Source organism: Paenibacillus luteus (assembly GCF_006542765.1).
Taxonomy (GTDB): domain Bacteria; phylum Bacillota; class Bacilli; order Paenibacillales; family Paenibacillaceae; genus Pristimantibacillus; species Pristimantibacillus luteus.
Map to the genome: position 1 here is coordinate 1 of NZ_SKCD01000001.1, position 57,671 is coordinate 57,671.

At 47.3% G+C, this 57,671-nt stretch carries 46 protein-coding genes, 2 pseudogenes and 1 other annotated feature (1 of these 49 running past the window's edge); of the genes and pseudogenes, 15 read left to right on the plus strand and 33 right to left on the minus strand.

Annotated elements, in window-relative coordinates; translation table 11 throughout:
- Positions 1–153: 153 nt before the first annotated feature.
- Entirely contained in the window at positions 154–1,266 is a 1,113-nt protein-coding gene (locus E0496_RS00005; protein WP_141499592.1) for a Gfo/Idh/MocA family protein, read from the minus strand.
- Between the two features lie 122 nt (positions 1,267–1,388).
- Between E0496_RS00005 and E0496_RS00010 the strand changes: the two genes are divergently transcribed.
- Positions 1,389–2,312 carry an AraC family transcriptional regulator gene (locus E0496_RS00010; RefSeq protein ID WP_141499593.1) on the plus strand — a complete coding sequence of 308 codons (924 nt, stop codon included), beginning with the start codon at positions 1,389–1,391 and terminating at the stop codon, positions 2,310–2,312.
- 9 nt (positions 2,313–2,321) lie between these two features.
- Here E0496_RS00010 and E0496_RS00015 read toward each other — a convergent pair whose 3' ends face one another.
- From E0496_RS00015 to E0496_RS00045, 7 genes are all read right to left on the minus strand, one after another.
- Positions 2,322–3,170: a GNAT family N-acetyltransferase gene (locus E0496_RS00015; RefSeq protein WP_141499594.1), complete on the minus strand. Its 849-nt coding sequence runs from the start codon at positions 3,168–3,170 to the stop codon at positions 2,322–2,324.
- Positions 3,171–3,286: 116 nt separating this feature from the next.
- Positions 3,287–3,580 (minus strand): hypothetical protein, encoded by a 294-nt coding sequence (locus E0496_RS00020; RefSeq protein ID WP_141499595.1) that lies wholly within the window; start codon positions 3,578–3,580, stop codon positions 3,287–3,289.
- The gene (locus E0496_RS00025; RefSeq protein WP_141499596.1) at positions 3,577–4,764 is read right to left on the minus strand and encodes a glycosyltransferase family 39 protein; all 1,188 of its coding nucleotides are present in this window, start codon (positions 4,762–4,764) and stop codon (positions 3,577–3,579) included. The genes E0496_RS00020 and E0496_RS00025 overlap by 4 nt, the downstream gene beginning before the upstream one ends.
- A gap of 202 nt (positions 4,765–4,966) precedes the next feature.
- Positions 4,967–5,719 (minus strand): methylenetetrahydrofolate reductase, encoded by a 753-nt coding sequence (locus E0496_RS00030; RefSeq protein ID WP_206669679.1) that lies wholly within the window; start codon positions 5,717–5,719, stop codon positions 4,967–4,969.
- Between the two features lie 202 nt (positions 5,720–5,921).
- A complete protein-coding gene (locus tag E0496_RS00035) occupies positions 5,922–7,061 on the minus strand; it encodes a Ger(x)C family spore germination protein (protein WP_141499598.1) in 1,140 nt (379 codons plus the stop codon).
- Complete coding sequence (locus tag E0496_RS00040) at positions 7,058–8,494, minus strand: spore germination protein (protein ID WP_161601261.1); 1,437 nt, start codon at positions 8,492–8,494, stop codon at positions 7,058–7,060. The genes E0496_RS00035 and E0496_RS00040 overlap by 4 nt, the downstream gene beginning before the upstream one ends.
- A complete protein-coding gene (locus E0496_RS00045) occupies positions 8,487–9,593 on the minus strand; it encodes a GerAB/ArcD/ProY family transporter (RefSeq protein ID WP_141499600.1) in 1,107 nt (368 codons plus the stop codon). The genes E0496_RS00040 and E0496_RS00045 overlap by 8 nt, the downstream gene beginning before the upstream one ends.
- A 104-nt stretch (positions 9,594–9,697) precedes the next feature.
- On the opposite strand from E0496_RS00045, the gene E0496_RS00050 reads away from it, so the two are divergent.
- Positions 9,698–9,928, plus strand: coding sequence for a hypothetical protein (locus E0496_RS00050; RefSeq protein ID WP_141499601.1), 231 nt, complete (start codon positions 9,698–9,700; stop codon positions 9,926–9,928).
- A gap of 70 nt (positions 9,929–9,998) precedes the next feature.
- Here E0496_RS00050 and E0496_RS36070 read toward each other — a convergent pair whose 3' ends face one another.
- From E0496_RS36070 to E0496_RS00070, 4 genes are all read right to left on the minus strand, one after another.
- Complete coding sequence (locus tag E0496_RS36070; RefSeq protein WP_141499602.1) at positions 9,999–10,196, minus strand: hypothetical protein; 198 nt, start codon at positions 10,194–10,196, stop codon at positions 9,999–10,001.
- A 101-nt stretch (positions 10,197–10,297) separates the two neighbouring features.
- Positions 10,298–11,350: a serine hydrolase domain-containing protein gene (locus E0496_RS00060; protein WP_206669680.1), complete on the minus strand. Its 1,053-nt coding sequence runs from the start codon at positions 11,348–11,350 to the stop codon at positions 10,298–10,300.
- Between the two features lie 146 nt (positions 11,351–11,496).
- Positions 11,497–12,861, minus strand: coding sequence for a UTP--glucose-1-phosphate uridylyltransferase (locus E0496_RS00065; protein WP_141499604.1), 1,365 nt, complete (start codon positions 12,859–12,861; stop codon positions 11,497–11,499).
- 13 nt (positions 12,862–12,874) lie between these two features.
- Positions 12,875–13,771 carry a LysR family transcriptional regulator gene (locus E0496_RS00070; RefSeq protein WP_141499605.1) on the minus strand — a complete coding sequence of 299 codons (897 nt, stop codon included), beginning with the start codon at positions 13,769–13,771 and terminating at the stop codon, positions 12,875–12,877.
- A 110-nt stretch (positions 13,772–13,881) separates the two neighbouring features.
- Here E0496_RS00070 and E0496_RS00075 point away from each other — a divergent pair, with 110 nt between their 5' ends.
- The 4 genes and pseudogenes from E0496_RS00075 (at position 13,882) to E0496_RS00085 (ending at position 16,483) form a co-directional block, all read left to right on the plus strand.
- Positions 13,882–14,973, plus strand: a complete 1,092-nt coding sequence (locus tag E0496_RS00075; RefSeq protein WP_421922911.1) for a branched-chain amino acid aminotransferase — start codon at positions 13,882–13,884, stop codon at positions 14,971–14,973.
- Positions 14,974–15,584: 611 nt separating this feature from the next.
- Positions 15,585–15,749, plus strand: a pseudogene (locus tag E0496_RS35450) (IS66 family transposase zinc-finger binding domain-containing protein); the annotation flags it as partial.
- A gap of 61 nt (positions 15,750–15,810) precedes the next feature.
- A complete protein-coding gene (locus E0496_RS35455) occupies positions 15,811–15,948 on the plus strand; it encodes a hypothetical protein (RefSeq protein ID WP_161601263.1) in 138 nt (45 codons plus the stop codon).
- Between the two features lie 250 nt (positions 15,949–16,198).
- Complete coding sequence (locus tag E0496_RS00085) at positions 16,199–16,483, plus strand: hypothetical protein (protein WP_141499608.1); 285 nt, start codon at positions 16,199–16,201, stop codon at positions 16,481–16,483.
- A 216-nt stretch (positions 16,484–16,699) separates the two neighbouring features.
- Here E0496_RS00085 and E0496_RS00090 read toward each other — a convergent pair whose 3' ends face one another.
- The 3 genes from E0496_RS00090 to E0496_RS00100 all read right to left on the minus strand — a co-directional run bounded on the left by E0496_RS00090 (position 16,700) and on the right by E0496_RS00100 (position 19,957).
- Positions 16,700–17,683, minus strand: a complete 984-nt coding sequence (locus tag E0496_RS00090) for an alpha/beta hydrolase (protein ID WP_141499747.1) — start codon at positions 17,681–17,683, stop codon at positions 16,700–16,702.
- A 235-nt stretch (positions 17,684–17,918) separates the two neighbouring features.
- The gene (locus E0496_RS00095) at positions 17,919–19,286 is read right to left on the minus strand and encodes a sensor histidine kinase (RefSeq protein WP_141499609.1); all 1,368 of its coding nucleotides are present in this window, start codon (positions 19,284–19,286) and stop codon (positions 17,919–17,921) included.
- Positions 19,283–19,957, minus strand: a complete 675-nt coding sequence (locus E0496_RS00100; RefSeq protein WP_141499610.1) for a response regulator transcription factor — start codon at positions 19,955–19,957, stop codon at positions 19,283–19,285. The genes E0496_RS00095 and E0496_RS00100 overlap by 4 nt, the downstream gene beginning before the upstream one ends.
- A gap of 320 nt (positions 19,958–20,277) precedes the next feature.
- Between E0496_RS00100 and E0496_RS00105 the strand changes: the two are divergent.
- The 4 genes and pseudogenes from E0496_RS00105 to E0496_RS00120 all read left to right on the plus strand — a co-directional run.
- Positions 20,278–20,430: pseudogene (locus E0496_RS00105) on the plus strand (transposase domain-containing protein); the annotation flags it as partial.
- Positions 20,431–20,694: 264 nt separating this feature from the next.
- Positions 20,695–21,675, plus strand: a complete 981-nt coding sequence (locus E0496_RS00110) for a phosphotransferase (RefSeq protein WP_141499611.1) — start codon at positions 20,695–20,697, stop codon at positions 21,673–21,675.
- Between the two features lie 180 nt (positions 21,676–21,855).
- Entirely contained in the window at positions 21,856–22,137 is a 282-nt protein-coding gene (locus tag E0496_RS00115; protein ID WP_139993095.1) for an ArsR/SmtB family transcription factor, read from the plus strand.
- A 72-nt stretch (positions 22,138–22,209) separates the two neighbouring features.
- Positions 22,210–23,406 (plus strand): MFS transporter, encoded by a 1,197-nt coding sequence (locus E0496_RS00120; protein WP_141499612.1) that lies wholly within the window; start codon positions 22,210–22,212, stop codon positions 23,404–23,406.
- Positions 23,407–23,586: 180 nt separating this feature from the next.
- Here E0496_RS00120 and E0496_RS00125 read toward each other — a convergent pair whose 3' ends face one another.
- From E0496_RS00125 to E0496_RS00150, 6 genes are all read right to left on the minus strand, one after another.
- On the minus strand, positions 23,587–30,153 hold the full coding sequence (locus tag E0496_RS00125; protein WP_141499613.1) for an InlB B-repeat-containing protein: 6,567 nt from the start codon (positions 30,151–30,153) through the stop codon (positions 23,587–23,589).
- Between the two features lie 320 nt (positions 30,154–30,473).
- Positions 30,474–31,760: a tyrosine--tRNA ligase gene (gene tyrS / locus E0496_RS00130; RefSeq protein WP_141499614.1), complete on the minus strand. Its 1,287-nt coding sequence runs from the start codon at positions 31,758–31,760 to the stop codon at positions 30,474–30,476.
- Between the two features lie 65 nt (positions 31,761–31,825).
- Positions 31,826–32,896, minus strand: coding sequence for a hypothetical protein (locus E0496_RS00135; protein ID WP_141499615.1), 1,071 nt, complete (start codon positions 32,894–32,896; stop codon positions 31,826–31,828).
- 263 nt (positions 32,897–33,159) lie between these two features.
- Positions 33,160–34,845 carry a glutamine--tRNA ligase/YqeY domain fusion protein gene (locus tag E0496_RS00140; RefSeq protein WP_141499616.1) on the minus strand — a complete coding sequence of 562 codons (1,686 nt, stop codon included), beginning with the start codon at positions 34,843–34,845 and terminating at the stop codon, positions 33,160–33,162.
- Positions 34,846–34,927: 82 nt separating this feature from the next.
- Positions 34,928–35,182, minus strand: a binding site (T-box leader).
- Positions 35,183–35,258: 76 nt separating this feature from the next.
- Positions 35,259–35,732, minus strand: a complete 474-nt coding sequence (locus E0496_RS00145; RefSeq protein WP_141499617.1) for an SRPBCC family protein — start codon at positions 35,730–35,732, stop codon at positions 35,259–35,261.
- A gap of 25 nt (positions 35,733–35,757) precedes the next feature.
- Positions 35,758–36,300, minus strand: a complete 543-nt coding sequence (locus E0496_RS00150) for a GNAT family N-acetyltransferase (RefSeq protein ID WP_141499618.1) — start codon at positions 36,298–36,300, stop codon at positions 35,758–35,760.
- 99 nt (positions 36,301–36,399) lie between these two features.
- On the opposite strand from E0496_RS00150, the gene E0496_RS00155 reads away from it, so the two are divergent.
- Positions 36,400–37,206 carry a hypothetical protein gene (locus E0496_RS00155; RefSeq protein ID WP_141499619.1) on the plus strand — a complete coding sequence of 269 codons (807 nt, stop codon included), beginning with the start codon at positions 36,400–36,402 and terminating at the stop codon, positions 37,204–37,206.
- A 45-nt stretch (positions 37,207–37,251) separates the two neighbouring features.
- Here E0496_RS00155 and E0496_RS00160 read toward each other — a convergent pair whose 3' ends face one another.
- The 6 genes from E0496_RS00160 to E0496_RS00185 all read right to left on the minus strand — a co-directional run bounded on the left by E0496_RS00160 (position 37,252) and on the right by E0496_RS00185 (position 45,758).
- Positions 37,252–37,497, minus strand: a complete 246-nt coding sequence (locus tag E0496_RS00160) for a hypothetical protein (RefSeq protein ID WP_141499620.1) — start codon at positions 37,495–37,497, stop codon at positions 37,252–37,254.
- Between the two features lie 105 nt (positions 37,498–37,602).
- A complete protein-coding gene (locus E0496_RS00165; protein ID WP_141499621.1) occupies positions 37,603–38,058 on the minus strand; it encodes a DUF5412 family protein in 456 nt (151 codons plus the stop codon).
- A 79-nt stretch (positions 38,059–38,137) separates the two neighbouring features.
- Positions 38,138–38,797, minus strand: coding sequence for a DUF4085 family protein (locus tag E0496_RS00170; RefSeq protein ID WP_141499622.1), 660 nt, complete (start codon positions 38,795–38,797; stop codon positions 38,138–38,140).
- Positions 38,798–38,944: 147 nt separating this feature from the next.
- A complete protein-coding gene (gene thrC / locus E0496_RS00175; RefSeq protein WP_141499623.1) occupies positions 38,945–40,342 on the minus strand; it encodes a threonine synthase in 1,398 nt (465 codons plus the stop codon).
- A 708-nt stretch (positions 40,343–41,050) separates the two neighbouring features.
- Complete coding sequence (locus E0496_RS00180) at positions 41,051–44,767, minus strand: S-layer homology domain-containing protein (protein ID WP_141499624.1); 3,717 nt, start codon at positions 44,765–44,767, stop codon at positions 41,051–41,053.
- A 328-nt stretch (positions 44,768–45,095) separates the two neighbouring features.
- Complete coding sequence (locus E0496_RS00185) at positions 45,096–45,758, minus strand: pentapeptide repeat-containing protein (protein ID WP_141499625.1); 663 nt, start codon at positions 45,756–45,758, stop codon at positions 45,096–45,098.
- Positions 45,759–46,100: 342 nt separating this feature from the next.
- Between E0496_RS00185 and E0496_RS00190 the strand changes: the two genes are divergently transcribed.
- A complete protein-coding gene (locus E0496_RS00190; RefSeq protein ID WP_141499626.1) occupies positions 46,101–47,399 on the plus strand; it encodes a DUF3895 domain-containing protein in 1,299 nt (432 codons plus the stop codon).
- Here E0496_RS00190 and E0496_RS00195 read toward each other — a convergent pair.
- The 6 genes from E0496_RS00195 to E0496_RS00220 form a co-directional block, all read right to left on the minus strand.
- Positions 47,396–48,238 carry a carbohydrate ABC transporter permease gene (locus E0496_RS00195; RefSeq protein WP_141499627.1) on the minus strand — a complete coding sequence of 281 codons (843 nt, stop codon included), beginning with the start codon at positions 48,236–48,238 and terminating at the stop codon, positions 47,396–47,398. The genes E0496_RS00190 and E0496_RS00195 overlap by 4 nt on opposite strands.
- A gap of 15 nt (positions 48,239–48,253) precedes the next feature.
- Positions 48,254–49,135, minus strand: coding sequence for a carbohydrate ABC transporter permease (locus E0496_RS00200; protein ID WP_141499628.1), 882 nt, complete (start codon positions 49,133–49,135; stop codon positions 48,254–48,256).
- A gap of 135 nt (positions 49,136–49,270) precedes the next feature.
- A complete protein-coding gene (locus tag E0496_RS00205; RefSeq protein ID WP_141499629.1) occupies positions 49,271–50,623 on the minus strand; it encodes an ABC transporter substrate-binding protein in 1,353 nt (450 codons plus the stop codon).
- A gap of 191 nt (positions 50,624–50,814) precedes the next feature.
- Positions 50,815–52,404, minus strand: a complete 1,590-nt coding sequence (locus tag E0496_RS00210) for a response regulator (protein WP_141499630.1) — start codon at positions 52,402–52,404, stop codon at positions 50,815–50,817.
- Positions 52,405–52,421: 17 nt separating this feature from the next.
- Entirely contained in the window at positions 52,422–54,206 is a 1,785-nt protein-coding gene (locus tag E0496_RS00215) for a sensor histidine kinase (protein WP_141499631.1), read from the minus strand.
- A 523-nt stretch (positions 54,207–54,729) separates the two neighbouring features.
- Positions 54,730–54,873, minus strand: coding sequence for a GGDEF domain-containing protein (locus tag E0496_RS00220; protein WP_241674479.1), 144 nt, complete (start codon positions 54,871–54,873; stop codon positions 54,730–54,732).
- A 202-nt stretch (positions 54,874–55,075) separates the two neighbouring features.
- On the opposite strand from E0496_RS00220, the gene E0496_RS00225 reads away from it, so the two are divergent.
- The 3 genes in view from E0496_RS00225 to E0496_RS00235 are tightly spaced (at most 21 nt apart) and all read left to right on the plus strand, a layout consistent with a single transcriptional unit that may run on beyond the window.
- Complete coding sequence (locus tag E0496_RS00225) at positions 55,076–55,597, plus strand: DUF4358 domain-containing protein (RefSeq protein WP_141499633.1); 522 nt, start codon at positions 55,076–55,078, stop codon at positions 55,595–55,597.
- Positions 55,598–55,602: 5 nt separating this feature from the next.
- The gene (locus E0496_RS00230; RefSeq protein ID WP_141499634.1) at positions 55,603–56,979 is read left to right on the plus strand and encodes an MBOAT family O-acyltransferase; all 1,377 of its coding nucleotides are present in this window, start codon (positions 55,603–55,605) and stop codon (positions 56,977–56,979) included.
- Positions 56,980–57,000: 21 nt separating this feature from the next.
- Positions 57,001–57,671 carry the 5' portion of a DHHW family protein gene (locus E0496_RS00235; protein ID WP_141499635.1) on the plus strand. 478 nt of this gene lie beyond the right edge of the window, so 671 of the gene's 1,149 nt are visible here — the first part of the coding sequence; the start codon lies at positions 57,001–57,003; its stop codon lies beyond the right edge, outside the window.

Below are 57,671 nucleotides of genomic sequence, written 5' to 3' on the forward strand. Positions count from 1 at the left end.
ATCTTTTTACAACCTGTAGTTTTACATCTAATGAAATTGGACTCCTTTTTGACAAAGCAAAAACTCCCATCATGGTAGAAGTAGAGGTTTTGTTTTTTCTACTGTCTACTATGATGGGAGCATATCAGAGAGACCTATTGAAAGAGCTTTCTTTTAATGATCATATGCAATGGTAAGAAATTGTCCCGTTTCAGCGGACTCCTTGGCCTTTAGGCACATAAGCGCGCTCGCCAATCCGTCCTCGAGAGTCGAATGAGAGCGGGTAGTTTCGCCTTTCATCAGTTCAATGAAGTTAGCGGCAAGTGCCGTATCCCCGCCGAAATGGTCTTCATCTAATTCAAATTGATAGTTTTCTACCCGCGCCGTATGGTGCATGAACACCCTGACCAGTCCCGTTGTGAAATCAAATTCCAACGTTCCCTTATAGCCGAGAAATCGAGCTCCCCTGCTGCCTGCCCCACGGCGTGCGAAAAAGTTTTGTGAATAAGAGAGATGCATACCCGTATCATAACGAAGGAGTGCGCTACCCGAATCTTCATTGCCGGTATCACTCGTATAACAGCAATGGGTCAATTTGTCAGCCACATCGGGACGGAATGCTGTACTGTCCGGACAGCTTCGATTGTCTTCGCATGTTTTGCAGGTCAAGCCTACCGGCTTTGTCCCCTTGAAAATTTGCTTAGAGGTCATTGCGCATACTTCCGTAGGCAGCATGCCCAGAATGGCATTCAGATAGTCAAAATCATGCGTAGCCTTTTGCAGGAACAGCCCACCAGTAATTTGGTCATCCCGATACCAGGACTGATAATAAACGGCTCCGTACGGCACGTTATTAACCGCCTGTACATGCTCCACCGTACCGATTTTCCCAGAATCGATGATCTCTTTTACGAATTGGACGATGCTTGTCAGTCTGAGCGGAAAGGAAACAACGATTGGAGAGGAGGAGGCTTCATACCCGGACCTCAGCCTGAGCAACTCTTCCATTGTCGTAGCAACAGGCTTCTCCAGATAGATGGGCAGTCCGGTTGGCATAACCTTTAGCGCCATTTCCGTATGCAGCGAGCATCTCGTTCCGATCAGCACGCCATCCAGCGACTCCCTCACCAATTCTTCAGCTGTTTCCATTAATCGAGCTTGAGCAATATCCGCTAGCTGCAATCCGGGATCAACCACCGCAACGACTTGGCAAGATTCATCTACCTCTTTCATTTTCCTAAACACCGTTTGTGCCCTATCCCCATAACCGATCACGCCTAATCTCATTGACAAATCCCCCCTAAGCTCCAACAATGGTATTACAATAGTTGTAGTATAGTAGGTTTTGGATAGATTGGATTTGCAATAAAAGCAACTTTATTTGCCCTTATGGGAGGTTATCAGTAGGAATGCGAAGCAAAGAATCGACTCCGGATCAGCTGCGCCGGACGCGTCTACGAACAACGATTGAAATTCAGAAGCTAATTACACTGTTCTATTTCGAGCATAACAAGGACTACGTCTTTAATGGCGAGAAACATAACTTCTGGGAATTGCTTTATGTCGATCGGGGTGAAGTCGAGGTTAGAACCGATAACGCTATACATGTACTGAGACAGGGGTCTGTCATTTTCCATAAGCCGAATGAATTCCACAGCTTTCGTGCGGCTAAGGGTGTCGCTCCCGATGTAATTGTCGTTACATTTGACTGTCACTCCCCCGCTATGCGCGGATTCGAAGGCAAACAGCTTCAGGTAAATGAAGAGGAGAGGAAAATGCTTGTTCTTATGATGAACGAAGGAAAGAAGGCGTTCGAATTTCCCTTCCGCCATCCTTTGAAACGTCTTCCAAATGCACCTACTGGCAGCGAGCAGCTGCTTGGTTGTTACCTGGAGACCTTCCTGCTTCTGCTGCTCCGAAAACTTGAGGCTGTTAACAGTGGGGGCGCACAACAACGACCGTCGATTAGTCCACCTGCTCGCGAGAAAAGCGAGCAGATCCTGCTTCGAGACATCGTAAGCTATATAGACAAGCAGTTAGACGACCCACTCAGCATCACGACAATATGTGGTGAATTTTATATTAGTCGCACGCATCTCCAAATGCTCTTTCACAAGCAGGTCGGCTGCTCCTTCAAGCAATACATCACACAATCGAGAATACGTAAAGCTAAAATCCTTATCCGCGAAGATACCCGTAATATGACGGAAATCGCGCGCTTGTTAGGTTTTGCTAGCATCCATTACTTCTCCAAAGCCTTCAAAAAGGAAACAGGCATGAACCCTTCGGAATATGCCCGTTCAGTGAGAGCACAGATGGATGCTCCGAAATGATAATGAAGACTACATGCCACTCAAATAGCGATCCATATCCTCAAAAGCAGCATAATACACAGGATAGCTTGGCAACTGCTGAAAGCCTAGCTTTCTTGCAATGGCTATGGAATCCTTGCGAAAGTCCTCTGTCGTCCAATGCGGTACGCCACCGCGCCCTACACAATCCTGGACAAGCGCGACAGCCATCGCAGTAGCCAGCCCTTGGCCGCGATGCTTGTCATCATATGTATGAATGCCGATTTCATAATCGCTGCCGCCGACAAAAACTGAAATGCAGCTGCCGATTATTTTATTTTGCTGGAGGATCGCATAACCGATACCTTTGGCAAAAAACGTATCCAGCGTTCCCCAAAAATTTCCGATTTCTCTCGTCAGCACCTGAGCGATATCCCGCTCAATCACGCTCGGATTAATCCTCACCAGCTCATATCCGCTCGCCACCTTTGGAGTAAGCCCTTTTTGCAGAAATGCCGAGATATGAAATTTAAACGGCACTCGCTCGCCTACCTGAAACCGATGGTGGAAGAGGCGGCCCACCAAGTCATCGGGATGTTCGCTTGATAGCACTTCCAGGTTAAAATGTGTCTCTCCGATTTCCATAGCCTCCCGCTTAATACTAGAAAGCAGCAAAGGCTCCAACTGCGCCGTAAACGCAGGATTCGGCTCGCCTATCAGATAGAATATCTCGTTCTGAGCCCAAACAAACGCCCCTGTTGGCATAGAGGGATCATCAACATAAATCCTCCCTAAATTATTACCTTCTATAACCCCTTGAATGACCACCGTGCTGCCATACTTCCTCAGCAACGGCTCTATTATTTTGTAGCTTTCAACCGTTCGAAGCTCTTGAATCACGAATAACGCTCCCCCTTTTTCCTTGTATCCTTACGCTCGTCATACCCATTCATGCTCATCAGTCTATTCTCACGCCTACTAGCCTTATTTCATTATCCTCAACTAGATTTCTAACCCTATTTAAAGCCCACCATCAGCGGCTCTTTGGTCTTAAAATTTTTGTACTCAAACAAATAATCTTTGCCTAGCTCCATACGGTCTAGATCTTGAGGTTTCACTCTCAGCTTCTGATTCCCGTTACCCATCCCGCCTATCGTAATCGTTCCGTTATCCGAGTCCATTTCTATCACGTAGGCAATCGCCACCGTTATTGATTCGTAAGCGTGATAAGAGCGGTAGAAGGCAATGCCCATAACTAATATAACAATGATCAAAGACCAAATGACATTTTTATGCTTACGAAAAATCATAACTGCCTTCTCCTCCTTTGAATGCATAAAATCAGATACCCCATCCCCAAAAAGCAAAGCGGCAGCGTCGGATAAAAATACCGAGGGGTAGGTGAAAAGGGAAGGTAGAGCACTACGCTGCAAAACGCGAGCAGCGCGAGCAGCAAGTAGCTTCCGTTACGCCGTTCATGAACCAGCATCTTCAGCAGCCCGGCAAAGCCGGCGAGAGCCATTGCCACATGTATCGTTCTTATGATCATTCGGATGACGAGGTTCTCCGTTATAAAACCTAGCCTAGGAAATATATTCTGGATGAAGTACATCATCTTCCCCCAGGTATACCAGCTCAGATAAGTGAAAAAGTCGCTTCTGAACCCGTCTATGATACGCTGGTACGCCATTTTGCCCATCTCGGCAGGGTCTTGGGTTGGATCAACGGCAGGGCGCCGAGTAAAGGGAAAGGAGCCCCACAGCAGCGGATTGCCTGACTGCTCTGCCAACCATACCATTTTGTTCAAGCTAATCATGTTCCGCACCCACCAAGGCAGCAGCATCAGAAGAAAACCGGCTCCCAGCAAAAAAACCGGCCTCAGCACATGAGCTATGCCGCCCCTCCTGTGTTTAACGGCGATGCCTGCAATTAGGATGAGGATAAAAGGGACAATCGTCGGTCGTATCAAAATACATATGCCAAACAAGATGCCTAGCCAAAAATATTCCCGGAGCCTTCCCTTCTGCATGGCTATAACCAGAAAATAGACAAATAGCAGGAAAAAGAAGCCGTACAGCGTTTCCGTTAAGAGAAACAATGGCGATAGAATAAAGGTCGGATGAAGCAGGATGCATCCCATAACAAACAAGCTGATTCCGTTGTGCCCAAATAATCGATTAGCAATGCGATACATCAATAGAGCGCATAATAGCTGAATGAACAGCTGCAGCGCTTGAATTTGAATAATGGGCGGCTGATCATTCGCATAACCAAACACGAGGTAACAGCCAGCTAGAAAAAGGGGATAACCCGGCGTTGTGAACGCATTGGGTTGCTCTGAATAAGCATACGGCGCATAGCCGTATATGCCTTCGTGGAGCAGCTGCAAAACCATTTTGTTATAACCGACCTCATCGCCCGTTAGCTCTTTATTCCAATCGATATAATAACAGCGCAAGAGCAAGCCCATGAGGAGAAGCAAGCAAAAAATCATTTTGGTTGTTCGTGTTGCAATGACGGGAATCACTCACTTTTTCGATATAATTGTGCCAACACAGCCATTCCTTCGGAATCGCAATAAGCACTCTAACAATTGTAACATTATCCCAAAAATGCAGCCAATGCCGTTTTTTCAACGCAAAAAGCAACCTCTATTCAAGGTTGCCCATGCTGCACCAGTCATATGGATGAAACCGTTATACGAATACTTTACTGAATACGCCGTTAAAATAAGCCTGCAAGTCTACCTTAATCGGCATAAAATAAATATTGCCCTTCGTTTGCTCGGTATACGCCAAAGCCTGCTTCGAGAATTCGATGTTCCACTCCAGCGTAGGCTGAAAATCCTTTGGAAAAACGACGTGGTTTCTGCTTTCCCAATATCGCTTGGAGGATTCCGTTACGACAGGTGCCACGCCCCAAAACACGTCCGCCCCCTCCAGCATCTCCGAATAAAGCGTCATTAAGCGCAAATCAAAAAAAGGCTGGGTGAAAAACCCGTCTACTCCGGCATCAAGCTTTTGCTGCACATATTCATATTCCTTGCGCACGCTGTGCCGGTAGGGGTCAAGCGCCGCATAAATTTTTAGGTGGGGATGCTCCCGCTTCAGCTTGTGAATCAGATCGATGCAAGTAGTCGGATAGACCGGCTTGCCGCTTTCTTTAGGCGCATCTCCCGTAACTACAAGTATTTCCGAGATCTGATGCTCATTCAAATAATGAATTAAAGAGAACGGATCGCCAGCGTCAAAGTCCATGGAGCGAATATGCGGAATGCTATCATTATAAAAAGCTTTGGATAAACGAGTCGCTTCCCAGCTTCTAAGATCAAATCTCGTCAAATCCGGTATGTTAATCGTGTTAATGGCTGGAAATTGGCGCCTTACCAGTTCAAGCTCCGTTTTTAATCCAACAGGATCTCTTGGGACAAGCTCTAACGAAATTCTCAATTCCAAACGCTCCTTGCTCTCAGGGTCAACGGCATACCTACGGATTCCCACTTTATAATTTGTATAATAATACATTTTAACGAATTTTAATTCAAAGTTCCAATAAGCATATTTACAGTTTTCTATCACTTTTCCTTATAAGATGGCAAATAGGCCAAGTTCCCTGATCGGGGACCTTGACCTCAACTTAACCACAAACGCCTCATAATGTAAAATTCGTATGGTCAATTCGCCCATGCGCCTTCACATTAAACTTAGCACCAGAATAAATATCATCCCAGTTTTTTTTCATTTTCCTCCATTGCTTGGGATGCTTACGATGAATCATTTCCCCAATGCCAAGCAAATCGACCTTATGTTTTTGTGAAAAACGAATATAACGATCAATGTCTTCTGTGATGCCATTATTAATTTCTTTTTCCCAGTTCACAATTGTCCCAGGGTCAACCTTCACGTCGTCACACTGCACACTTACCAGATCCAAATCAGCATAAATCTCTATGTTTACAATAGGTGTGAGCTTTTTATTGAAAGCCACATCTAATTCGCTTCTGTTGTTAATATTCTCAAAGGTTATCTTATGCTTGGCATCACACGCCACCGCTTCAATTGATCCACTCATCTGCGCAGCAGCCCGCAAATAGCCCTTAGTCTCGGGTGAATGCATAAGTCCTACGAGACGGTCTCCTTTAAATGCATACAAACCCTTGGTTTGAAGCAGTTTTAGCTTTTTATCGACCTGATCCTTCACTACCTCTACCGAAGGAATACTAATGTCTTTGTATCCGTTAATCAACTCCTGATATACTTCGATCAGCGTCGTTTGCTCGGTTAATGCCGTGCTTTCCCCCCCCTCAGAGAGTCCCCTTAACGCCTGTGAGGAAATCGATAAATTGGGCATGGATACTTTCAGCGCTTCGTAAGCTTTCCCTTCCATCGCGTACATCAACGTTGAATTACGAAACTGCCTGAGCCTGCGAATATCGTCTATTTGCTTTCCTATGCCGCCTCTCGCTAGGTCCGTACTGAAAATAATGGCTGTCGTATGCCCCCAAAGCAGCGTCCGATCCGATTTCGTTCTCATTAATCGGGCGGCTTCGAACAGGCTGCTGCCCTCGGAGGTCAAATAAAACGTACTCTCCTGCATCCCTTTCGGCTGCTGCCCGCCTGTCGACAGCTTGGCGATCTCAGCCGTTACTCTCACGCCTCCATCCTTGCCCAAGTCAATCGCGACGGAGTGAACAATATGCAGCTCATTAAGCTCCATGCTGCCCTTGCAGCCCGTTATGGCAACACATAGACAAAGCAAGGTGACTAGCTGCTGTTTTTTCAACCAGCTCATGATTTGCTCCGAAAGCGGGTGTTATGAATAACACGGAATAAGCTGGGCCGCTTGTTATTTTTGGTAAGCGGTCGCCGTACAATAACGTCGGTTAGCTCACTAAGATTGAAGGGTGCTGCTGGCCCCAAATAAGGGACGCCAAAGGAACGAAGTGAGGCTAAGTAAGTGAGCAGCATGATAATGCCAACCATGATGCCTACGTAACCAAGCATGGACGCAAGCAGCGTCATGACAAATTGTAGGATGCGAATCACATAGTTAATCGCTGTTGGCGGCAGCGTAAAGGTGCAAATGCCTGTTAAGGCTGCAACAATAACCATAATAGGTGATACGATTCCGGCTTCTACAGCCGCTTGTCCCAAAATGAGCGCACCCACGATACTGACAGCCTGGCCAACCTGCTTAGGCATGCGTATCCCCGCCTCGCGCATAATCTCAAAGGCAATCATCATCATGAAACTCTCAACAACCGCGGGAAAGGGAACTGGCTCCTTGGCAGACGCAATGCTTTGCAGCAGAGTCGTAGGAACAAGCTCATGATGAAATGTTACCGTAGCCACGTAAAAGGCAGGCAGCAGCAGACCGATCATTCCACTAAATAACCGAATTAAACGCATAAGCGAGCCAATATAGTAACTCCATGCGTAATCTTCACTGACTTGGAAAGCCTGAAGAAAAACGAAGGGCAGCAGCAGTACAAAAGGCGTACCTTGCACAAGGATCGCAACTCTGCCGTCAAGCAAAGCGCCAATTACCCGGTCGGGTCTTTCCGTCGTTTCAAGCAGCGGAAATAAAGTTCCCCGATTGTCAGTAATCCACTCTTCAATATAGTTGCTCCCCAGTATGGCATCGGCAGGTATTTCATCAATGCGATGATGCACCTCTTGTAAAATATCCGGATTCGTTATGCCGCCAATCGATAAGATCGCCATTTTCGTTTTGCTGAGTTGACCTGCCATCCGGTATTCAACCTTTAAGCTTGGCGATGCGAATTGATAGCGAACCATAGCAATATTATTTTGCAGAGATTCCGTAAATCCGCTGCGCGGCCCCTTCACTGTCGCTTCGCTCGCTGGCTCCTCCACACTTCGCAGTTGTACGCCAAGCGTATCGAGGGCAATCCCATAACCAGCGGTATCAAACAACAACACAGACATGCCGGAGGCCAAGCCATTCGCCACCTCTTCAAACGTATGAACATTCGCATCTATTTGAAATGCAGGCAGCCGGTCTTTATCCTCTTTGTAAAGCAGCAGCATCTGGTCGAGCTGCCTACCATCTATCATTCCTGCCAGATAGCAAACGGTTACGGATTGGCCCAGATCGATGGCTGAACTCACCATCACCAAATCATCCGTATTCTGCATCAACTCACGTAATAGCCGCTTATTTTCAGCCTCATTGCAAGTAAGCATCGTTTTAGTATCATCCATAGCCATCACCTGCTTTTTTCATATTCTCTTTTATCAATGCTATGAAGAGCAGCATCGTCGGAATGAAAAGCTGGAACAATACAAAGTACCAGGACTGATGGTCATAAAAAGAAGTTAGCTCTACTAACCCCCATACCTTGTATCGTGAACAAATGACAAATGCCGCCGCCATCGGAATAATCCATCTCTTCGGCTGTTTAAGCTTCAGTAAATCTGACAGCCCACGGAACGCCGACCAAAAATAAGCGGTTATTTTCGTAAACGAGCTCATCACCCAAACGACGACTAGAGCGGCATCAAAACGTTCGATATTGCGGAATAACCGAATGTTTTGAATAAGGCTGATACTGGGATAGGTAAAGGTCGACGTAGCTTGTCCTCCGAACAGCATCGTACAGGAAAGCACGGACATCAGCAGCAGCAAAAAGGTTATTCCGACCCCTGCCATAGCATAAGCCGTTGTGCTTTTCGTCTTACGGACGTATTGAATAATCATGGAAATAAACATTAAATCCCCAAACCAGGACATGGAAAGCATTAGCCCTTTGAGCGGCTTAATCAAACCGTCCTCCAATATAGGAAGTAAATACTCTGGGTGATATTGATTGATTAACATCACATAAATCGCTAAAAAAGTAGTCACCGTTACGATGAATACAATCTCAGAGACTCGCGCCACTACCTCAAGCCCATGATAAACCGCATACGCACACATAATGGCTCCAGCGATCAAATACCACATCTGGGGGATGATTGGATTTAAGGCAATAATAAAAAATTGTGAAAATTCACGTAAAATCCATGACGCTAAATCCAAAAAATAAAAAACAAACAAACCTGCAAGCCCTCCTCCAAACCATGGGCCGAGCAAATGAGTGCAGATAGCTAATATATTTTTATCCGGATAGAGCTGATTCAGCTTTAAAAAAACCAATAGGTTTAAAAGGCCCATTACCCCTCCTGCAATAACCAAATACCAAGAGTTTCTTTCCGCATAATGGGCAAATATCGCAGGAGCATATAAGCTCGAGGTTCCAATTGTAGAAATAACAATTAAGGCCATGAATTGAAAATTGCTGATTGTGATACTTCGTTCCATATTGTACCTCCCTTACCGATGCTTTCAGTATGCGCTGCGATTGGAAAACTATGCATAGCATAAACGTTCGGATAACAAGGCATAATAATATGGAGGTGTCCATTATGAAAGAAACGATTATTTCCTATCTATTCCCTGCGTCATGGATAATGCTGGTCTATATCTTTTTGTCGGATTACGATTGGTATCAACAAATTGCTATTGGAACTTGGGGGTTTTTGGGTGTGAATGCCCTAACCCTTTTCCCTATTTTGCTTTCTCTATTCATTACGGATCGCGTTTTTTCCGGGTCTAAGCAAAGCAAACCTAGTCAAGAAAGTAGAGCAAACAAATAAACCGGATCATCCACAGAATGTTTATTCTGCCGAGATCCGGTTTATTTGCTTGGTTATCTTTTATTTATCTTTATGCCAATAGGCCCATATAAATAAGTTCAACAAGATTTGCCGAGTTGTAGCCTAAGCCGACCGTATCACCTGGACGGGGAATTGGAGCTGGAAATCGTCTGACAATAGATTCAGCCATATCTAAAACAATGGTTAAAATCATGTCTTTAGCGTTGATTTTAAGCTCATGATTTGGATAAAAGGAGGCTTTCGACAAAACTACGGACGATTCAGGCTATTCCGTTTGTCTAATTTCTAATTTGTTTGTGATATGCTTCTCCAATCAGACTTACTTGATCGGTCATTTCACCGGTAAAATTATCGATTTCGTAATAAATAAACTAATTTCTGATAATACACGGTCGATTCTTTATAGCGCCTGCCCGACTCCGAGACGACCGCCAGACGCTCATACAACTGCTCCAGCCGCGGTACATGTTGAATGGATTCAAAGTAAGGCACGCATGCAAGGGCAAGCTCATTAAAGATATGATTCGCCCTATCCAGTGAATTCTCATCCTTGGCTGCCGCATGAAGGATATACGATACAGGCACTCGCAAGTGCTCGGTAATCTGCTCCGCCAAATCGTCAACAAGTGAGTACCGCTCAGCTAATATATTGGAAAAATGAGCCTGTGCCGCTGCCTGATTGGATAATATGATGACCGTCAAATCCACATGCTTGTAATGCTTCATGATGGACATAAAGCCGCTCTCGCTTTCAGTATGACCAATCACTTTCCGACTTCTGCCGAGCATCTCTTCCTGTTCTATAAATAAACCATAACCATATTGAGCTTTGTATGGTGTTGTCATGCGAAGGTAGGCTTGCTCGCTAATTTGGCGCTGAGTGTGCAGCGCAAGCCCCCAAAGATATAAATCCTCGATCGTGGAATACATGTCATTGGGTATGCCATAACCTGAATTGATCATTCCAAGCGGCTTGAAAATAGCATGAAAGATGTAATCCTCACAGGCTCGTCCCGTTATTCTCTCAATGATATCACGTAACAGCGAATAGCTTGATTGATCATATAAACCAGATGTATAGGAAAGCAGTTGGTGTATCGTAATCTCGTCAATGTGAGGGACGGTGGGTAGGTATTTGGAAACCGGGTGATCCACGCTTATAAGCTTAAGCTCCTGCATGATCATTACAGCCATCGCTATAAATTGATCCCCCATGGAGCCGATTCTGAAAATCGTTTGCGGAACATTCGGTATACGGTTCACGAAGTCAGCCATTCCGTAGCCTTTGCTCAGCATAATTCGCCCTTCTGAGGCTACCAGAACACAGCCGTTAAGACGGTCCGCTTGCGCAAGAGAAGTACAATACTCGTCCAGCTCCCGGTGCATAAGCTCATTTGACATTAAGCTTGCCGAATACATCGAACCATCCCCATCCGAGTAGAAGTAAATAGCCTATTCACAGGAATTGTCGAATAGCTATCCATTTCCATTTTAACGCACATATGTTCCCATTTCAAACCTTTTCCTGCGCGCCCAGTAGGCTAAACCTATCGGTTCATTCCCGATTCCCAGCCTTCTGAGCTCAGGTCCTCCCCACCATAAGATTGCAGTGGCGATAGCTCAATATCGCGCCCCTTCAGCTTCTCCGGCGGTACGCCAGCCTCGATCAGCCATTTGCGATGAAGCGACAATACAAGCCTGCGGGCACTACCTGGACTATCCACACCCGCTTTATTTTTGACAGGGGCGAACTCCTCATGTCTTTCCACTTTCAATACGGTTATAAGTTCGGTAAACGGGAAAAAATCAAATATAAAACGCTCCAGCTTATAAGCATTCGGTTTGTCGGGTTCAATGAGTTGATCTTTGGCATCCAGGTGGTCCATTTTTTTGGAAGCCATATGATAAGGAATGTCTGCATCTGCATGCTTATCTATGAAATCAAGCTTGAATAAAAGAATAGAAATATGACCTAAATGGTAGAGCAAATGGCCCTCCTTCGATCGGGCGTTGCTTATTTCGTCCGGAATCTCATTATACTCAAGCACTGCGGGGCGCCCATTCCGTTCGCACATGATGCCGATTTTCTCCTGCCCATCCGTCTTCTCGACCACTTTGGCCGCGATGTCTCTATTATAATAAGCAGCGACGCCGATAAACGCCGGGTCAGCCATTTTCACAAGCGCGTTGTCTACATTGCAATAAAATAACCAGTCCAGTCCTCTTCGCTTCATGTCACCCAGCGCGCCCGTACGCTTCAATGAGGCGAAGCAGTCGCCATGTCCGCTCGGCGCAAGCTTGATTCCTCCATCCATAGACAGAAGCAATTGGCCATCATGGCCTACAGCAGGCATACTATTTTGCTGAAAAATAAAGCAATCCTCAGCCGGATAACCAAAATAATCGGAGGCCTGTAAAAAAGCTGTAGTCGCTTCATGGTTGTCCTCACTTGTCATCACATACCAAGGAATGATTTTGCCCGCATCCCTAGACAAATGAAGCAAACGCTCCGCTTGAAGCTGAAACAAGGACTTGCCGGAGGGCAGTCCGATATCCAGCGTTCCTTTGGGACCGTCATAGCCCAATCGGCTGCCGTTGCCTCCCGCAACAACGATGGCTCCTACGCCTCCGCGGCGCAGCAGCTCCCAGCCTCGATCGGTAAAGGCTTGCTGCTCCTGCTTTTCAAATTTCTCCCAGCTCTCATATGCAATCGGTTTAATCGAAGCTTCAGCAGACACTTCTGCCAGCTTCTGCTCCTCCAGCAATTTGAACAGCTGGTCAAGCGCGATGTGATCCACTTGTTCTGCCAGCTTGTATCTCTCATCCTCTGGCAGCCGCTGAAGCCGTTCAATCAAATGCATTTGATTATATGTACGAAGCTTGTCCTCCGCAGTTCGTGTACGCTGCTCCATAGCTCTCCTCCTTCTACATGTCCGAGCGAAAGCTCTCAATGAATTGCTGTGCGCGTTTGGGCAAATAATGATCCTTCAGCCAAAGAATTCCGACATCTGATTGAAAATCCGCATCCTCGATATCGAGCATTTTGACCACCGTGCCAGGGAAAGAGGACATGACTGACTTCGGAAATACGGTAGCACCGATCCCTCCTGCTATCAGCGACATAATTATCGCAACACTGGAGCATTCGCATATAATATTAGGCTCGAATCCATGCCGTTTGCACTCATTGACGACCTGCTCATGCATGCGAGTTGTTTTGTCCGTTTTCAGGGTGAGGAACGGAAAATGGGCGAGCTCCTTCATGCAAAGCGTTTCCTTGCCCGAATAAGCCTTCCATGAGCTCGGAATAACGGCTACAAACGGATCCGAAGGTAGAGGCAAAACCATATATTGCTGAGGATGCTTCTGCGCCTCAAACGGAAGCCTCGCAACGACTAGATCAATGGTCCTCCTCTCCAGCTGCTCCCCAAGGTAAAAATGGTCGCCCTCCGATATTTTGAACGTTACCTGGGGATACTTCTCCCTAAATAATTGAATACGCTGCGGCAGCAGGGAAATGCAGGATACTACGGAACCGATGGATAAAACGCCACGGTTCCCTTCCTCCATCCCCTTTACCTCCCTCAGCGACTCGTCAAACTGCACGAGCAGCGATTCGGCTTTTTGCTTAAGCAACTCCCCTGCATCGGTCAGCATCAAGCCTTTGCCGCCCCGCTCGAACAGCTTGACGCCGAGCTCCTCCTCCATAAGCTTGAGCTGTCTGCTCAGTGGCGGCTGTTCCATGTTCAGCAGCTTGGCAGCGCGCGTAACCTGTCCTTCTTGTGCTATAGTTAAGAAGTATTTGAGTTGACGCATGTCCATGTGGTTCACTCCGATCGTCCATACCTTAAAGGTATAGACATTCAATAAAATAGATATTTTAAATATATCGTATGAAGTGTTAGCATTCAATTATCGATCACTAAAGGGAGATGGGCAAATTGCTTCAATCATTGGAAATCGAGTTAACCAAAAACAAAAAACAACAGCCAGCTGCAGACGAGCTGGGATTCGGCAACCATTTTACAGATCACATGTTTATTATGGATTATTCGACAGACAACGGTTGGCATAAGCCGCGCATTATTCCTTACCAGCCGATCGTCCTTGACCCCGCAGCCAAAGTATTTCATTATGGACAAACGATATTTGAAGGTTTGAAAGCGTATAAAACCGACGACGGCCGGGTACTCTTGTTCAGACCTCAAAAAAACATACAAAGAATGAACCGCTCGAATGAGCGTCTAAGCGTGCCTGAGCTCCATATCGATACCGTTATCGAAGCCTTGAAGCAGCTGATTGCGGTTGACAAGGATTGGATTCCAACGGCGCCAAGCACTTCGCTGTACATTCGTCCTTTCATTATTGCCACGCAGCCGCAGCTTGGCGTAGCACCATCCACACACTACCAGTTTATCATCATCATGTCGCCAGTAGGCGCCTATTATACGGAAGGCGTGAATCCGGTCAAAATATTCGTCGAATCGGAATACGTTCGTTCGGTGAAGGGCGGCGTGGGCGAAGCGAAGACGGCCGGCAACTACGCGGCAGGCTTGAAAGCGCAGGAGCTTGCCAAGGAAAAAGGCTACTCCCAAGTGCTTTGGCTTGATGGCGTTCATCGCAAATATATTGAGGAAGTCGGCAGCATGAACGTCTTCTTTAAGCTTAATGGTGTCGTGCATACGCCGGCCTTGAACGGCAGCATTTTGGATGGCGTAACCCGCAACTCCATTATCCAGCTGCTTCGTCATTGGAACATCGAGGTTGTGGAGCGTCCGATTACGATTGAGGAGTTGTATGAAGCTAGCCGCAAAGGCGAGCTCGAAGAAGCCTTCGGTACTGGCACGGCAGCGGTTATCTCACCAATTGGAGAGCTGAACTGGCAGGATGACGTACTCGTCATTAACGATGGCCAGACAGGCGAGCTATCCAAGAAGCTTTACGATACGTTGACTGGCATCCAAATGGGCAAGCTTGCTGATCCGCTCGGCTGGATGGTTGAAGCGACTCCCGTAAACGTTTAGCACGGCCAATAGAAGGAAAACCCAATAAGCCCCCCAAGCAGCTAAAGCTGCCTGAAGGGCTTTTTCTCATTGATATGAAAAACGTAAGACAATGCCGAGAACTGTTAGTTTTTTAAGCGGTTCTAGGGGAGCCGATTGTATGGTTTGTTAGAATTTTAGAAATTCAAAAAATAAACTTAAGGGGTTAGGGAAATCAGTTATGTTTTTTTTCGATTTTCAGGCGCTCCTGTCGAGTTTTTGTCAATCTTTATGAAATAACTGGAATTAATACCGCTAATTTAGCGGGAGAAATTCCGGCTCAAAACCAAAATCAGTGCTTAATGAGAATCCGTTTAGGTAGCTCGCTATACTGTAGGTTTGCAGGATGGAGGCCCCTTTATTTCGAGATGTCGCAGCTATCCTGTATCCCGTACAACATAAGCTCTGATCATTAGCCGAATGGACATACGAAGCCTAGATTCTGCTGCAAAAGTGCAGGATAGGCACAAAGAAAGAGAGAAATACGGCAAAGTTAGTGCGATAGTGCAGGATAGGCAGAACGTCTAGTAGCAAGTGTACACAAAAGCGATAGATTGTGCAGCCTGCCTAGGCGATTCGGGAGCTATTACGCCACCATGCAAATTTGCGATTGCTGTGGTGGCTCCTTGCATGAAATGACCACGGAGACCCCCCGCGAAGTTACGGTGGTGCCGCCGCAGGTTAAGCTTGTGGAGCATGTGCGACAGGTCTATGCCTGTCGTCACTGTGAGCGCAATGAGCTGCAAACGCCGATCGTAAATTAAAGAACAGTCTTGCTGGCTTGAACATCAATCTTCTTCAATTGAAGAGTTGGTTTTTGTGAACAATACCTACATTGAGGGCAACTCGTTTTCAACAAGTCATCAGTTGGTAATTGTTTATGAAAAACCAGAGAAACGTTATGAAGTAAGAAGCGAAGACAATGCTGTTGACGTTCAAATTCACGAGCAGGATTAAAGGAAAGTCATCAGTTATTGTCAATGAAACTTGTAAAATGTTCAAGGGAGCGTCCAATACCGGATGCTCTCTTTTCATATAGATATCTTTTAAGAGCCGATTGCCCTGAAATTCAGCGCAGTCGGCTTTTTTACGTTGAAGGGAGGATATGGGATGACCAAGGTAATCGCCCTGGCTAATCAAAAGGGCGGTGTGGACAAAAGCCTTTCCATTCCACCTGAGCGCCCAACACCAGCAGCATAACCCGAATATGCTTGAAAAGGCATCGACGCTCGCTCGAGGCACCGAAACGAAGCTCGCTGTTGGCTTGTCCGATATGTACAACAAGAGAGGACGTAGAGATAAGCGTGTTTGGTTGGCTCAAACCGTGAGCGGTACCCAACGTGTAGAAGGAGTGGATGAAACGGGGGAAGAGGTTTCTTTCGTTTTACGAAGCCAATATTTGAGTTATCCATGCTTGACGACGTTGTTCTTTCTTGGTCATGAGGCAACCTCCTTCACTGAGTTGCCTTCATTGTCTCATGAATGGATCTAACGTTGAAGGTGGGCTTGGTTTGACGCTTACTTGGAAATGGTAGTTATGTATTCCATTCACTAAATACCTAATTCTGAGTGAGAAGTGAGCACAGCCTATCAATAATAAGTTTTAGACTATAATAGCGGCAGCCTGGACGAGTTACCAACGTCCGAGACTGCCGCTTTTTATTTAGCCCAATATCTTATTGGTCAGCATCTGCTTCAAAATAATCATCTATTTGTCTTGTTTTACTTGCTCCATAAATGCCCGGAAGTTCTCAGCGATTTCTTTTGACTTGGTATGGTGCAAATAATGACCACCTTCAAATGTCATCACTTTACCATGAACAGAATCTTTTATTTGCCCTTCATGCAGCGGTATCCAACCTTTTACGCCTGTGTTATTCGCTTGTATAAAGAAAATAAGGGGAAGCTCTTTTGGGAATGATAAGCTTCGAGCTGCAACAAAATTAGGGTAAAGATTTTCAAGTTCATTCAAGCTGGTGTTATTAAACATATTTTTGTTTTGCAGCATCTTCATTTGTTTTTTTGTTTCATCATCATATGGCATTCCAGCAAACTGATCCTCACCAAACTTCATCATCAATCTTCCAAAACCTGATTGTTTGAGCAGTTTGAAGTTTCCTAATGGCAATTTAGCATCCATACCCGGTTGCGTTGGAACACTGGTATCTATCCCGACAAACGCACTCACTTCGTTTGGATATTTGTTCACATAATCGAGGCCGTAAATGCCTGTAATGGAGTGACCCATTAGAATAAAACGGTCAATATTAAGGCTCTGCAGCGCTTCATGAATTTCACTTACAATATTATCTGTGGTTCGTTCTTTGTCGGTTCTATCACTTAATCCATAACCAAAAGGCTCAACCGCGACAACTTTATAATATGGTGAAAGCTCATCAATTAACGGCTTAAAATCAAGCACTGGTGTCGCTGTTCCTTGACCAGGCAGGAGCACGATTGTTTCTTCCCCTTGTCCCTGAATCAAAATATTCATATTTTTCCCGTCTACCTTTACAGATTGACCATAGGGTGTAATTTTACCTTCCTCTGATTTGCTACTGATCTTATTCACGACAAATACTGTAGCTACAAAAAGGACGATTGCTATAATTATTACTGTTAGCACTTTAAGTAAAATGAACAATATTTTTTTCATTTTACTAACTGGTTTTTTGCCTGAATTCAAATCCATTTTCTTTGCCTCACGTATGTTCACTCTCATCTTCTCCTGTCATGATCTCTGTGTTGGGCACTCTTAATTGGCCGCTAAAGAAAGCTTATACAACGAAGATGTACTCCGTGTGACGTCAATATGAACTGAATATGAACAACAAAAAAAATGCTACGGCACCACATGCAAAGAGCTTGCACAGGCTGCCGCAGCATAGAGTAAACAAGCGATGCCGACTAATATCGTATAAATCGAATTACTCTGTCGGAGTAATGATTGGCAGGGTGACAATGAAGGTCGTTCCTCGGTCGGGCTCACTTTCCACTCGGATGTCACCTTGATGAAGCGATACGATCTGTTTAACGATGGCAAGTCCCATACCGCTGCCTTCATATTTACGACTGTGGGAGCGATCCGCCTTAAAAAAGCGCTCGAAGATACGCTTCTGATCCTCTGGAGCAATACCTATGCCGCTGTCGGATATTTGGACGGTCACATTTTTGATATCTTGTTGGATACTCACTTTAATAATGCCGCCATCCTGTGAAAATTTGATGCTATTGCCGATTATATTCGTCCATATCTGATTCAACAGATCATGATCAGCTGAAAAAATAACAGTAGGCAAATGGAGGTCGAATTGAATATTGCGAGTCGACCACTGCGGCTGAATCGCGACGATAATTCGTCTTATTTGTTCATCAAGTCTAAATGCGGTCAGCCGCAGCTGTTGTGACTGAGATTCAAGCAAACTCAGCTTTAGCAGGCTATCACTCATCTTGGACATCCGCTTCGCTTCAGCAATAATAATATCCAGGTAGCGATTTCGATCGGTATCCGCAAGATTTGCTTGCTTGAGCGCTATAGCATAGCCAGATATCGAGGTGAGCGGAGACTGAACTTCGTGCGAGACATTCGTAACGAATTCTCTGCGCATCTGCTCCAATTGCTGCAGGTCATGCATCATTTCTTCGAAGCTTCGAGCCAGCGTTCCCAGCTCGCCTGTTTGTTTAATATTCAGCTTGACGTTGAAATCGCCAGATGCTATCCGCCTAGTCGCTCTTGTTAGCTTCTTGATTGGTCTTATTAGAAATATGGAGGCAATTAGAATAAATAAGCTTCCAGTAATCAACGCGTATGCGACAAAAGATAATCCCCATCTGAGTATAGTAGAGGCAGATGGAGGGGAGAGTGCTTCCACAAACATCGCTTTTATTCCTATGTCTGTATTGAGCGGCAATCCTATGAAAGTAACAGTAACCCCCTTCATACGAACCTGAACTCTTTCTCCAGCCAGTACCTTCATTACTTGCTCCTTGGCTATTGCAGAAGGCTTATGTCCGTGCAGCGCTCCGAAGGACTGGAACCGATCCGTCGTTTCATAAATACGAATATGATAGGAATTGAGCTGCTTCATTCCACTTACGAGTTTGTCTGCCTCACGTGAGGGAATGGCTTCATAAATTCGGGTAATATCCTGTCCAAAATTACTCATCAAAATTTGCGAGTTTTCACTCAATTTCTCTTGAAATGCCCAAGTTGCCACAAAAAAAGCAATGATCGTGCCCCCGATCACGGAGACTAGAAATATGAGGACGACTCGTGTGTATAAAGATTTGATCATTTGTGCACCTCAAGCCGATAGCCAAGCCCCCGCACCGTCTCGATATGAAAATCGGTAGCCGTCGCGAAGCGTTCGCGCAATCGTTTAACATGTACGTCTATCGTTCGATCGTCGCCTGCATAGTCGATCCCCCAAATTTGATCGATCAACTGCTCACTCGTATAGAATTGTCCAGGTGTTCCAGCGAGCTTATAAAGGAGTTCAAACTCCTTGAGTGGCAACGCAAGTGATTCCGTTCCTCTCATCACTTTGTAGGTTTGCCGGTCAAGAATGATGCTGCCAAGCCGAATCGTCTGCGTTGAACCAATTCGGTATCTTTTCAGCAGAGCTCCAACACGAGCCGTCAGCTCCAGTGGATCAAATGGTTTCGTCAAATAATCATCCGTCCCGAGCTGGAAGCCTTTCACTTTCTCCCATGTCTCGCCTCTTGCAGTCAGCATAAGCAGCGGAAGATCAGGATTGCTTCTTTGAAGCTCCTTGCACAACGTCCAGCCATCCATAATCGGCATCATAATATCGAGTACGACAAGATCAATATGCACCTGTGCATAGACAGCTAGTGCTTCCTTGCAGTCTCCCGCTTCGGCTGTTTCGAATCCGTCGTTGCGTAGAAATAAACAAACGAGTTCGCGAATGTTCGCATCATCATCAGCAACCAGTATAGTAGGCATTCGTTCCCTCTTTCCCTGTTATGCATTCCATATAATAGTAATCATTATACTATAAATCTTGATGAATTATAAAAACAACACAGAACAGACAAAAGCAGCTGACCATTGAGGTGGGCTGCCGTTTTATTATATCAGGTACCGCAAAAAGTTTGATATGGACGGGTTGATACCATTGGGAACGTGTAATAATCAGACCGTTCACGGGAGTGATCGTAGGGGCTCGAAAGAACACTAAGAAGCTGCTCCATCACACGGTTGTCGCCTTGCTTCACTTCGGCTTCTAGCACTTCTTCTACTCGAAGGTTGTGCGGGATTACCGCGCGAAAGAAAACGGATTGAATCCTTTCAAGTATCTGGTGTATTTGTTCGAGCAACTCCCGCAGCTATCCGATCCGAAAAACCCGGATGCGCTGGACAAACTTTTACCTTGGTCAACATCGCTACCGCTGACTTGTCGCGTGTTTAAATCTTAATCCAGCTTATCTTAGCCCTCATCTTGATGACAAGGTGTGGGCTATTTGACGCTTACGACATAACTTTAAGATTCACTTCTGCTATTCGATTATTTCAACACATTTCTTATTTATCAAAAGCAGTAAATTTTTCCGAAGCTGCATGATTTCCAGTCTCCAATCAAGTAAAAAATGGCTATAGCTGATATTTACATCACTTTTTGCACGTCTTTGCGTTACGATATGCTTAAGTACCGTTAATACGACTTGAAGGATGATTTCGATATGATAGCTGTGCAGCCCCTGCATACCGTTTTTAACAAAGATCAATTATTTGAAGCGATTAGCCCTTTCTATTCGATTGGCAAACCGGTCCAAACTCGCTTCTTATCCAATGGCCTAAATGATACCTATGCGGTCGATACCGATTGCGGAAAATATATATTGCGCATTTACAAGCATCAATGGCGAACCGAATCCGCTATTCGCTTCGAGCTTGATCTGCTTACTTACTTAAACAATCGCATGCTTCCAATCTCCTACCCAATCGCCAGAGAGGACGGCGAGTGGCTGACCGAGCTCGACGCTCCGGAAGGCAAGCGCTACGCAGTCTTGTTCACTTATGCGGACGGCATCGGCAAAGTTGATGCCTCCACCAGCGCCACCTTCGGAACATCCGTTGCTCAGCTTCATCTGGCCATGGATCACTACACACCAAAGCATGAGCGCTTCGAGCTGGACACCAAGCATCTGCTCGACGAGCCGCTTCGGCAATTGCTCCCGTTCTTGCAGCATCGCGCGGCTGACGCCCAGCTCGTACAAGAAATTGCCGATCGCTTGAAATTGCGCCTGACAGCAGCCTCCGGCAGCACCTATAATTGGGGAGCTTGCCACGGTGATCTTCATGGATGGAATGTATTTCATCAAGAAGATGGCAGCCTGACCCATTTTGATTTTGATTGCTGCGGAATCGGCTGGCGCGCATACGATCTGTCTGTATTTCTATGGGACCGGGTTCATGGCAATCCCGATAGCAGCAGCTTCGAGGACGAGTGTTGGCGTCGCTTTCTTGAAGCCTATACCAAGGAACGTGCCTTAAGCGAAGAGGATCTTGCCATAATTCCCGTCTTTGTCGCCGTCAGGCAAATATGGCTCATGGGGCTGCATACGGGGCAAAGCGCTGTATGGGGAGCTTGGCAGGACGATGGTTATTTTGACGGAAAGCTCAAATTTCTTACATCGTGGGTGAACGCGCAACAGCTTTAACATCCCTTACAGACCAGAGGCTATCCGCTGCCTTTGGTCTCTCTAACTGCCATTTTGGATATGGCTCTGCTGTTGGAACCACCTAAACCATCATTTTCCCTGTTTACTTTCAAATAAAGGTATGCTATCTTATTTCTACGCATATAGAAATAACTACAGTTGGAAAAAGGTGAATTTACGATGGTAGAAGAAAATGCGGACGTACGTCAAGCTGTCAAAGTGTATAAAGCGCTCGGAGAGCCCACAAGAATCAAAATCGCTCTTCTCCTTACGGAGGAGAAAAATTTGTGCTGCTCCGATATTGGCACTAAGCTGGAATCGGTGGCCGGATCAACACTATCCCATCACTTGAAGCAGTTGACCGAATGCGGATTGCTTAATCTCCGCAAGGACGGAACGTATATCTACTACAGCGTAAACCGCGAAATGGCGCAAAAGTACGCGCCTTATTTGCTGGAGTAATTTTTTTTCACCCTTATTTCTATAAACTTAGAAATATAAAAATATTGGAGTGTGGAGAGGAGCTTTACTAGCATGTCGAACGTTTGGAAAATTTATATGCTGGCTATTATCAGCTTTCTAGTCGGGACATCCGAATTTATTATTGCAGGCATTTTGGATAAGGTGGCTGCTGACGTAGGAGTCTCATTATCGGCCGCCGGGCAGCTGATCACCGTTTTTTCGCTGGCTTATGCGTTCGGCACACCGATCCTCATGGCCGTCACTGCACGCATGGAAAGGCGGCAGCTTCTGCTCTACGCACTCGGCGTATTCGCGGTTGGCAACTTAATTGCTATCGCTTTGCCTGGCTTTTCGTTTTTGCTGGTATCCCGTATCGTTCTCGCGCTTAGCACCGGCGTATTCGTAGTTACCGCATTAACGGTTGCTGCCAAGCTTGCTGCCCCCGGTAAACAAGGAAGCGCAATTGCAACGCTAGTCATGGGCTTTAGTACTTCCTTAATTATTGGCGTGCCTCTTGGCAGAGTCGCTGCTTCCGTCTATGATTGGAAGCTGATTTTTGGAGTGATTGGTCTGCTGGGATTATTTGCGATGTTGATTATCCTGCTTGCCATTCCGCGTTCCGACGGTGAGGAGCCAGTACCCATCCGCAAGCAGCTTGCGCTGTTTAAACAGCCCAAAATTGCGATCGCCTTAGCGGTTACCTTCATGTGGATCGGCGGTTACTCCATTGTTTACACGTATATCTCACCCTATCTGTTGAACGTAACCAAACTAAGCGAGCAAGGCGTAAGCATTGGCCTCTTCGCTTTCGGCATTGCCAGCTTGTTTGGCTCCAAATTCGGCGGTTACAGCACCGATAAATGGGGCGCGCCCCGCACGTTAGTGAGCGGAATGTTATTTCATACGATCGCGCTTGTCCTGCTATCGCTAGCCGGACATTCGCCATACATCGTGTTTCCTCTGCTGATGCTTTGGGCATTTACCGCTTGGTCATCCGGTCCTACGCAGCAATTTCACTTAATGTCGCTTGCTCCAGAAGCTTCCGGTATCATGCTTAGTCTCAATAGCTCAGTATTGCAGCTCGGCATGGCAGCAGGCGCAGGTCTTGGCGGTGTAGTCGTTGAGCAAGCTTCGCTCACTTCCATCAGCTGGATCGGAGCAACCGGTGTTATACTAGCTGCAGCAACGGCTGCTACCTTCTTCGGCATTTCCCACTCGCGGACACGCCGCGAAGCTATCAAACGCAGCCTCGTCAATACGAGTTCGTAATTCAATGTTTACCTGTACGATAAAAGAAATGACCTGCCTTGCCCTTAGGGGCGATGCAGGTCATTTTCATGTATATGCATTGAGCTAAAGCTGTTTTATCGGTTGGGATACATATGTCATTCATTATTGCTTATGACTTGTCCTTGAACCTAGCTAAATGTTATCTTAAGCACCGTTTAATTATTCCCCAGACAGATGGTCTATCGATGCAGCCTGAATTTGGCCGTAAGCCCAGTGTGCCGCAGGCACATCCGTAAAGGCCGGTTCCAGGTTGATTAACGGCTGTCTCCCTAGCAATCGATTGATGATAACTACCGCTTCGGCACGAGTGATAGCTTGATTCGGACGGAAAGTACCGTCAGCATAACCGTTCATGATTCCGGCCGCCTTTACACTCTTAATAGCCATATCCGCCCAGTGTCCTGCGGTATCTGTGAAGCTTTCCTCTCCGCTTGCATCACTCTTTAGCAGCCTTATCACAATAGCCGCCATCTCGCCCCGCGTCATTATCTGCGCCGGCTTGAATGTTCCATCTGTAAATCCATTCATAAGTGCTAGCTTGGTTACCTCTTCGATCGCAGCGGCAGCCCAGTGGCTGGATCGCACATCCGAGTAATCCCTGTCATTCTGTTGAGCTTTCTCTCCACTAAATGCGCGTGCAAGCAGGGCTGCCATCTCGGCTCGGGTCACACTGTTGCCCGGGTGGAATGTGCCGTCAGCATAGCCCGTGATGTAAGCTTTAATGAATACGTCTTCTTTTATTGCGCTAAAGCCAGCAGAATAAACCACAGCAAACGTGTTAAATACGCTAAACTTACTGACCGCAATTCGAATGACAGGGTCTCCCGTTACATCATCATACGCGATTTTCCCGCGTATCAACTCCACTTTTCCGTCGCTGCGCTCCATATAAACGCCCAGATAAGAGAACTGCTCCTTGTTCAAGCCCGTATTAACTAAAGGGAGCTCCAATATCGCCGTGTGATCTTTCAGATTGGTCTCAAACCCTACTGGAACTCCAATCATTTTGATGCCGCTATCCCCAATTGCAGCGCTCACCGAAGTTGACAGAGCGGCCCTTGCACTTAGTTCCCGTTGCTCTTCCCCGTCCTTCAAAGGCGTGATACGGAAGAAGGTGCTTTCCTTCAAATCCTTCATCGCATCTACCGGGAGTTTAAGCCAGGCATGGGTTGTTGCGATATTCAGCCCAATGTCCCCTTTCGCCAACTGATCCGAAGATTCGCTTGGAAGGGTGAAAAGAAGCTCCGACACTTTGTCACCCAAATCGGGAACAACAAGGAGTGCGGCATGTGAACCAATTGCCTTCAATTGCTCCACGGTTTTAGCCGCTTCTATCGCCGTGAAGGTTGCTTTGTCCTTCTTCTTGCCGCTTGAATCCGCTGCACGAGTGATGACCACGGTCGAACCAATGGAGATTTTAACATGCTCACCATCTTTCACATTTACCGTAATCTCTTCCTTTTGTGCAGAACCTGCCGTACCTGATGATGAACCCGTCGGACTGGCTTGCTTCCACCTTGCATATAGCGTTATGTCACCTGTGATCGCAGTGTCGAATTCGAACGCTTCCGTTAAATTGCTGTTTGTGTACCACCCATCGAACGTGTACCCATTCTTTGTCGGGGCGACTGGCTTGGATGCGGTGCTGCTGTTACTCACCGTCTGACTCGCCACTGCCGCTCCTCCGTTGCTGTCGAAGCTTACTATATAGCTGTCTAATGTCCACTGCGCGTACAGGGTCACTCCAGACACGCCCATCATATGCGTCTCACCAGCCATGTAGTTCGTTCCGCTTCCGTCTGCCGCTGTGTTCCAGCCTGCAAATGTATAGCCTGTCTTCACCAAGCTTCCAGTATTGCCAAGCACTGTAACGCCAGCATTATAATCGTAGCTGCCTCCCGTTGGAGCGCTTCCCGAAATCGCGCCGTTTCCGTCGTAGGTCACCGTGTAGTTAGCTATCGTCCACTTTGCATACAAGACCACTCCCGCTGCGCCCATCGTATATGTGCCACCCGCAGCGTAGTCCGTACCACTTCCATCCGCCGCTGTGTTCCAACCTGCAAATGTATAACCTGCCTTTACCAAGCTCCCAGTGTTCCAAAGCACCACGATGGCAGTATTGTATTCATAGCTGCCTCCACTCGGAGCGCTTCCCGAACTTGTTCCGTTCCCGTCGTAAGCCAACGTGTAGCTATTCGCTGACCATTGGGCATACAGTGTCACGTCTGCCGCTCCCATCGTATATGTCCCACCTGCGGCGTAATCCGTTCCGCTTCCATCCGCTGTCGTGTTCCAGCCCGTGAACGCATAACCTGTCCTCACTAGATTTCCTGTATTCCCAAGCACCGTAACGCCAGTGTTGTACTCATAGCTGCCACCACTCGGAGCGCTTCCCGAACTCGCTCCGTTGACGTCATAAGCCAGCATATAGCTGTTCGCTGTCCATTGCGCATACAAGATGACACCCGACGCGCCCATCGTATACGTGTCTCCTGCGACGTAATCTGTTCCGCTGCCATCCGTTGCTGTATTCCAACCCGATAATACATAGCCCATCTTCGTCAGATTACCCGTATTACCCCACACAATAACGCCAGCATCATAATCGTAGCTGCCTCCCGTTGGAACGCTTCCCGAAATCGCGCCGTTTCCGTCGTAGGTCACCGTGTAGTTACCTATCGTCCACTTTGCATACAAGACCACTCCCGCTGCTCCCATCGTATATGTGCCGCCTGCGGCGAAGTCCGTACCACTTCCGTCTGCCGCCGTGTTCCACCCCGAAAACGTGTACCCGACCTTCACTAGGCTTCCCGTATTGCCGAGCACCACAACACCCATATTGTAGACATAACTGCCTCCACTCGGAACGTTGCCCAATGACGCGCCGTTTCCGTCGTAAGCCAGTAGATAACTGTTAGCTGTCCACTGCGCATACAAGGTCACGCCCGCCGCTCCCATCGTATATGTCCCACCTGCCGCGTAATCCGTTCCGCTTCCGTCTGCCGCCGTGTTCCACCCCGCGAACGTATACCCTATCTTCACCAAGCTACTAGTGTTGCCAAGCACTGTGACGCTAGTGTTGTACGCGTAGCTGCCTCCGCTCGGAGCGCTTCCCGATATCGCCCCATTACCGTCGTAGCTGACCGTATAACTGTTCACGGTCCACTGTGCATACAAGGTCACACCCGCTGCTCCCATCGTATATGTCCCACCTGCGGCATAATCCGTTCCGCTTCCGTCCGCCGCCGTGTTCCACCCCACGAACGTATGCCCTGTCTTCACCAAGATACCTGTGTTCCCAAGCACCGTGACGCTCGTGTTGTAGGCGTAGCTCCCTTCGATCGGAACGCTTCCCGATATCGCCCCATTACCGTCGTAGCTGACCGTATAGCTGTTCACGGACCACTGTGCATACAAGATGACACCCGACGCACCCATCGTATACGTTTCTCCTGCGGCGTAATCTGTTCCGCTACCGTCCGCTGTCGTGTTCCAGCCCACGAACGCATAACCTGCCCTCACTAGATTTCCTGTATTCCCAAGCATCGTAACACCAGTCTTGTACTCATAGCTGCCACCACTCGGAGCGCTTCCCGATATCGCCCCATTACCGTCATAGCTGACCGTATAGCTGTTCGCTGTCCAGTGCGCATACAAGATGACACCCGACGCGCCCAGCGTATACGTGTCTCCTGCAGCGTAATCTGTTCCGTTGCCATCCGCTGCTGTATTCCAACCGGCGAAAGTATGCCCTGTCTTCACCAAGCTACCAGTGTTGCCAAGCACCGTGACGCTAGTGTTGTACGCGTAGCTGCCTCCGTTCGGAGCGCTTCCCGTTGTCTCGCCGTTTCCGTCGTAAGCCACCGTGTAATTCGCTATCGTCCACTGCGCATACAGGGTTGCTCCCGCTGCACCCATCATAAATGTGCCACCTGCGGCGTAGCCGGTGCCACTTCCGTCTGCCGCCGTGTTCCACCCCGAAAACGTGTACCCGACCTTCACTAGGCTTCCCGTATTGCCGAGCACCACAACACCCGTATTGTAGACATAACTGCCTCCACTCGGAACGCTGCCCAATGACGCACCGTTTCCGTCGTAAGCCAGTAGATAACTGTTAGCTGTCCACTGAGCATACAAGGTCACGCCCACTGCTCCCATCGTATACGTCCCACTTGAGGCGTAATTCGTTCCGCTTCCGTCCGCCATCGTGTTCCACCCCGCGAACGTATGCCCTGTCTTCACCAAGCTACCAGTGTTGCCAAGCACCGTGACGCTAGTGTTGTACGCGTAGCTGCCTCCGCTCGGAGCGCTTCCCGATATCGCCCCATTACCGTCGTAGCTGACCGTATAACTGTTCACGGTCCACCGAGCATAAAGAGTCACACCCGACGCGCCCATCGTATGCGTATCTCCTGCTGCATAGTCCGTTCCGCTTCCGTCCGCCGCCGTGTTCCACCCCGCGAACGTATGTCCTGTCTTCACTAAGCTTCCAGTGTTCCCTAGCACCGTGACGCTCGTGTTGTACGCGTAGCTTCCTCCATTCGGAGCGCTTCCCGAACTCGCTCCGTTGCCATCGTAAGCGAGCGTATAGCTGTTCACCGCCCACTGTGCATACAAGATCACTCCCGCTGCGTCTACTGTATAGGTGCTGCCTGCGGCGTAGTTCGTTCCGCTTCCGTCTGCCGCCGTGTTCCATCCTGCGAACGTATGCCCTGTCTGCACCAAGCTTCCAGTGTTGCCAAGCACCGTGACGCTAGTGTTATACGCGTAGCTGCCTCCGCTCGGAGCGCTACCCGATATCGCCCCATTCCCGTCGTAGCTGACCGTATAGCTGTTCACGGTCCACCGAGCATAAAGAGTCACACCCGATGCGCCTATCGTATACGTCCCACCTGAGGCGTAATTCGTTCCGCTTCCGTCCGCCATCGTGTTCCACCCCGCGAACGTATGCCCTGTCTTCACCAAGCTACCAGTGTTGCCGAGCACCGTGACGCTAGTGTTGTACGCGTAGCTGCCTCCGCTCGGAGCGCTTCCCGATATCGCCCCATTACCATCGTAGCTGACCGTATAACTGTTCACGGTCCACCGAGCATAAAGAGTCACACCCGACGCGCCCATCGTATGCGTATCTCCTGCTGCATAGTTCGTCCCGCTGCCGTCCGCCTCAGTGTTCCACCCCGCGAACGTATAGCCCGTTTTCACCAAATGTCCTGTATTGCCTAGAAGCGTAACCCCCGTGTTGTAGGCATAGCTGCCACCGTTCGGAGCGCTGCCCGAACTTGCTCCGTTTCCGTCGTAAGCCAACGTGTAGCTGTTCGCTGACCAGTGGGCATACAGTGTCACGTCTGCCGCACCCATCGTGTATATGTCTCCTGCAGCATAATCTGTGCCGCTGCCATCCATCGCTGTATTCCAACCTGCAAACGTATAACCTGTCTTGACCAAGTTCCCAGTATTATTTAGAACCGTAACGCTAGTGTTATTTCCGTAGCTGCTTCCGCTTGGAGCACTGCCTAAGCTCGCCCCGTTTGCGTCGTAGTTTACTGTAAACTTCTTCATCGCTTTCATCACAACGACGTTTCGGTAATTTCCAACATCATGATAAACGACATAGGGGGTGCCATCATCTATATACAATGAGGTGTAGTAAGCTGCGTTTGCAGAAAACCCATCGTTCCCTACCGGCTCCCAAGAACTGCCGTTAAGCATCATCAATGTGGCTTTACTTGCATTCGCGCTATCGTTATAAGCCACATAGGGTGTACCTTCGTTCACGTGTAGTGATGTATTATTGACTCCACCTGTCGAAAACCCTGCGTTTCCTACCGTCTCCCAACTATTCCCGTTATACTTCATTACTGTAGCTTTGTTCGCATTTCCCCCATCCCGATAAGAGACAAAAGGCAAACCATCAGATACATATAACGATATATGGGAGGCTGCGTTTGCTGATAATGCAGCACCGCCAACCGTCTCCCAGGTCAAATTAGTTTCATTGTATTTCATGACGAACGGTTTCTGAGAATCGCCATTATCCGAAAAAGCCAAATAAGGGATACCTTTGTCCATATGCATCGATAACCATGAGGAATCACCCGCGCTAAATCCCACGCTCCCAACAGGCTCCCAGACGCTTCCGTTAAATTTCATCACCGTCGCCTTATTGGAATGTCCACCGTCCTTGTAAGCAAGATAAGGCGTGCCTTCGTGCACATACAACGATGTATAATCAACCCCACCTGCGGATAAACCGGCATTCCCCACCGTTTCCCAGCTGCTGCCGTTGTATTTCATCACGGTAGCCTTATTGGCATTCCCGCCATCCACATAAGCGAGATAAGGCGTGCCTTCATATACCTGCAAAGATAAGTGAGCGGTTGTGCCTGCCGAAAATCCAGCGTTTCCTACCGTGACCCAGCTGTTCCCTACGTACTTCATGACTGTAGCCTTCTGAGCATTTCTAACGTCCGTAAAAGCGATATAAGGTATACCATCGTACACAACCATTTTTGTGTACCAGTAAGCGCCGCTGCTTACGGATAAACCCGTTTCTCCTACCGCTTCCCATTCGCTAACAGCTGCATAGGCATGGTTTCCGCCTTGGACAAGCTGTCCCAATAAGCCACTAATTCCCAGAACGATCGTCAGCAAAACAATCCTAACTTTTTTCCAATTAAAATAATTTCCAGATGATTTCCAATTAAAGTCGTAATTAGCTTTATTCACATTCCCGCGCCCCTCTTCCCATCCATGTTCCTCTGCATAAAAAATAGGTGTATCACCATAATATCCCCTTCAATGAATCAAGATTTGCCTGAAAAGCTTTCCTATCCAAGTCTACCGAAGTGAAATAAAAGAATAATGAAAAAAAGCAGCTAAAAAAAGACAAAAACCGCGTAAGAGCAAGCTCCCGCGGTTTTCTTTGTTAAGGAATATATTTATTTTTTCGAGTAAATCCTTGTGCCAACAAGCCTTATAAATCCATTGTATTTTCGCAGAAAAAAAGCCAAGCCACCCTAGCCTGGCGGCCTGGCTCACTTGCTTTTCTATTCAAAACGGATCAAGAAATAATTTTTCTTCCCGCGACGCAGCAACACGAATTTATCATACAATCTATGTTCCTTGCCAATGATCGCCTCAACATCGTTTTGCTTCGAGCCATTGATGGAGATGGAGCCGCTCGTGATATCCTGCTTCGCTTGGCGACGGGATGGCGCCGCACCCGATTCGATCAGCAGATCCATAAGCGCAATCTCCTCGCGATTCGTAAGCACCGTAGTAGGCATGTCCTGCAGCGCTTCGATCAGCTCTGCTTCGCTCAATTGGTTCACATCGCCAGAGAAGAACGCCTGCGTAATTTTCTCAGCGCTATCAAGCGCCTCTTGCCCATGGACAAGACGTGTAATCTCACGCGCCAGCTCGCGCTGCGCTGCCCGTTTCTCCGGACGCTCCTGCAGCTCGACTTCCAATGCCTCAATCTCCGCACGAGAGAGGAAAGTGAAATATTTCAGGAACTTTATCGCATCGCTATCCTCAGTATTGATCCAGAACTGATAGAACTGGTAGGCAGACGTTTTCGAGCGGTCAAGCCAAATCGCGCCAGACTCGGACTTCCCGAATTTCTTCCCATCACTCTTCGTGACAAGAGGCATCGTCATGCCGTAGGCATCTCCGCCGCCCATTTTGCCAATCAGGTCAAGCCCCGCCGTAATATTGCCCCATTGGTCGCTTCCGCCGATTTGCAAGGAACAGCCATGCTCCTCATGCAGCTTGTGGAAATCGTAAGCCTGCAAAATCATATAGCTGAACTCGGTAAAAGAAATGCCCGACGACAAGCGGGAATCCACCGAATCCTTCGCCAGCATATAATTGACGGTAAAGTTTTTGCCTACATCCCGCAAGAAGGTTATGACATCCAGCGGCTCAATCCAATCGTAGTTGCTTACGAGCTTAGCTGGATTTTCCGGAAGCTCAAAGTCCAGAAAACGGGACAGCTGGCGCTTCAAGCTCTCGGTCCACCCCGCCACTGTGTCGGATGTGTTAAGCGACCGCTCGGAGGAGCGTCCGCTCGGATCTCCGATCAAACCCGTTCCGCCGCCGACCAGCGCAAGCGGAATATGGCCCGCCTGTTGAAAACGGCGCAAGCACAAGATAGGAAGCAAGCTGCCAATATGCAAGCTGTCTGCCGTTGGATCAAATCCGCAGTATAGCACCACACGTTCTTCAGTAAGCTTCTTATGTAATTCCTCGCGATTCGTAAATTGCGAAACCAGTCCCCGATATTCAAGGTCAGCTAATAGATCAGCCTGGTTTACGATTGCTTCGTTTGTCATTTCATTCTCTCCTCTGGCGTTTCCTACAGTTTACGTCGAATCTCATTATTTTAAAAGAAAGCGGCTCACTTGTCATCTTTTAACGAAATCTGGCGATAGCGTTTATTTCTCTTCCAGATCCAAATCTGGCATATCAGGAGCCCTGCCGCCACCAAAAGATCGATAAAGGTAACAAAAATAAAGTTAAACGGATAACCGCCTAATTTGGATATATAAAAGATCGTAAACGACAAAATTCCAATAGAACTAATGGTGAACAGGTAGCTTTTCCGCAAATAAAGTGCAAGCGCTGCCGCTATCGCAGACATCAATACAACTGATCCAAGCACCATCAGATTGTGATCCATCTCCATATTCGTTGGAAAGAGGAGCCGTTTCGGAACGATGTACGAAAAATACCAGTCTTCGCTAGGCAGCGTGCTGAAAGTCGCTTTATACGTGGCTGGCCCCGTTTGCTCCATCGGCAAATTCGAATGCAGCTTGCTGTCTGGCACATATAACTTCACTTCCAACTCGACCTGCGGCTCCCCTTCCCAAAATTCAGCTGGCGTTAAATAGTACAAGTGGGAATAGATCGTCTGAATCACGCCCTTCTCATACATCCCTCCTTGCTCCACATAACGAACAACGATATTTTTGGTCTCCCCCTCTTTGAAAGATAAGGGAAACCGTGTTCCTAGTGCCTGGCTATGACCATCTCCATAGTGGGATAGGGTTAATTCCTTGCCGCTTAAAGGCTCTATGACTGTATTTTTCACTAGAGGCTTCCAGTTTATCGGCCGCAATTCAGGCGCCAGGCTCGTTGGGATGAGCTCATTGCCTTCGGTTACGGTTAATGATTCTCGAGATGGCGTCAGAAACAAAACCTCAACGTCCTTATTAGCGTTATTTCGATTATGCAGCTCATATTCCACGCTTACTTCCGCACGGCTTCCATGGTCATTGGGCCCTTTAGAGACCGTATACATAACCCTCTCTCGAACTAAGCTAATATTAGAATGTTCGTCCATTCGCAGCAAACCGTAGCCGTCAGCCGGATAATAAAGCGGTCCTCCATTTGCATGAGCCGCAGCCGGCAGGAGCAGGGATAGGAGGAGGATCACGGGCAGCAACGAACGCATTTTTGTTAAATTCATCATACTCCCCCTCATCTCATAACGATTTCAAATTCCGCGCTTCCTTGTATGATTTTACCACTTCCCCTTCCGGTTGCTCAACCAAGCAAAAACACCCTCGGTGCCCTTTAGACGTTGAAGTAGCTTTGACGGTAAAATATAAGCTTTGTATAAGCTAACAAACTAATAAATTTATAAAAAGACATATCCTTATCGGAATATGTCTTTCGGAATTTGATGAGGGTTGCTTGCCAAGCCGCCGCCCGTCTCCGATCGTACGGTCCTTATTTTTTCGCCCATGTATCTTTTAAAGGAACAATACGATTGAATACCAGCTTCTCCTCCGTCGTATGCCGATGGTCCACGCAAAAATAACCATGCCGCACGAACTGGATTTTATCCTCCTTCTGAGGTCTGACGGCAAACGGCTCAAGCAAGCAATCCTTGGCCACAATCAACGAGTTTGGATTCAAAACGTTATTCCATGCGGTTTCGCTGCCATCCTTTGGTGCCTCTTCATCGGCAAGCAGCAAGCTTTCATACAAATGCACATCCGCTCTCACCGCATGCGCCGCCGACACCCAATGAATCGTGCCTTTTACTTTCCGGCCAGTGAATCCGGAGCCGCTTTTGGTCTCTGGGTCGTAGGTACAGCGAAGCTCGGTTATCTCTCCCGTCCCTTGATCCTTGACAACCGCTTCGCAGGTAATGAAATAGGCTCCGATGAGCCGAACCTCCGAGCCGGGCGCCAGCCTGTGGAAACCTTTGACGGGATGCTCCATGAAATCATCTTTTTCGATATAGAGGGTTCTGGAGAAAGGGACCTCCCGTTTGCCCAGCGCATCGTTTTCACTGCTGTTAGCGATCATGAGCAGCTCCGTTTGCCCCTCCGAGTAATTGGTGATGACCACCTTCAGCGGCCGGATAACGGCCATAATCCCTTTGACCTTCGGCTTCAAGTCCTGCCTTACGGCATGCTCCAGCATAGCGATATCCACTGAGCTTTGCGCCCGAATCATCCCGATTTCCTCAGTAAACTTCCGAATGCTCTCAGGGGTAATGCCTCTTCTTCTGAGCCCCCGAATCGTAGGCAATCTGGGATCATCCCAACCATCCACGAAGCCGCCTTCAACCAACTGCCGCAAGTAGCGTTTGCTCGTGACGACGCCCGTCAGATTCAATCTTCCGAATTCCCTTTGCTTTGGAGGCTCTGCAATGTCCAGCTCACGCATGACCCATTCGTATAAAGGACGATGGTCCTTAAATTCAATCGAGCACAACGAATAGGTAATGCCTTCAATTGCATCCTGGATCGGATGGGCAAAATCATACATTGGATAAATGCACCAAGTATTTCCGGTACGGTAATGCTCCGCATGAATAATTCGGTAAATCACGGGATCCCTTAACGTAATATTCGGCGATTTCATATCAATTTTGGCACGCAGCACCTTGGAGCCGGCTAGTTCATCTCCGTTTTTCATCCGGCTGAACAGCTCTAGATTCTCGTCTACGGAACGATTACGGTAGGGGCTGTCTGTGCCCGGTTCGGTAAGCGTGCCGCGATATTCGGTCATCGCCTCTGGCGACAGCTCACATACATACGCTTTTCCTTTCTTGATCAGCGTAATCGCTGCCTCATAGATCTCTTCCGAATAATCGGAGCCGTAATAAATGTGGCTGCCGGGGCTGTAGCCCAGCCAGTTCATATCCTCGATAATCGCCTTCACATACTCGATATCTTCCTTTAAAGGATTCGTATCGTCAAACCGCAAATGAAACCGCCCCTTGTATTTTTTGGCAATCGTATAGTTTGTATGAATTGCATAGGCGCTGCCGATATGAAGATAACCGTTAGGCTCGGGCGGAAATCTCGTGCACATGCCACGGCCAAACACACCCGCTTGAAGATCCTCTTGAATGATTTTATCCAAAAAATGTTCCCTATTCGCTTCCCGTTCACTGCTCATGGCACAACCTCCTTATTAGTCGGAACCTTCCCGCTGACTTCCTGCGAAAAAACAAAAAAGCTTCACCCCCAAGACATTGCGTCTTGGGGACGAAGCTTTTCGCGGTGCCACCCCAGATTCGTTCATATGTCGCCATATGAACCTCTTCAAGTACGGCACCAATGGATGCTTATACTCTAGCTCTATAACAGGAGCTCCCGTCACAGCATCCCCTATTCGCAGGTTCCGGTGTGATGCTCAGAGACTTGTTTCAACAAAGCATGCCTTGCCCTTTTTCAGCTGCCGGGGCTCTCTGTGCAGGAATGGCTTTATTTACTCTTCTCGTCATCGCCTTTTTGATATTTTATCTATGTTAACAAATACTATGCCCTTTTGTAAATCGGCATACGCAGGGATGATCAAGTAATATTGCTTTATAGCTCTTTAAAAACCTTAGCATAACGCTCATATTTGCTTTGCCAGATGTCCTTCCGCGAAACGATCTCTCGGCCGTTCATCAACGCTTCAATAACGTCCAGACAGACATCCCAACCTGCGATATCCCTTGGCGTATGCTCTGTCACCCGGTTCAGCTCCTCGGTAAATACCAAGCGGCAGCCATTATGGTCCGGATATAGCTCAAAACGGACCCGATCCTCGTCCCACGTATATTCCAATACGGAAAGCGAGATAAGCTTTGTAATCTCCATCTGCTCAAACGTACCGTTTTGCATATCGAACATGATCAAGCCGCCCTCTCGCAGGTTTTCGACCCGCAGCTCAGGGAACCATCTCGAAAGCTTATCGTTCTCGGTCAGCCACGACCAAACCTCCTTCACGGCATGCTCGAGTCGACGCTCGAGCCGAACGCGAAAGCCTGTACCAACTGTCTCTATCACTGCTGACATAGCCATCCTCCTTCTACGCTTTATCTCATTTAGCTACGCGCTTCGCCATGAAAATATCCGGTTTTCCAAAGCCATTCGCGTCCGGCAATACCCCTACAACGGTGAAACCTGCTTTCTCGTAAAAGCCAAACGGGTGATGATTTCGGTTTTGAATCTGCTTTAGGTTCTCCAGCACATCAGGATAAAGCTCCTGTCCATAGAGCGACGTTCCATTGTCCTCATCGTCGGTTCCGAGAAATATCGTCATGCCGCCTTTTTCACTCACACAGCTTTCAAAATCCGCAACCAAAGCTCTGCCGATCCCTTGGCCTTGATAGTCCTTATGAACAACTAGCGGATGCAAATCCCATACGTTTCCTCCGTAATTGCTTGCTCCTGCAATCCAGCCGACGACCTGTCCATTCTCATGCACAGCTACTCTACTAATTCGATCCTCCAGCAACGACTCCTCTACTTCAAGCAGGCATTCGTTCCAGTCATTCCAAGCATGAGCAAAACCTTCGAGCAGCAATCGTGCAGCCTCTTCTTGCATAATCTTGTTGTCTTCCGTTAGAGATAGAATACGCATGTAAAATCACCTCTTATTCTAGATATCCATTTCGTGGGTCTTTAGTATAATATATAAATAAAAAGAAACATTTGATAGCGTTAACAAAGAGTCGGGGTGATGACCGACGGCATAACGGCTCAATGGGGGAATGATATGAATACTGTAAATGAAAATTCGCAAAAACAAAAATCTTGCCTGGTACATGCTGTATTAATTCTTGCCGTCCCGGCCGCTATATTTCTTATGGTTATCGTTATTATAGCCATATACGTGCTTAGTTCTCTTGATCCTTTTTCCCTTGGGCCCCGCGAGAGAGAGACTGTCTTTATCGAAAACGCGAACGGCCCTTCACTTTATATGAGGTATGGAGAAGTAAATGGGATACGGGAGAACAACGGCACTTTGGAAAGGTTAATACTCGCTACTGACGAAGCCGACGAGTTTTCGCCGTTCTACACTTACCTCATCAGCTATAAAGTCAATGATTCGACTAAAACGATCGTTAAGGCCAAACGAATCCACAATGAGTTTTCGGAGCTGAACTTTCATCTCTACGAAGCTGAAGCCACACCAACTCCTAATGGCAACTATAGTGCCAGTCCCGGGAACCTCGTGTTAAGCGGCACCGATTCGCAAAACTATCGCTGGAACGGGATGGAGCTGGAAATCAACCGTAAATGGTTGCAAGCCAAGTATGGTGAACAACGCAATCCCGGATTTATTTTGGAAGTGGAAGGCACGCAGCGTTATTACTTTCAGCTCCAGTTGGAGTTGGGTTACAATTACGATATACCGTTCCTGATCTTTAATGCGTGGGATGAATTTGAGGGAAGCAGTGCCGTTTCCGATTACACGGTCATTTACAGCGCCCATCCTGGCATGAAATTTATTACGGATAATAAACTATTAATTGTTGATCCATAAGTCAATTGCTCAAAGGGCCCGTCTATTTAGCTATTGCCCGCACTATTACGCTTTATATTTCCGCTCATATTCAATCCATTTGATGATAGAAGCAGCAATGCCCATTACGAAAGAGATCGCAAGTATAGCAGCTAGACCTGTTAGATCTATTTTCTTATCGCTAAAGAAGAACAATCCCGATTGAAGAACCGCGTAAAACAGCAGGAAATATAAGATCCATCGTATCGCATATAGCGTCCTGCCCCGAGCACGAACGCTTCGCCATTTCTTCCTATCAAACTTGTCGTTCACGATTATATGTCCCTCCTAGATATAGAGATCAGGTTCGTTTCCTTGATTTTATATTTATAAGGACGAGTATAGAATGGTGATGCTTTAGCTGGAATTTGTCCCGTTCTAATTGACCATAGGAATGTTTTTAGATTTTTTACTGTAACAAGAATACTTCTTACTGATCTTATATTTGGAACAAGCATTTCCGGTCTCATCGTAGATATCTTTACCTATGGCCAGGGTTATACTTCGATCCTCAGCTCCGCTCGCATTTTTAACATATAGCTTGTTGTTCTCGGTCCAATCGATATGAAAATCTGATTTTGCGTCACTATAATATACAGTACTTTCAGCATTGTTCTCAGTGTGAGAAATAATGTTTACATATACATTTACACCTCCAGCAGCACCACCGTAATAATGATAATAAACCTGCGCTGTATAGTCCCCAGAAGGTGAGACTAGCTCTTTATCTTTAATTCCCTTTTCAAATTCAAATTCGTAGCTTAGATTTTTATACACTAGAAATGAGAAAATACAAATTACTAATGCAGAAATAACTACCAATAAATTTTTCATGTTCAACATCACCTTTCAGGAAATCCCATCAAATTCAAGAGGATGAAATTCTTATTTTTCAACTGCTTCTATATGGATGTTAACACGGCAGCACCTCAATGGTGACCGCTTCAGCCGTAAGTGTCAGCTCCGACAATGTGGAATCAAGAAGTACATGCAGCTCGAAGCCATTCTCAGCGGCGTATATTTCGTCGTATAGCCAGTATGCACCAACGAGTTGATCAGAGATTTGGTGTAGTTTAACGCCAGAGAACGTGATTCTCACATCAGTGAAATAATGGTAGCAACCGCTGCAGTCCAATATCAGGATCAACGTATCCGGCGACGGGCGCTCGAATGATTTCACATTTGCATCATGCAACGTTTTCTCATGCAGCTGCACCGCGCTCTCCGGAAGCAAAGCTTTGGTCTGCGAATAAGCGCTTCGGTATTCCAGCCCAACTTCCTTCGTCCGAGTATTATAATCTTCGTTCCATTGCTGAGCAATCGCTCTGAGCTCTTCGGATGGGTAGCTGGATTTAAGTGTGCCATCATGGATGTAGGGATGGAAGAACTCCGGCAGAAAGGTAAGCAAATCATGCTTGCGTTGCTCTAACTCTTCCTTGTTTATCGAAGCAATATCAATGCCTTCCGCTTCGTACCATGCCAAGTTTTCCAACCAGTCCTTTTCCGTTTCTGGAAAGACTAAGTAACCTCTAACCTGCATTTCTTTATAGCGTTCGATTGTGAAATAATTCAAATCTGCTGCCTCCGTAAACTTAATAGAATGGTATCGTATGAATTGGAAAATATATTATAAATTTACCATATCCATTTGAGCAACACAAAAAAACTGCAGCTGAAGGATTTCTCCCTCTTGCTGCAGTTTCTCATTCAAGGTCATCGATTACTTCGCGTTATAAAAAGCTTCCAACTCGCTGACAACTGCCGCAAGCGATCCGTCTACACGGGTCTGCCGCTGCTCTTTGCTGAATAGTGAAGCGATTTTTTCTGGAAATTGCTGCTCAATGCCGCATAGCTCAATAGCTTCGTTGAACTTGGCCGGATGAGCGGTTGCAAGCGACACCGTAATTTCCTTGCCATCGCTGTATTTGTCAGCCGCTGCTACGCCGCATGCGGAGTGCGGGTCGAGCAGGTAACCGTTAGCTGCTTCGTAGGTTTTGATTGTGCTCAAGCACTCTTGCCCTTGTACGCCATGCGCGCCAAATTCTGCTTGCACTTTGCTGAGTGCTTCGCCGGAAATAACGATTTGGCCTTCGGCTTTGAACTGCTCCATTAGTGTGCTAATTTGCGCAGCGTCCTCGCCAAGCACGTAATACAAGTAGCGCTCGAAATTGCTTGCCACTTGGATGTCCATCGATGGGCTGTACGTGCTGCGGAAATCTCCCGGCTTGTACACGCCCTCAAGGATAAAGCGCTCCAAAATATTATTTTCGTTGGTTGCCAAAATCAACTTGCCTACCGGCAATCCCATGCGCTTAGCCAAATAACCAGCAAAGATATCCCCAAAGTTGCCTGTCGGTACGCTGAAGTTCACTTGCTTCGCATCCGTTTGCTTCGTAACTTGGAAGTACGCATAGAAATAATAAACGGTTTGCGCCAAGATCCGCACGAAGTTAATCGAGTTGATCGCCGCCAAATGATTGCTCGCTTTAAAGTCCAGATCGGCGAACAAGTCCTTGATCATCCGCTGGCAATCGTCGAAATTGCCGTCTACGGACAAGTTCAGTACGTTGTCTTCCTGTACCGTCGTCATTTGCAGCTCCTGCACCTTGCTTACTTTGCCATGCGGATGCAAAATGCAAATTTTGATGCCGTCCTTGCCTTTGACCCCTTCAATCGCAGATGCGCCAGTGTCCCCCGAAGTAGCTCCTAGAATGTGGATCTTCTTCTTTTGCTTCGCGGCTACATAGGTGTACAGCTGACCCATGAATTGCAAGGCAATGTCTTTGAAGGCGAAGGTCGGGCCATGGAAAAGCTCGAGCAAATAAAGATCATCCTTCAGCTTATGGACCGGAGTCACTTCCGGATGGCGGAAGGTCGAATAGCTCGCGTAGACCATATCCTTCAGATCCTGTTCGGGAATCTCGCCGTTCGTATAATACGAGAATATTTCAAGCACAAGCTCCTGATAGCTAAGCTCCTGCCACTTCTTCAAGGTTTCTGCTGAAATAACTGGAATTTCGCTTGGAACAAGCAGGCCTCCATCGTTGCCTAGGCCCATCATAAACGCGTCAATAAATCCAAGTTTGCCAACATTGCCTCTTGTACTGATGTACTCCATCTGTAAATAGCCTCCTACATGCGCACAATTATCGTCAATTTCGTTATTTAAATCATATCATCGTTTTCCATAATAATCGAATCTTTTCACTCCATTATATCATTTTTATCGCCTAAAAATAAACGAAAGACAGCCCTTGGTCGAGGCTGATTCAAATTTTAAATACGTCTAAGCTTTCTCGAGCATGCCAGACACGTTAGAGCGGCACAAGGAATAGTCTAATTCCTGATAACCAATCTCCTGATGAAACAACTCATGTTCCTCAGCTTGATGGCAAGCACTTACTGGATTTCTACCTGTATCAATACATTATAGGCGTTATCTAATGTAGCTATCCTGCACATTCAATTGGCTCTATCTAGTCCGGCTATCCTGCACATTCACAATATAGGAGCTAGCAAACGAGACTGAGCTGTAGCTATCCTGTATTTCATGCAACATAGGCCACTCGTTGTGACTGATTCGATGCTGAAATCCGTTAAGTTCATGCAATTGTGCAAGATAAGCTTGGAAAAGAGACCGATAATGTTGAAGTTAATGCAGGCGTGCAGGATAGCCGTGGGAATCGCTGTAACCAACAAATTTTGCATCTTACACAAAGAGGACGACTACTCCCGTTGCAAAACAATAGAGGCTATTCCATTCAGCAGTATTGACTGCTATGGAAATAGCCCCTATCATCAAAAATCAGTCTTAACTAATTATTCACTACTTCACAAAACCGGCTATAATCGCCGCGATCTCCGCGCGGGTAATCTTGTCTTTCGGACGCAAGGTTCCATCCTCGTAGCCGTTAATGATACCTGCTTCGGTTAGCGCAGTTATCGCTTCTCTGGCCCAGCTGGATATTCCCGCTTCATCTTTAAAGGAAGATGTCGTCGCATCTGCAGCTGCTGGCAGTTGGTCTTTCAGCGCTCTATGCAAAATAACAAAAGCTTCCTCTCTCGTCATCTCTTGGTTTGGCTTAAAGCTGCCGTCTTGGAAGCCCGTAACGATACCGGCTTCATACAAGCCGTTTACATATTTGCTATACCAAGCAGCTTCCGGCACATCTCCAAAGCTTGATTTCTTCTCGAAACTATCCAAACCAAGCATTCTATACATGACGGCCATAAATTCCGCTCTGCTCATTTCCTTGTTCGGCATAAAGCTGCCGTCCGGGAACCCTCCCAATATTTCCTTCTCCGCCAGCTTACTTATCGCTGCGCTTGCCCAGTGTCCCGCAGTATCAGGGAAGCTCGGCAGCGGCTCTGGCGTTGGGCTTGGCGTTGCAGTTGCAGTTGCAGTTGCAGTTGATGTTGGCGCCGGGCTCGGCGTCGAAGCCGGACCTGGTGTTGGATTCGTTGTCGGTGTCGACACTGGGTCCGGGCTTGGCGACGGACTTGTTGTCGGTGTCGACACTGGGTCCGGGCTTGGCGACGGACTTGTTGTCGGTGTCGACACTGGGTCCGGGCTTGGCGACGGACTTGTCGTCGGCGTTGGCTCTGGGTCTGAGCTTGGCGACGGACTTGTCGTCGGCGTTGGCTCCGGGCTTGGCGACGGACTTGTCGTCGGCGTCGGCTCTGGACTTGGCGACGGGCTCGTCGTCGGCGTTGGCTCCGGGCTTGGCGACGGACTTGTCGTCGGCGTCGGTGTTGGCTCCGGACTTGGTGACGGGCTCGGCGTCGGCTCAACGACGGTTCCCGCTTTCTCCGCTACCATAATCCAGCTGATTTGCGGATCGGAGCTGGACGCGCCTGCATTCGCCGAACGGTGTACCGTCAGCTCCAACTTGCCGGCATCAACCGCGACATCAGGGTAACCCAGTACATCGCTGGCTGCCGTGAAAACATAACCGGTTGTCTTGACCGATCCGTTTACAATAATATCTGCAATTCGCTTACCGTTCGAATATTGGGACCATGGATCATACAAACCCACATAAACATCGTAATCTCCATTTTCGATATCGAACCGGTAAGTCAGGTCATTACCCGAATTGCTCTTCAAATACCGCAGGGAAGTAAAAATATTACCACTGCTTGTGCCAGCTGTGTCCGTATTTTCACCGACATAACCCCAGCTTTGGCCACTCGCTGGATCATACTTTTGGTCGATAGCTGTTCCGTTAAGAACGTTCTCCTCGCCCATCAAAGCAATAATATCCTTATAATCGGATGTCTCAGCTCCTCCGGCATTAACGAAATAAGCGCTGCCTTCCGGAATGACATACAGCTGATGCTCAATCTTCTTTCCTGCAAGCTCCGTAAGCGTACCGACAATGCGGACCACGCCTGGCTTCAAGAATGACGAGGCATTCATCGACCAAGCAATTGGCGTATCCTTCTTCGTGCCATCGGATAAAGTGACATTGACTGTCGCCGGGAGTGCCGGCGCCTTGCCGATGGTTGTGCTCGTAGGAAGCACAGTATTAATCGCTACCTTTCCCATGCCGTCTAGCAAATCGAGCGACCATTCGTCATGCCAACGAAGAGTAATCTCGTCATTTTGGCCAAACTCGATTGGAAGCCAAATATAACGGGAATTTGCCAAATCGTTTTTATTCCAACGGTCTCCCATGTAAATAAACTTACCTGCTGCCGCATCCACCGTTATAACCTGAGTGCTCTGCGAGCCAAAAGTAGTCGAGCTCTCCGGCGCAACGTCGCGCATCGTCTTCCATGGGCCCATGATGTTGTCAGCCACTGTGTATTTGCCTACATTCGGATCCCAGCCGGTTGCACCAGACGTGATCATGTAGTACTTGCCTTGATACTTAAAGAGTGCTGGCGCCTCGCGCTGCGCTAGCGGAAATACGCGTACATAATCTACGCCATGCTCCGCTTTGTAAACGGTATCCCGCTCTTCATTTCCATCCTTGTGCCAGCCGACTACATCCGTATAGGAGTCGTTCAGCTTTGAAATATACATCGTCAGGTTCTCTTCACTTGAATAAACCAAGTAACCGGTACCGTCATCATCCTTAAACAATGTCATATCCCGTGCCATACCTGGTTGGCTTGGCTGACCATTGTCTGTCGCGCCTGCCGGTGCTTGATCCATCCGGTGGCTCTCCTGATAGACAAACGGTCCGATAGGCGAATCGCTAAGCGCGTAGCCCGCCTCTGCCTTGGCGTAGTTCGCCGTCGAGGTCGCACTTGGACCGTCGGTATGCATCCACATCACGTATTTTTTTGTTTTATCGTTATACATGACCTTAGGACGCTCAATAATCCTATCGATACCAATATCGTTCAAAATATCCGCCTGATCCGTTCTTCCTAGATACAACTCCGAGATAAGCGGGTCATTGACAAAAGAATCCGCAGACGCAATCGCGGTTAGTGCAAGTCCTTTATCTTCCCAGTTGTACAAATCCTTAGATGCATATACGCGTACGCCTCTGGCCGGCAAATAGCCGTAGGTTTTATCCTCGCCGTACCAGTAGTAGGTTTCAGTCTGTTCGTCATACATCATGCCTGCGCCATGCGCCTGGATGAGTGCGCCATTCGTATCTCTCCATACCGCTCCCGGCTTGAAGGAATCGTATACCTCACTCGCCGCAAGCTCTGATATCCCCTTGTTCAAGGCTGCAATTGCTGCAATAATCTTCTCTTGAACCGCAAGCTCCGTAATATCCGCGCCACTGTTACGAAGCGACTGGGCAAGCGCCTCACCGTCATCAATCACGGCGTTAAGTGCAGCCACGCTATACGGCGTATAGTCAGGATTTACGATCTCCGCTTTGGCTGCCGCAAGCTTACTCTCCAAATCAGAAAGCGGAACCGTAATATTCAAGCGAACAATCAAATAGTTAATAAGCGGATCATTATAGTTAGACAATGATGCCGATGCCGGCCCTTGGATGCGGACATTCAGCTGACCGTCTGTGACGCTTATTTTACGATAGGTGACAATCTTCTCTGCCCCCTCTGCCCCAATATCGAGGTCTCCTTTGGATACGTTATTGCCTTCCAGGAGCAGATTCACGCTTCTCCCGCTCCATGGGTTGCTGAAGCCGAAGGTCACATCGTAATCGCCTGAAGGCAGCTCGAAGTTATAGGCAATCGCCTTGTCTCTTACCTGTGTACCATTGTAATATCTCAGCGATCCCATCTTTGTCGTCGCATCACGAACGCTCGTCCCGGTGGTGGTTGTAACCAAGCCCCATGACTTTGACGTCTTTGGATCAACTCCATATAACTGCTCCGTCACAGAGCTATATAAACCGAGCTTATCGCCACTCTCTACCGTAGCAGGCGTAGTGTCACCTGCATTGACGAAATACAGAATATAGTCGTTATTCTTCAACTCCTGCTCCGTAAATTCGCCTGATGCTGCTGTCGTTCCGCCGTCCGCTGCATAAGCAGGCGTTAGCGAGGTTAGAAACGATGCAAGCAGCGTACAGCAAAGCATCATAGACAACCATTTCTTTTTTGTAAACAAAGATACTCCTCCTTTAAAATTGTTGATCGCCCATTCCTGAATACGCTTTCAACCTTGTATGTAGAACGTCACCCCAAATGATAGCGGAGTTGCCGCGCCTCTTCAACTGAACAATAACAACCGCAATGAACTGTAGGCAGTGCCTTGAATCTCAGGGATTTCGGTACAGATATGTTCACTGAGGTTTGTTTATTGCACTCCTTCTAAACTTTAATTAGAGAGCAAAAAAAGATGACAACCGCCTGTCCGCGAGTGTCATCTTCAAATCTTGCTTCAGTTGAGCGGTTCGGCTTTCATCTTCAAATCATGCTTCAGTTGAACTTTCGGTTTACGATAGCGTACCGTCATTCACCACGAGCCCAAAAATCGTTGCGAATGTGATCGCCTGTGCAGGCGATATGACGCAGCGGCGCAAATCCTCCAGCGACACGCCAAGACCATTAAACTCACAGGTACTAATATCAATCCCGCCAAGCTTCGTCTGAGACAGCTGTACTTGATCGATATTCACCTCCGTTAAGTAAAAGTTGGATATGGTCATATTAGACAGATCTCCTTTGGCAAATGAGCTTTTCTCCAGCTTAACGCCTTTCGCATTTCCAAACCGAAGAACCGCATAATCGGCTATACATTGATCAAAGCGAACATTGCGGAGCGTCGCTCCTGTAATATCCATGCCAAGCAGCTTGCAATTGTGAAAGGAAACGCGGTGCATAATTGCCTCGCTTAGCTCTATATTGGCTAAATCGCAATTATCAAAACGGACATCGGTAAACTCCGCTTTGCGCAGACTCGTCCCTCGGAATACCACATTATTGAACACGACCCGGTCGAAGCAAGGCTTATAGGCCGATTGATTATGAACGCCGCAATCCCGAATGATGCTGTCGCTAATTTCATAATCATCCGACCACTCATAATCGGGGACGTCTAATGCTTGGAGCTGGTCCGGAATTTTGGGAGATTCTATTTTCTCTCTTTTACTGGTCATTGAATTCGTTAACCTGCCTTTATCTATGAAGTAGCCTGAGCGGTCAAAAGAAAGCTTTGCGAATCGTAAGAAATGCTCTACTTCGTATCATACCTTACATTCCCATTCCTCTCAAATTCATAAAATGAGATAAAAGCCCTCCTGCCTTCGTTCGGGGGAAATGACAAACAAATCGGTGATGGCTTGATATCACTAATGACTTCTTCCCGCTCCCCATCTATAATGTGAATAAATGGAGGTTAACTCTCCGCATAAACCAAATCATTGATCCGAAATAGCAGATAAAGTATTCAGTATTCAACTAAGCAAATATTTTGTGATTGGACAGAATCGAGGTGCAAGATGAAATACGATATCACGCTGGAGCAGCGCGATCATATCATGGGGACTCTGACGGAGGAACAGCGGCATTTCCTGCATCATGAGCTTGTTAGGGGCAGAAGAACGTTGTTTGCCAGGCAGCTTGCGAGAAAAAAATGCCAGTTCATTCCCGAGGATGCTCAATTTGAGGACATTGCCGCTTTCATAGAGGAATGGGACTATATCGGCTTTACAGACAGCGGCGAGGTGTCGCCCCATACGAAATGCGAATGCGGGCGCTCCTTGCGCTATCAGCATCAAGTGCTTCATTTGCCAACGAATACCGTCCGTTATTTCGGCATTGAGCATTTACAGCTCCATACGGGCATCGACGCAAAAGCGATTTCCGATATTATGAAGGGCTTTGATGTGCTCGATAGCGAGCTGAATGAAATGTTATGCAAATATCGGGACGGCTGGCGGCTTGATCAGCATTTGTTTTTGCCGTTGCCTGCTGAACTCGAGATTCCTGCGGATATTCAGGCGCATATGGACGCCAAGCTTCCGCTGCTTGATCGGCAGCTTGCCCGCATGCGAAGCAGGCTCCATGAGCTGGATCTCTCAAGCAGAAAAAAACGGCTGGCAGCCGCTTTAACCTACTATGATCAAGATGCGCCACCCTTGCCTGAACCCAATGAACCTGAACCCGTCTACGAAAACGGAAGTCCCTTTGACCAGCCAGAGGCAGCACAAGGAACTTTTTCCTTTGATGACTCTGACGTTGCCCAAAGTGCCTTCAGCTTTGATCATTCTAGCGTTTCCCAAAGCGCCTTCAGCTTTGAGGATACCGGGGGAGGGCAAGGAGCTTTCGTATTCGATGAGTCAAAAGACAGTCAGGGAGCGTTCGTATTCGGTGACGATAAGGAAAGCCAAGGGGCGTTCGTATTTGACGAACCTGCACCCAAACCCCCAGCGGCCGCATCAACTTCTCGCGATGCTCGTGCTTTTGAGGAGGAGGGCAAGAAGCTGGGCGCCGCCGTATTGCGAGAATCGGAGCTCAGCAGCTCGCAAGCAAAGACCTCAAGCCCGTTCTACCTGCCGCAATCCGCGCAGCGCGTAGTCGATGATGCTTTGAAATACGGACGTATCAGCACACTCGCCATCTCTAATTTCATGATCGAGCAGAAGCTTACTGCGGATGTGCGAATGTCTACAGGCAAACCCGCCATATACATCGGCGTCGCGGCCTATCTGGACAAGCTGGCGGCCTCAGGCTTATGCGAGCTCGTAAACGGAAACTCCGAGGACCGCGTTTATTCGAATAGCAAAGACCAGCATTAGCCTTTTACAGCCGAGCCTACGGTAAGCGCATTTTCAACCTGTTCGCTAAACAGAATGTAAATCAATACCGTGGGCAAGCTGGCAATGGTCATCGCTGCTCCCATAGCGCCCCAATCCGTCGTGAATTGCCCTTGGAAGAACAGCAAACCAAGCGGCAGCGTCTTTAAGGATTCTTTCGTAATTAAGATTACGGCCATCGTGAATTCATTCCAGGAGTTTAGAAAAATAAAGATAACCATCGTCGCTAGTGCAGGCTTAATAATCGGCAGCATGATGCTGAAGAACGTTCGGTAAATACTCGCTCCGTCAATACAAGCCGATTCCTCCATCTCAATCGGAATGCTCCGGAAGAAGCCATAGAACACCATAGATGCGAAAGAAATATTAAAAGCGATATACGGAATAATTAACGCACCGTAAGTATTCGCTAAATTCAAGTCTCTCACCAAAATGGCCAGTGGAATCATAATGACTTGGATCGGAATAAACATGCCTACGAGAATATACGTATGAGCAATCTTGCTGAACCGCCAGCGCAGCCGCGCAGCCGCATACGAGAACATGACCGCAAGCAGGATCGCTCCTGCAACAGTAGCTACCGCAACGAGCAAACTGTTCATGAAATAAACGGGTACATTATATTTGGACCATGCTTCTACGTAATTTTCGAACCGCAAATGCATAGGCGGACCAAACGGGTTCGTAACAAAAATCTCATCATTATTTTTCAAGGAATAAAAGATCATCCACACGAGCGGGTATACGGACAATATCGCGTACAGCCACAAAAAGATAGGCATACCTGGGTTGCTTTTCCTTAACTTCATCATCCACGTCATTTCTGTCCACCTCCTCTAGTAAGAAATTCGTTCCCTGGCAATCAGCCGGTTAATAATCAGCGTCGCAATGAGACATTCGATGACGAGAATCGCTGCCGCGGCACTGCCGTAACCAAACTCTCCTACGCGGAAAGCCGAACGATACATGAGATAAGTGAGCGTATACGTCGATGTTCCTGGACCGCCGCTAGTCATAATGTACATATTGGCAAAAGCGTTAAGCCCGCCCGTAATCGCAAACACGAGACAAAACTTATAGGTTTCCGCCATCATCGGAATGTTGATTTTCAATATGGCTTGCAACTTGGTTGCGCCGTCGATGCGGGCAGCCTCCATATATTGTTCAGGGACAGACTTCACTCCTGCAAGCAGCAAGGCAAAATGATAGCCCATATACTGCCAAGCGTTGACGAATGCAATCGCAACAATCGCCGACTTGCTGCTGGATAGCCAATCCTGCTTATATTCAAGTCCAATCATTTCAAAAATCTTATTAATCAGTCCATACTCACCGTTATAAATCGATAGCCACAACTGACATACAACCGTGATTGAAAGAACCACTGGTATGAAAAAGCTGATGCGCAATAGTTTACGACCCTTGAATTTAGCATCTGCAACAGCGAATGCGAGAATTGAACCGATACCAATTTGCGTTACCGTAATAATGACAGCGAAGATAAGGCCATTTTTGACTGAAGTGAAGAACAAGCTGTCTTGGAACAACCTCGTATAATTGTCGAACCAAATAAAAGTGCCTTCCGAGAGTCCATCCCATTCGTACATGCTGCGGAAAAAGGTTTGTACAATCGGGTAAAACACCATGACGGTGTACAGAAGAAGAGCCGGCAATATAAACAATAGAATTGCTGTTTTGTTTCCTAGAAATTTGTTCATTCCATCACTTCCTCTGCTAGTCTGACTTGGATTGGACGCAGTCCTTTGGCTAGAGAGAGCTAGAACCCACCCCATGCCCAAATTGGAGTGAGTTCTATCCCGCTTAACCGCTATTCCACATTCCGCAGCCGTTGTTTATTTTGCCGCCGGAATGGCTTTGTTTACATCTTCAATGAACTGCTCCGAGCTGTATGCGCCAGTCATCAAGCTTTGCGATGCATCCTCGATCGCTGCTTTGAACTTCGCATCCGATAAGCCCCATGCAAACGAAGTTGTGCTTGTAATCTTTGCAATGTCATCGGACAACTGCTTCATCATTGGCGGATATTCCGTAACGATCGCTTTATCAACCTTCGTCGATACAAGCGGATTGCCGCGCTCTGTATATTTGTACTCGGCATATTTCAGGGATAGGAATGCCGCAACCTTCGCTGCCACATCTTTATCCTTCGTATCCGGGTTTACCGCATAGCCGCCAGGACCGCCGCCGCCGCTGAACGCATATTTGCTAGCTTCGTAGTTCGCCGCATCTTTGCCCGGGAAGTACATCCAGCCGGCTTTCTCGCCAAGCTGCTTCGTTGATTCTGCGATTTCCCATTGACCATTCAGGAACATGGCTGCCTTGCCTTGGTGGAAAAGTGCTGCTGCTTGATCATAGTTTAGATTCGTTGCGCCCTTCGGCAGCATGCCTGCTTTAACAAGCTCAATGATTTTGTCAGCTGCTTCTTTATAAGCAGGGTCGCTTGCACTTGCCTCGCCTTTATCGAGCTTCAAGATGCCTTGCGGCTCATTTCTGGTCACGAACATATCGAACAAGGCAACTGTTGGCCATTTTTCTTTGGCGAATAAAGACATCGGCGTAATGCCTGCTGCATTAAACGCTTTGACAGCCGTCATCAGCTCGTCGTAGGTCGTTGGCACCTTCACGTTATTTTGTTCAAACAGCTCTTTATTGTAATAAAGCAATACAAATTCATTTCCGGCATAGGGGAAAGCATACGTGTGGCCATCATCTGCCACCAGCGTGTTCATCGTGCTCGGATACATTTTGTCTCTGAAGCCCAGCTCATCTACGTAGGAATCCAACTCTAAAATATTGCCGGATTTTTTAAACGTCGTAATGATATCCAGACCCGCTTGGAAAATATCAGGAAGGTTGCCTGTTGCCGCGTAAGTTTTTAGCTTTTGGCCATCATCCTGCGCCTGCACTTCCAGCTCCAGCTCCACATTTGGCATTTCCTTCTTTAATTCTGCTACTGCATAATCATAAGGAAGCTTCGTATCGTCATCCGCATACTGTGCATAAATACGGAGCTTAACCGGCTTGGCTTCCTCCGCTTTCGTCTCTTCCGGTGCGGCATTCGTCGCCGTCTCTTTATTTCCTTCATCGGTCGCTTTGTTGTTAGCCGCCTCATTATTGCCCCCGGAGCCGCAAGCAGCCACGAAAACCAAACAAAGACTCATGATAAAAATAGCCATCTTTTTCATTGCTTTTCCCCCTAAAATTTAGTCTGGCAAACACCACTTTTGCACGCTTTTTGTACAGTCTCACTAAAAGCCTTTGCTTGCTCGTTCTGTGTTTCTTTACATTTCCGAGTATAAAGAATTCCGCTGCTTAAGATAATGAATAAACTGCGTGCTTTTGGTAAAATCCGCAGTTTTCAAGCAATAAAGAGCCGCTATTGGCGGCTCTTCTCGTATTCGCTGGGCGAATATCCATAAAATTTTTTAAAGCTTTTGCTAAAATACCCTGAGTCATTATAACCGACCTTCTCCGCTATATCCGTTAACCGCACCGTGTTGCGGCCCAGCAGCTCCTTAGCCTGCTGCATCCGGTATTGGGTTAAATAATCGCTGACCGTAATGCCGATTTCTTTCTTGAATACCGCGCGCAAATAGCTCGCATTAATAAAGACATGCTGCGCAATCTGCTCGAGTTGCAGGCTCGGGTCAGCATAATTCTGCTCGATATACGCCTTCGCCGACTTGGCTATTTTGGATGAGCGGGTGTTGCGATGCTTGCTGTTATAAACCACCGCTTTGTGAAACAGCTCCTTGATCCAATCAAACGTCAGCTCTGCCGACTCGAATTTACGAATCTCGTTATACGGATAAAACTGCTCCCCAAAGCAATCTGCGATCGGATGACCCGACTCTTCGAAGTAGGAGAGGTTCACCGATATAAGCCCCATACATATGACGTAAATATAATCAATCGACAGCCGCCGCTCGCGTACCGTTTGAAATAAATCATCCAGCTTTCGCTCGAGCTGCTCCCAGCTGTTCAGCCGAAGCAGGACAAGCAGCTCTTCATTAGCCTCGGTAGGATAAAAAGGCTCATTGACGCTGTTTGGCAGCTGCTCCCCATAGGCAATCACACGGTCATGCCCAAGCACAAATTTGTTTTGCAGCGCTTCGAGCGCTTCACCATAGGAGGCGTGAACCCCCTTGATCCCCTCCTTGCTTCGTCCAACGCCTACCGTGATCGTAAATTTCAAATATTTTTTAATGAGAAAACAAAGCTTCTTGTAGCCTTCCAGTGAAGGCAACTCATCCCCCTGCTCGCCCTGATGCCGAACCAAACAAAGAATACGCCCTTCCGGACCGTTAAAGATCAAATGGTTGCCGCTCTCTTCCATCGCTTCATTCAGGACATTCGTCACTGCATACTTCATAAGCAGCCGATCGCTTGCCTTGCCCCACTTCCGGTCCATATGATCAATCTCCACGCATGCAATTACATAAAATCCTGGTTCTGCTTGAATGCCGAGCTGCTGAAGCCGTCTGATCGTTTCTTCCTCAGAAAGAGCATATTCACGGCTAATCAATTGGCCAAGAAAACTCTCCTTCATTAGCTCCGTATTTTCTCGCAGCGTCAGCTTGTCCTCCTGTGCCTTCTGATATTGCTGACGCAGCTTGACCAGTGTCAACAGCAGTTCATCTTTAGAGAAGGGCTTCAGAATATAGTCCTCGACACCGAGCTTGAGCGCCTTGCGGGCATATTCAAATTCGTTATGGCCCGTAATGAGCACGATGCTCACCTCAGGATATTGCTCTTTGAGTTTCTCCGACAGCTCCAGCCCATCCATAAACGGCATCGTAATATCAATTAAGGCAATATCAGGGCAGTCTTCATGAATGAGCTCCAGCGCTTCGACTCCATTCCTTGCTTCCTTGCTGATCGTGAAGCCAAGCGTCTCCCACTCCAGCACCGTCCTCAGATAATCACGAAAAATAAGCTCGTCATCCACGATCATTACTTTTTGCATCTATTCCCTCGTCCCCTTTACTCGCTCGTCTGATATGGAAGCTCCACAGTTACCACGGAGCCACGCCCACTCTCGCTATCGATGAGCAAGCCATACTGTTCTCCGAAATACAATTTGATTCGTTCATTCACGCTGCATATGCCGTAGCCAACCTGCTGACTTGAATCGTTTAAACTCCCCTTGATCCGAAGAAGACGTTCCTCTGTTATGCCAGCTCCGTCATCCCTTACGGTCAAAATAACCTTCTGCTCCTCACGTCTTGCTTCGATTGTAAGCTGGCCGAAGCTCGGTTTGTTCTTTAAGCCGTGGTAAATCGCATTTTCGACGAGCGGCTGAATCGTCAGCTTCGGGATGGTACAATTCAACACATCCGGACCCACATTTATCTCAAAATCAAACACATCGGAATACCGAATCCGCTGAATCGATAAATAATCCATCACGCTGCGAATTTCATCCTCCAGCCTAATTTGGTCTTTGCCTTGGCTAAGCGCCACGCGGTAGAAATCAGCCAGAGCCTTTGTCGTTCGCTGCACATCCCTCGTCCGTCCCATCTCGGATAAGGTGTAGATCACATCCAAAGTGTTGTATAGGAAATGCGGTTTAATCTGTGCCTGCATAAGCGCCAGCTCGTACTCGCGCTTCTTCCTTTGCTCAGCGTTTATATTCACAAGCAGCTCTTTGATACGCCCCATCATCGTATTGAAGCCTGAAGCAAGCAGACCCATTTCATCCCCTGAGCTCACCTCAAGCTGCTGATCCAAATTTCCTTCCTTTATCTTCTTCATATGCCGAGACAAATGAACAATCGGCTTCGCTATGACATTGGATAGAAGCCGTGCCCCGATTAAGGCAAAAACAAAACAAACAAGCCCGATTAATATAATCAAAATCGTAATTTTCCCTGTATCCTCCGTCAGCAAAGCATAAGGCGCCATCGAAATCAGCCGTCCGTTCAAACTAGGGATCGCTGTGCTAATCAAGAGCATCTTGCCTTGCTCTGTCGTATGGACAGCTGTTTGCTCCTCGCTTTCCACAACCCAGCTCCGCAGGCTCGGTTCTTCAATCTGCTGCAAAACCGCGTCCTTATTTTGCGAGGAGACGATCCGTCCTTCTCCGTCTGCTATAAAATAGGACCCTTCCTTAATCGAGCCGATATCTCTATACACTGCGGATAAAGCGCTCTCACGTATGTTCAAAATAATATAGCCAAGCGGCGCTCCCGTGTTAATATTGACGATCCGTTTGCCAAGCGTAAGAACGGGCTCCGCTTTGTCCGTGACCAAATAATCTCTTCGCTCCATCGGAAACCATAAATTAGCTCCGTTGGATTGCCTCAGCCGCTGCAGCATCGCGCTGCTGGCCGCTAACTCTGCTTCGCTTTCCATTGAAAGGTTCGAGCCATATATTCGGTTTTCCTGATCGATAAAAGCAGCCGATTCCACATCACGGAAGACGACCAGCGCAAAGCTGAGCTGATTCGTAATCTTCGTATATTGCTGCAGCTCCGACACCTGTCCCCTCGTCTGTTCTTCTACGAGCACCTTATTTAAATTCAGCGTCAGCATATTGGCTGAGCTTATCGCGTTCGTCAAAATCCCATTAATTTGAGTAATAATAAGCGAGGAATTATCCGATGCGTTTTTGACTGTTTTCTCAACAATGGCGTTCGTATAAATATGATGGGACGCGAAGCTGAGTACAAAAAGCGGGACGATAATGAGCGGAACATAAACTAACGTGATTTTGTTACGGATTAACAAATTCCGAAACCATTCGAATCGTTTAAACTGCTTAACCATGTTCACCTGACGCCCCTTAAGCAGATTAGTATTTTTACTATGTTTACTAAATAATATAAAGCCCTGTAAGCGGTTAATCAATCAAAATAAATAGAACGTATCGAACGAACGCAAAGGTGAAGCAAACTTCATGTTAAAAATCTTTATTAATTGGTTACTTTTCACCCCAGTTTTCCTAGTTTCGCTCAAATCTGCTGAAACCAAATATATTTTAGCAAAAAAAATTCCATCTAAATCGCAAACCTTAACGAACAACTCCGCTGCCGCGCATGGTCAAATATGAAGAGTAACTGATCACACATCCATCAGAAGTACGTCCCATATTTCAATTATGACGTTTAGATCGCTGCACGGGCACGCAAACTTTGCAATCATAGCTGCAGCAGCTAGTTTCAGCTCGCTTATATCCTGATAATTATAAATCAGAGCAGGTTAACCAAGCTTCATTTTTTTACTTATTTAACTAAAAAAAATTCTCAAGACAGGACGGTGCTCTTGTCTTGAGATTTTCACAATCCTTATTTCATTGCTTACATCGAATCTTTGATCTCATTATAAAAATAGCTCTATTTTTCCCGTTGTTTTTGGAGGCGTATAGCGCTTCGTCAGCAAGCTTGACCACCGCCAAAATATCTCTGTCATGGTCTGGCCAGACGGCACCGCCAATACTGCATCCGATCAGCACCTCATGGCCTTCGATCATGCAGCGCTCGTTAAGCTCCTAATTACCTATGTAAAAACGAGGGAATAGCTGATGCATTACTATCGTTATTTTTTACCATAATAATATAAACTGCAACATTAACGGGTCAATTTCCGTTTTTACCTTTTGAAAAACAAAATAATAAACACCGAGGAGATTGATTACATTGAAAAAAAGTTATTTTGCTTTTATGCTCGTGATTGCACTGGGGCTCGTTCTGACCGCATGCTCTGGGTCCAAAAATTCCGATACCAATTCCAATACATCCGCCAATAAAGAAAACCAATTTACAACCTCGAAGACGACCAAAGAGATGGTTGACGGCATGCTTGCCAAAATTGAGCAGCCTTCGTTAATCGAAATGACAGGCGACATGGTTAAGCAAATGTATTACTTCGACCCCGCATTGCTTGAGGAGTATACGATTATGTCACCGATGATGAACGTCAAGACAAACGAAGTCGCTATTTTCAAAGTCAAGGATGCCAAGGATATCACTTCCGTTGAGGCTGGCATTAAGAAGCGTGCAGAGGATATTCAAAAAACGTTTGAAACGTATCTGCAAGACCAGTATGAGAATGCCAAAAACTACAAGCTCGTAACCAAAGGCAATTACGTATTTTTTGTTATTTCCGAAAATGCTGACCAGTTTGTAACTGAATTCAACTCCTACTTCGAGCAAAAATAACGAGTATGGTATTCAGCAGCCTTCTTTTTCTTTTTCTCTTTCTGCCTGCTGTGCTGCTGCTTTATTTCGTATCCCCGTGGAGACTGAAAAACCTCGTCTTATTCGTGACAAGCCTCATTTTTTATGCTTGGGGCGAGCCCGTGTATATCGCGATCATGCTGCTTTCCACGGTTACGGACTACGGCTTCGGATTGCTGCTTAGCAATTCGAAGCGCAGCAGCCTGCAGCGGAAATGGATCGTTGTCGCCTCTATTGCCGTTAACTTAACGCTGCTCGGCTATTTTAAATACGCTGATTTCCTTATTCAAAACGTGAATGGACTGCTCGGCACGCAAATCCCATTAACCGAGCTTGCATTGCCCATCGGCATTTCTTTTTATACGTTTCAGTCCATGTCCTACATTATTGATATTTACAGAGGAACCGCCAAAGCACAGCGCAATTGGCTTGACTTCGCGACCTTTGTTGCCTTGTTCCCGCAGCTGGTTGCCGGGCCGATCGTTCAATATTCGACGATTGCGGAACAACTGCGCCACCGCACCGTCAGCACGGAGCTGTTTGCAGAGGGCGTGCGCAGATTCATTATTGGACTCGCAAAAAAAGTGCTGCTGGCCAACAACATCGGCTTGCTCTGGCATACGATTTCCAGCTCCAGTATCGATTCACTGCCTGCCTTGACCGCTTGGCTGGGCATTATCGCTTTTGCCTTTCAAATCTATTTTGATTTCAGCGGCTATTCCGATATGGCCATCGGTCTCGGCTTAATGTTTGGTTTTCGTTTTAACGAGAACTTTAACCGCCCCTATACGGCACAAAGCATCACCGATTTTTGGCGGCGGTGGCATATTTCGCTTAGTACGTGGTTCCGCGATTATGTGTACATTCCGCTTGGAGGCAACCGCAAAGGACCGTGGAAGCAGCTCCGTAACATTATGATCGTTTGGCTGTTGACCGGCATTTGGCATGGAGCAAGTTGGAACTTCCTGCTTTGGGGATTGTATTTCGGGGTCATTCTGGTGTTCGAGAAATGGCTCGGCTTGCGCTGGCTTGAGCGGATGCCAGCCAGCGTAAGGCATCTTTACGCGCTGCTGCTTATTCTAATCGGCTGGGTATTTTTCGCCTTTGACGAGCTGCCCGCAATGGGGGCTTATTTTGCTGCCATGTTCGGGGCTAACTCATTGTGGAATCAAGAATCGTTATACCTGTTATACACGAATGCCATCTTAATCGCATTGCTCGTTGTGGCGTCTATGCCGAAGCGAAAAAAAGACTACGGCTTGTGGCCGGCCGTTCAGCTTGGCTGGCATGCGGCGCTGTTCTTGATGTCGGTCGCTTATTTGGTTGACGCAACGTTCAACCCATTTTTATATTTCCGTTTTTAAATGTGAAGGAGGCTGATGGAGGTGAACAAGAAAACGGACCGCGTTTTTGTATGGGGTTTCGTCAGCATTCTGCTTGCCATGCCGCTATTGTTTTTTACGCTGCCCATGCAGGTATTCTCCGTCGTAGAGAACCGCACGCTTCAGAAAGTGCCGAAGCTAACTTGGGACAATCTCTGGTCTAAGACCTTTTCCTATGAATCGGAAAGCTATGTCACCGACCATTTCCCCTTCCGCAATGAGTGGGTTGCGACGAAGTCATTGCTGGAGCAGCTGCGCCTGCAGCAGGAGAATAACGGCATATACAAAGGGTCGGACGGCTATTTGTTCGAGAAATTTAACGAGCCTAACTATACCGAGCTTGAAGAATACACAGCCGCAGTAGAGAAATTCACCCTCAATCATTTGGATACGAAAATATCTTTTTTGCTAGCGCCGACCTCCATTGGCTTATACCCTGAACGTTTACCTTGGCTCGCAGAGGCTTATCCGCAAACGGAGGTAAATAGCTTTATCGGTGAGCAGTTGCATAGCAGTCTTTCTTTTATGGACGGCTTTGATATCTTAAATGCAGCTGCTAGCAGCTCCAATCCCGTTTATTACAAAACCGATCATCATTGGACCACGTATGGCGCTTATCTCGCTTATGCCGCTTACGTTGAGCAGATGGGATGGACTCCTGCAGCCGAGACGGA

Bases quoted from the DNA above. Each gene is read 5' to 3' on its own strand.
- E0496_RS00005 (WP_141499592.1), bottom strand. From the start codon at position 1,266: ATGAGATTAGGCGTGATCGGTTATGGGGATAGGGCACAAACGGTGTTT.
- E0496_RS00010 (WP_141499593.1), top strand. From the start codon at position 1,389: ATGCGAAGCAAAGAATCGACTCCGGATCAGCTGCGCCGGACGCGTCTA.
- E0496_RS00020 (WP_141499595.1), bottom strand. From the start codon at position 3,580: ATGATTTTTCGTAAGCATAAAAATGTCATTTGGTCTTTGATCATTGTT.
- E0496_RS00025 (WP_141499596.1), bottom strand. From the start codon at position 4,764: ATGATTTTTTGCTTGCTTCTCCTCATGGGCTTGCTCTTGCGCTGTTAT.
- E0496_RS00035 (WP_141499598.1), bottom strand. From the start codon at position 7,061: ATGAGCTGGTTGAAAAAACAGCAGCTAGTCACCTTGCTTTGTCTATGT.
- E0496_RS00040 (WP_161601261.1), bottom strand. From the start codon at position 8,494: ATGGATGATACTAAAACGATGCTTACTTGCAATGAGGCTGAAAATAAG.
- E0496_RS00045 (WP_141499600.1), bottom strand. From the start codon at position 9,593: ATGGAACGAAGTATCACAATCAGCAATTTTCAATTCATGGCCTTAATT.
- E0496_RS00050 (WP_141499601.1), top strand. From the start codon at position 9,698: ATGAAAGAAACGATTATTTCCTATCTATTCCCTGCGTCATGGATAATG.
- E0496_RS00060 (WP_206669680.1), bottom strand. From the start codon at position 11,350: ATGTCAAATGAGCTTATGCACCGGGAGCTGGACGAGTATTGTACTTCT.
- E0496_RS00065 (WP_141499604.1), bottom strand. From the start codon at position 12,861: ATGGAGCAGCGTACACGAACTGCGGAGGACAAGCTTCGTACATATAAT.
- E0496_RS00070 (WP_141499605.1), bottom strand. From the start codon at position 13,771: ATGGACATGCGTCAACTCAAATACTTCTTAACTATAGCACAAGAAGGA.
- E0496_RS00075 (WP_421922911.1), top strand. From the start codon at position 13,882: ATGGGCAAATTGCTTCAATCATTGGAAATCGAGTTAACCAAAAACAAA.
- E0496_RS00085 (WP_141499608.1), top strand. From the start codon at position 16,199: ATGCTTGAAAAGGCATCGACGCTCGCTCGAGGCACCGAAACGAAGCTC.
- E0496_RS00090 (WP_141499747.1), bottom strand. From the start codon at position 17,683: ATGGATTTGAATTCAGGCAAAAAACCAGTTAGTAAAATGAAAAAAATA.
- E0496_RS00095 (WP_141499609.1), bottom strand. From the start codon at position 19,286: ATGATCAAATCTTTATACACACGAGTCGTCCTCATATTTCTAGTCTCC.
- E0496_RS00100 (WP_141499610.1), bottom strand. From the start codon at position 19,957: ATGCCTACTATACTGGTTGCTGATGATGATGCGAACATTCGCGAACTC.
- E0496_RS00110 (WP_141499611.1), top strand. From the start codon at position 20,695: ATGATAGCTGTGCAGCCCCTGCATACCGTTTTTAACAAAGATCAATTA.
- E0496_RS00115 (WP_139993095.1), top strand. From the start codon at position 21,856: ATGGTAGAAGAAAATGCGGACGTACGTCAAGCTGTCAAAGTGTATAAA.
- E0496_RS00120 (WP_141499612.1), top strand. From the start codon at position 22,210: ATGTCGAACGTTTGGAAAATTTATATGCTGGCTATTATCAGCTTTCTA.
- tyrS (WP_141499614.1), bottom strand. From the start codon at position 31,760: ATGACAAACGAAGCAATCGTAAACCAGGCTGATCTATTAGCTGACCTT.
- E0496_RS00135 (WP_141499615.1), bottom strand. From the start codon at position 32,896: ATGAATTTAACAAAAATGCGTTCGTTGCTGCCCGTGATCCTCCTCCTA.
- E0496_RS00140 (WP_141499616.1), bottom strand. From the start codon at position 34,845: ATGAGCAGTGAACGGGAAGCGAATAGGGAACATTTTTTGGATAAAATC.
- E0496_RS00145 (WP_141499617.1), bottom strand. From the start codon at position 35,732: ATGTCAGCAGTGATAGAGACAGTTGGTACAGGCTTTCGCGTTCGGCTC.
- E0496_RS00150 (WP_141499618.1), bottom strand. From the start codon at position 36,300: ATGCGTATTCTATCTCTAACGGAAGACAACAAGATTATGCAAGAAGAG.
- E0496_RS00155 (WP_141499619.1), top strand. From the start codon at position 36,400: ATGACCGACGGCATAACGGCTCAATGGGGGAATGATATGAATACTGTA.
- E0496_RS00165 (WP_141499621.1), bottom strand. From the start codon at position 38,058: ATGAAAAATTTATTGGTAGTTATTTCTGCATTAGTAATTTGTATTTTC.
- thrC (WP_141499623.1), bottom strand. From the start codon at position 40,342: ATGGAGTACATCAGTACAAGAGGCAATGTTGGCAAACTTGGATTTATT.
- E0496_RS00185 (WP_141499625.1), bottom strand. From the start codon at position 45,758: ATGACCAGTAAAAGAGAGAAAATAGAATCTCCCAAAATTCCGGACCAG.
- E0496_RS00190 (WP_141499626.1), top strand. From the start codon at position 46,101: ATGAAATACGATATCACGCTGGAGCAGCGCGATCATATCATGGGGACT.
- E0496_RS00195 (WP_141499627.1), bottom strand. From the start codon at position 48,238: ATGACGTGGATGATGAAGTTAAGGAAAAGCAACCCAGGTATGCCTATC.
- E0496_RS00200 (WP_141499628.1), bottom strand. From the start codon at position 49,135: ATGAACAAATTTCTAGGAAACAAAACAGCAATTCTATTGTTTATATTG.
- E0496_RS00205 (WP_141499629.1), bottom strand. From the start codon at position 50,623: ATGAAAAAGATGGCTATTTTTATCATGAGTCTTTGTTTGGTTTTCGTG.
- E0496_RS00210 (WP_141499630.1), bottom strand. From the start codon at position 52,404: ATGCAAAAAGTAATGATCGTGGATGACGAGCTTATTTTTCGTGATTAT.
- E0496_RS00215 (WP_141499631.1), bottom strand. From the start codon at position 54,206: ATGGTTAAGCAGTTTAAACGATTCGAATGGTTTCGGAATTTGTTAATC.
- E0496_RS00230 (WP_141499634.1), top strand. From the start codon at position 55,603: ATGGTATTCAGCAGCCTTCTTTTTCTTTTTCTCTTTCTGCCTGCTGTG.